This window comes from Limnohabitans sp. 2KL-51 (genome assembly GCF_003063645.1).
Taxonomy (GTDB): domain Bacteria; phylum Pseudomonadota; class Gammaproteobacteria; order Burkholderiales; family Burkholderiaceae_C; genus Limnohabitans_A.
This window is the reverse complement of the sequence record NZ_NESJ01000022.1, coordinates 1-55,156: the sequence shown is the minus strand read 5'-3', so window position 1 is coordinate 55,156 and position 55,156 is coordinate 1. Positions and strand designations below refer to the sequence as shown.

Sequence of the window (55,156 nt, the reverse complement as noted above, 5' to 3'; positions counted from 1 at the left end):
AAAAGTCAGTACCCACAGACTTGTCAAGCCTTCAGACCTCTGCCTCACCCCTGGCGCTGTCGGCGGGGCGCTGGCTGAGCTTGCTGTCGTCCGAAGTGGCCATGAAGCAAGACCGCTTTGAAGCCGCGCTGCAGCACTTGCTGCCCGGTGGTGCGCTGCCCGAACTGGCGCGCCCAGAGCTGATGGCTGCTGCGCAAGCCGTGCAGCGCATGCCCCAGCATGCGTTGCTGGCGGACATCACCGGGCAACTTCGTCAGCGGGTGTTTGTCGCCCCCCACGATGCCCAAGCCTGGAACCTATTGGCCAGTTTGCTGTTCACGCAAGGGCAGAACCTGGCTGGCTTGCGTGCCGAGGCCGAGGCCCAAGTCGCCCGGCTCGATTGGGAAGGCGCGCTCGATCGCTTTCGGGCAGCGCAGGAGTTGGCCAAGCGCAGTCAGCTGAAAGCTGCAGACCACATCGAAGCCTCGATCGTGGACACCCGTTTGCGAGAAGTCCAAGCGCGTTGGCGTCAAGTGCAAGCGCAATTTCCAACCTCCCGCTGAGCCCAGCGTTTTGGATCACCCTGAACGTGGCACGGGTGATGGCTTCAGGGGCTATGATCGCCGCTCCCTGCACAAGACACACCATGGCCGGAATCCACATCACCGACATTGAAGCCGCCATCAACCACTGGCGCATCAAAAACCCCTCACCCGATGGGGTGTCGCTGCCGCCTGAGTTGCGCGCGCTGGCCGAGGTCTATGGGCTGATGGTGTATTCGAAGCAGGACCTGGCCGACGAATTCAGCCTGCCCCTGGCAGCGGCCGAGGCCTGGCAGGACTGGTACGCCACCACCCCCGACACGCCCTGCATCGCCATTTGCTCCACCAGCCAGGGCGACGAAACCTGCAAAGGCTGTGGCCGGAGCTTTGAAGAGGTGCAGTTGTGGACCGAAATGACCCCGGGTGAAAAACGTGGCATCTGGCACCGCATTACCATGGAGGGCAACTCTTGGCGCTTTAACCGCTATGCCGAACGCGCCGCCGAAAACCGGCGCTGGGCCAAGGCTGCGGCAGATGCGCAGGTGCCGCTGGACCTCAAGCCCTGACCGGGCTTAAACCACCGCGCCCGAGTTTTCGTCGCTCGGGTCGTTGTCTTTCTTGATCGGCTTGATCAGGTCTTCGCGCTGGATGCCCAACCACATCGCAATGGCAGCGGCCACAAAGACCGACGAGTAAATGCCAAAGCAAATACCAATCGTCAGCGCCATGGCGAAGTAGTGCAGTGTTTCGCCGCCAAAAAACAACATCGACAACACCATGATCTGGGTCGAGCCGTGGGTGATGATGGTGCGGCTGATGGTGGAGGTGATCGCGTTGTCGATGATCTCGACCGTGTTCATCTTGCGGTAACGGCGGAAGTTCTCGCGGATCCGGTCAAAAATCACTACCGATTCGTTGACCGAGTAGCCCAGCACCGCCAACACCGCCGCCAGCACCGCCAGCGAAAACTCCCACTGGAAGAAGGCAAAAAAGCCCAGGATGATGATCACGTCATGCAAGTTGGCGATGATGGCCGAAACGGCGAACTTCCACTCGAATCGGATGGCCAAATACAGCATGATGCCGCCCACCACAAAGGCCAGTGCTTTGAGGCCATCTTCGACCAACTCGTCACCCACTTGCGGGCCCACAAACTCGGTGCGGCGCAGCGTGACATCAGGGTCATTGGCTTTGAGCGCCGACAAAACTTTCTCGCTTTGCTGGGCCGAGCTCACGCCTTTTTGCGCGGGCAAACGGATCAACACTTCGCGTGCCGAACCGAAGTTTTGCACCTGCACTTCTGAAAAGCCGAGCGTAGCCACCGTGCCACGCACCTTCTGCAGGTCAGCGGGCTGGCTGTAGCTCACTTCCATCAAAGTGCCACCTGTGAACTCCACCGACAGGTGCAGGCCCCGGCTGAACAGGAAAAATACCGCCAGAGCGAAGGTGATGAAGGACACCGCGTTCAGCACCAGCGCGTGGCGCATGAACGGGATGTCTTTTCTGATTTTGAACAATTCCATGGTCTTTTCCCCTTAGTCGGCTTTCACCGCAGTGCCAGCCTCGGGCCGCCAGACGGTGCCGATCGACACCGATTTGAGTTTCTTTTGGCCGCCATACCAAAGATTGACCAGGCCACGCGAGAAAAGCACAGCCGAAAACATGCTGGTCAAAATGCCGATGCAGTGCACCACCGCAAAGCCGCGCACCGGGCCAGAGCCAAAAGCCAAAAGGGCTACACCCGCGATCAGCGTGGTGATGTTGGAGTCAAAAATCGTGGCCCAGGCGCGGTCGTATCCTGCATGGATGGCCGCTTGCGGGCTGGCCCCGTTGCGCAGCTCTTCCCGCACACGCTCGTTGATCAGCACGTTCGAGTCGATCGCCATGCCCAAAGCCAGCGCCATCGCGGCCATGCCGGGCAGGGTCAGCGTGGCTTGCAGCATCGACAAAATAGCCACCAGAAGCAGCAAATTGACCCCCAACGCGACGCCGGAGAACAGGCCAAACATGGCGTAATAAATCGCCATAAAGGCCACGATCACCACAAATCCCCAGATCACGCTGTTGAAACCTTTGGCGATGTTTTCGGCACCCAGGCTCGGGCCAATGGTGCGCTCTTCGATGATCTCCATCGGTGCGGCCAATGAACCTGCGCGCAGCAGCAGCGCCGTGTCGGTGGCCTCTGCCGTGGTCATGCGGCCCGAAATCTGCACGCGACCGCCGCCAATCTCGGCGCGGATCACAGGGGCCGTGACCACTTCGCCCTTGCCCTTTTCAAACAAGATGATGGCCATGCGCTTGCCCACGCTTTCGCGCGTCACATCCTTGAAGATGCGGGCGCCCTTGGCGTCCAGCGTCAGGTTGACCACGGGTTCCTGCGTCTGGCTGTCAAAGCCAGGCTGGGCATCGGTCAGGTTGTCACCCGTGAGGACCACTTGCTTTTTGACGATCAAGGGGCGACCGTCTTTCTCCAGATAACGCTCGGTGCCAAAGGGCACCAGGCCGCCGGCTTGCTCAGCGGCACGCGCTTCGGTGCTTTCGTCGACCATGCGAACCTCAAGAGTCGCAGTGCGGCCCAGAATGTCTTTCGCCTTGGCCGTGTCCTGCACGCCGGGCAACTGCACCACGATGCGGTCCAGACCCTGCTGCTGAATCACCGGCTCGGCCACGCCCAGCTCGTTGATCCGGTTGTGCAGTGTGGTGATGTTTTGCTTGAGTGCCTGCTCTTGCACTTTGCGAGCGGCTTCGGACTTGATGCTCACCACCAGGCTGAGTTCGGTGCCATTGCTCACTTCCCGCGTTTGCAGATCGGCAAACTGGTCGGTGATCAGGCGCTTGGCGGCTTCTTGTTGTTGCGCATCGCGCACGCGGATTTCGATGTTCTGGCCATTGCGGGCAATGCCGCCATGGCGAATGTCTTTCTCGCGCATCATGCTGCGCAAGTCCCCGGTCAGCGATTCGATCCGCTGGGTCAGCGCGGCCTGCATGTCCACCTGCAGCATGAAATGCACACCACCGCGCAAATCCAGACCCAGGTACATGGGCGAGGCATGCAAGGCGGTCAGCCAAGCAGGGGAGCGCGAGACCAAGTTCAGGGCGACCACGAATTTGGGGTCAGCCGCGTCCGGAATCAAGGCCTTCTGAATCGCGTCCTTGGCCTTGAGCTGCTGGTCGGTGTTCTCAAACCGGGCACGGATCGACGTGCCTTCGAGCACCACGCTTTGGGGTGTGGTGCCTGCTGTCTTGAGCGCGTCTTCGACCTTTTGCAGCGTGGACGTGTCCACCTTGATGGTCGCCTTGGCTGAGGACACCTGAACCGCAGGGGCCTCACCAAAGAAATTGGGAAGGGTGTAGACCACCCCCAAGAGCAATGCGACGACCAGGATCACGTACTTCCAGACCGGATAACGGTTCATAAAGACTCGCGTAAAGAATATAAAAAGGGGGCCTTGATCACCAAGACCCCGCAGACAAAACCCGTAAGAATTACTTCATCGTGCCTTTGGGTAACACTTGCACCACGGCGCTGCGCTGCATCTGCACTTCCACGCCGGTCGCCAGCTCGACGCCCACATAAGCGTCGCCCAACTTGCTGACCTTGCCCAAAAAGCCACCGGCGGTCACGACTTCGTCGCCCTTGGCCAACGCGTCGATCATGGCGCGGTGCTCTTTTTGCTTCTTCATCTGGGGGCGAATCATCACGAAATACAGCACCACAAACATCAGCAGCAGTGGCAGCATGCTCATCAGGGTGGATTGCATGTCGCCTCCAGAGGCGGCGGCGGGAGCGGTTTGGGCAAAAGCAGAAGAAATGAACATGGGAACTCCACTGAAAGTCAAATTCGGGTTGTGCGGGTGACGCTTGGGCGTCCTGCGGGCGAAGCCGCCATTGTATGCGGCGCTATGATCACTTCCAAAAGCCCCGTCTGCACAGGGTCAGGCCCTCAAGTTGCCCCCTCAAGTGCCCGCCAGCCCCCCCCAAGGAGACCGCCATGCCAGCTGAACACAACCACCCACACGGCCATGACCATGACCACGAGCACAGCACCCTGGGCGAGATGGATCTGCGGGTGCGCGCTCTGGAAACCCTGTTGACGCAAAAAGGCTACCTGGACCCCGCCGCTGTGGACCGCATCATCGAAACCTATGAGGTGCATGTGGGCCCGCACAACGGCGCCAAAGTCGTGGCCCGCGCCTGGGCAGAGCCGGACTTCCGGGACTGGTTGCTGAAAGACGCCACCGCCGCCATCGCCTCCATGGACTACACCGGCCGCCAAGGCGAGCACATGGTGGCCGTGCCCAACACCCCCGACACGCACAACATGGTGGTCTGCACCCTGTGCAGCTGCTACCCCTGGCCCGTTTTGGGCCTGCCCCCGGTTTGGTACAAAAGCGCCGCTTACCGCTCGCGCACCGTGATAGAGCCGCGTGCCGTGCTGGCCGATTTTGGCGTCACCCTGCCCGAGGGTCAAAACATCCGCGTCTGGGACTCCACTGCCGAAGTGCGTTATTTGGTGCTGCCCGAAAGACCCGCAGGCACCGAAGGCTGGAGCCAAGAACAACTGGCGACCCTGGTCACCCGCGACGCGATGATCGGCACCGGCTTGGCCCTGAACCCACAGTTCAATTCCAAGGAGGTCGCATGAACGGCGTGCACGACATGGGCGGCCTGCAAGGCTATGGCCCGGTGCCCATCGAAGCCAACGAACCGCTGTTTCACGGCGATTGGGAGCGCCGCGCTTTAGGCGTGACGGTGGCCATGGGCGCCAGTGGCCTGTGGAACATTGACCTGGCTCGCTCGGCCCGCGAATCTTTGCCCCCGCTGGACTATGTGCAAGGCCCTTACTACGCCATTTGGCTTAAGGCGCTCCAAAACCTGCTGATCGAACGCGGCCTCATCACGGCTGAGGAGTTGGCCCAGGGCCAACCCATCACACCTCCGGTGGCCGGTGTGCGCGTGCTGCAAGCCGCCCAAGTGGACGCGGCGCTGGCCAAAGGCAGCCCCACCGATCGGCCCAGCACCCAAGTCCCGCGCTTTGCTGTGGGCCAACGCGTGCGCGCCCTCAACCTCAACCCCCAAGGCCACACCCGTTTGCCCCGCTATGTGCGTGGCCATGTGGGCACCGTGGTGCTGCACCACGGCAACCACGTTTTGCCCGACCAGCATGTGAACCAGATGCTGCCGCCTTTTGATGGCCCGGCCGAGCACCTCTACACCGTGGTGTTTGATGGCACCGAGCTGTGGGGGCCGCAAGCCGAAGCCGGGCACCAAGTGAGCGTGGACGCCTGGGAGTCTTATCTGGAAGCGCTCCCATCTTGATTGCCGCCCCCATGAACACCGCCATCCACGACCTGAACGACCTGGCCCGCGCCTGCGGCGACGGCTTTCCCATGCCCGCTACGGCCAACAACGGCGCCGTGTTTGAAGAACCTTGGCAAGCCCACGCCTTTGCCATGACCTTGCAGTTGCACGAAAAAGGCGTCTTCACCTGGCCCGAATGGGCCACCGCCCTGACCCACGAAATCCGTGCTGGCCAAACGCGCGGCGAAGCCAGCGACGGCAGCCTTTACTACACCCACTGGCTCAACGCACTGGAGCAACTGGTGATCGAGCGCCAACTGGGCACGCCCGATGAAATCCACGATTTGGAACACGCCTGGGCCGACGCCGCCGAACGCACGCCTCATGGCCAGCCCATCGTGCTGGATGTCGCAGAAAGAGGCGCCGTTTGAACCTGCGTTTGTGGGCCATGCTGGCCTTGTTGGTCAGCCTGGTGTCCTTGGCGGTCGGCACCTCGTTTGCCAAAAGCCTGTTTCCTGCTTTGGGCGCTGAGGGCACCACCGCTTACCGCATCATTTTTGCCATGCTGATGCTGATGGCCGTGTTCCGGCCCTGGCGGCGCAAGTGGGTGTGGGCCGATGCGCTGCCCCTGGGCCTCTACGGCGTCACGCTGGGCGTGATGAACCTGCTGTTTTACAGCGCCATCAAGACCATCCCCTTTGGCGTGGCGATCACCATCGAGTTCATTGGCCCGCTGAGCGTGGCCGTCTGGACCTCTAAAAAAGCCAGCGACTGGCTCTGGGTGACACTGGCCATCGCGGGCCTGGCGCTGCTGCTGCCTTTGCCCGGGGGCGATGCAGCCACAGCGCTTGACCCCTTGGGCATGTTTTTCGCCTTCGCGGCGGGCGTTTGTTGGGCGCTTTACATCGTGTTTGGTCAGCGCGTGGCGCTGCGCTACGGGGCCATGGCCACGCCCATGGGCATGCTGGCGGCGGCTTTGGTGGTGGCCCCAGTGGGTATTTTTCATGCGGGTACCGCCTTGCTCGACCCCCGCTTGTTGGTTGCGGGGCTGGCGGTGGCCTTGCTGTCAAGCGCCATCCCCTACGCGCTCGAGATGTTTTCGCTCAACCACCTGCCCAAAAACACCTTCAGCATTTTGCTCAGCCTGGAGCCTGCCGTGGGTGCGCTGGCGGGATGGCTGGTGCTGTCCGAGCACCTGACGCTGCTGCAAGGGCTGGCCATTGCGCTGGTGATGGCCGCCTCCATGGGCACGGCCTGGTCGGCGGGTCAGGACAGGCGGGTCACACCCGGCAGCGGGCAGGCATAAATGGCGTTGCGCACGGCGGCAATGGCTTCGTAGCGGGTGTAGCTACGCCGCCAGGCCAGCACCACACGGCGCGTGGGTGGCTTGCCGCCCGCCGGGTCGACGATGGGCAAATAGCGCACGGGCGATTCGTGTCGCCCGCCCGAGCGCTTGTGCACCGGCTTGAGGTCGGGCACCGACATGCGCGGCACCAGCGTCACGCCCATGCCTGCGGCCACCATGTGCTTGATGGTCTCCAGCGACGAACCTTCAAACGTCTTGCGAATGCCATCGGTCTGGCTGGCGTAGCGCGCAAATTCGGGGCACACCTCCAGCACATGGTCGCGAAAGCAATGCCCTGCGCCCAGCAGCAGCATGGTCTCGTTTTTGAGCTGATCGGGGGTGATGAAAGCCTCTTTGGCCAGCGGGTGGTTCAGCGGCAGGGCGGCCATGAAGGTCTCGTCGTACAGCGGCGCAATCGCCAGGCCCGACTCGGGGAAAGGCTCGGCCAGGATGGCGCAATCGAGCTCGCCCGTGCGCAGCATTTCCAGCAGGCGCACGGTGAAGTTCTCTTGCAGCATCAGCGGCATTTGCGGCAGGTCGGTGATGATCTGGCGCACCAGATCGGGCAGCAAATACGGCCCGATGGTGTAGATGACGCCCAGCCGCATCGTGCCCAACAGTGGGTCTTTGCCGCGCTTGGCGATTTCCTTGATCTCGGCGGCCTGCTCCAGCACGCTTTGCGCCTGGCGCACGATCTCTTCGCCCAAAGCGGTGACGGACACTTCACTGGCGCTGCGTTCAAAAATCTTCATGTCCAGCTCTTCTTCGAGCTTTTTGATGGCCAGCGACAGCGTGGGCTGAGACACAAAGCAGGCCTCGGCGGCTTTGCCAAAATGCTTTTCTCGGGCCACGGCCACGATGTATTTGAGTTCGGTCAGGGTCATGGTTTGTATTTGAACATCAAGCCTTGAGGTATTCGGATTTTCCGCCCAGCCAACGGCCTATGTGGCGCTCGGCCAAGCCTGCGTGTCGGTCCAGCATCAAGGGGGCCAGCGCCCGCGCCCAGTCCAACAAATGCCCATCGGTCTCCAGGTCGGCAAAGCGCAGCAAAGGCGCACCCGACTGCCGCGCCCCCAAAAATTCACCTGGCCCCCGAATCTCCAAATCGCGCCTAGCGATTTCAAAGCCGTCATTCGTCTCCACCATGGCCCGCAAGCGCTCGCGTGCGGTCTCGCTCAGGCGTCCGCCCTCGGGCGTGCCGTACAGCAACACACAGGCCGACGCCGCCGCACCCCGGCCCACCCGGCCACGCAACTGGTGCAGCTGGCTCAGGCCAAAGCGCTCGGCATGCTCGATCACCATCAGCGAGGCATTGGGCACATCCACCCCCACCTCGATCACCGTGGTGCTGACCAGCACACCCATCACGCCTGCGGTGAAGAGCTCCATCACTGCCTTTTTCTCAGCCACAGGCATGCGCGAGTGCAGCAGGCCCACCATCACGCCTGGCAAGGCCTCGCTCAGGTCGGCGTGGGTCTCGGTGGCGTTGGTCAGGTCCAGCGCTTCGCTTTCTTCAATCAAGGGGCAGACCCAATACACCTGCCGCCCTTCTTGCAACTGCGCCCCAATGCGTGACACCACTTCGTGGCGGCGGTGGTCAGACACCACGCGGGTCACGATGGGCGTGCGCCCGGGTGGTAGCTCGTCAATCACCGACACATCCAGATCCGCGTAATAGCTCATGGCCAGCGTGCGCGGAATCGGCGTGGCCGTCATCATCAGCATGTGCGGCTCCATGCCCTCTGCCTGCATCTTGCCGCGCAAGGCCAGGCGCTGGGCCACACCAAAACGGTGCTGCTCGTCAATGACCGCCAGCCCCAAGCACTTGAACTTGACGTGCTCTTGAATCACCGCATGCGTGCCCACCACCAACGCCGCTTCGCCCGACTCGATCAAGGCCAACATGGTGGCGCGCTCTTTTTTCTTTTGGCTGCCAATCAGCCAAGCCACCTTCACGCCCAAAGGCTCGAGCCAACCCACCAGCTTGGCAAAGTGCTGGGTCGCCAAAATCTCGGTGGGGGCCATCAGGGCGCATTGCCAGCCTGCCTCAACGGCGACCATGGCCGCCAAAGCGGCCACCACCGTTTTGCCTGCGCCCACATCACCTTGTAGCAAACGGTGCATGGGCACGTTGCGGGTCAAGTCTTTGGCGATCTCGCGGCCCACGCGCTGCTGCGCATTCGTCAAGGCGAAGGGCAAAGCGGCCAACAGCTGGCCATGCAAACCTTGGTCCTTGAGCTGCAAGGCTGGGGCGCGCAACAAATCGCGCTCGCGCTTGGCCGTGAGTTGCGACAACTGCTGTGCCAACAACTCCTCGCACTTCAGGCGAACCCAAGCCGGGTGGCTGCGGTCCTCCAAAGCGGCCAGCGACACATCGGGCGTGGGGTGGTGCAAAAACTGCAGCGCATCGCGCAGCGACCAGGCCCCACGCGGGTCGGGCCAAGCAATGCCCGGGGGCAGGGTCTCGCTCAAGTCGGCATGGTTCAAACCGATGATCACGGCGCGGCGCAAATACGCCTGCGCCAAGCCCGCCACGGTCGGGTACACCGGTGTCAGCGCCTCGGCCAGGTTGCCACCCGCCGCCTTGAACGTCGGGTGCATCATGGTCAGCCCCATGAAGCCGCCCTTGACCTCGCCCCGCGCCCGAATGCGGTTGCCCACCGCCAGCGCCTTCTGGTGCGAGGGGTAAAAGCTGAAAAACCGCATCACGCAGGTGTCCGATCCGTCATCCACCGTCACCAGCAGCTGCCTGCGTGGGCGCTGGGTGATCTCGCACGCCGTGACCGTGGCCTCGATCTGCGCGGTATCACCCTCACGCGCATCGCGCAGCTTGACGATGCGCGTCTCGTCCTCGTAACGCAGCGGCAGGTGCAGCGCCAGATCAATGTCGCGCTTGAGGCCGAGCTTGATCAGCGCCTTTTGCGGAGCGCTGAGCGTTTTGGCGGCAGGCGAGTGGGCTTTGTCGGGCATGGCCTGATTGTGCCGTGTGTGACCCGGTTTGACACCTGCTCCTGGCGGGGGGAGTTTCTATATTTAAAGACCATGAAAATCCCTCATCACATGATCGATTTTCATGGTCAATGTTAATTTGGTGGCAACACCAAGCAAGGCTTGCGCGATCACTTGCAGGGCATTGCTGCCAAAGTGAGCACTGTCCAAAGAGTCCGGCATGGTTAGTTCGGTTGGCTGAAAAGGCCGCCATTTGGTGGTTTTCAGGATTGCGGACGGTCAAGCCATCGACCAACTGGCTAGACCTGCTCACTCTGAAAATGAACCCCCTTCAAGAGCACTTTGCCTTGTCTCCCGGCTTGTGCCGAGTGGGTAATCGCTGCATGGATGTCGCTCAATTCATAAACTTTTTCCACGCTCATGCGCAGCACGTTTTGCGCGGCCAATGCCATCAAGGCGGGGTAAACGGTCTTGGCCTTTTGGCGGTTGTCGGGGTTGCTGAACCAGTTGGCCAGCCAGAAGCCTTGGACATGGATATTCCGAAAAATCAGGTCGTGCGCAGAGATGCTGCAGGGCTCACCGCTCAGCAGGCCATAGTGAACCAAGCGGCCTTGTGGGCTCAAGCTGGCGGCCAATGCCTGAGAGGCTTTGCCACCAATCGCGTCCAGGCCCAGCACGACGGGTTCGCCCTGGGTGATTTGGCGCACGCTGTGCTGGAGTGCATCAGGGTCTTGGCCGTCATCGACCAACCAGTGACCGCCTTCGTCCGACGCCACCGCCTCAGGCCTGCGCACCACATTGATCAGCTGGATGCCCAAGTGAGATGCCAGCTGCCGAGTGCATTGGCCCACGGCTGAATTGGCGGCATTTTGAATGACCCATTGACCGGGCTGGATGCTGACTTGATGCTGCAGGAGCACCCAAGCCGTTGCCGGGTTGGCGACGAGCATGGCTTGCTGCAGCACAGGGGCATCGGATGGCACCGGGACCAGTGAGCGCCTTTGCACCACCAGTTCATCGGACCAGACACCGAATACGCCAATGGGCAGCACCCGTTCACCCGTTTTCAAGTCCGCAACTTCGTTCCCTGTTTCCAGCACGACTGCCACCCCCTCATGTCCCGGCACATAGGGCAGCTCGGGTTGATGGCCATACTGCTGATTCATTTGCAGCAGGTCTGCCGGGAGAATATTCATGACCAACATGCCAATGCGGACTTCCGTTGGCGCAAGGGGCGCGCGATCATTCTCGCGAATCCGAATGCGCTCTGCCAGCGGTCTGCCCGGCGATGTGCTGATGACCTCAACGGCACGGGGCAGGGGTGTTTCTGGCGAAGGGTGACGCATGGTTTGAGGGTTTTCTATCGGGTTTTAGAGTCGATGCTGCAGCGGTAAGAGGTTGCCAAGGCGGCTTCAGGGCTTGAGGGGCGCTGGTGGCTCTGCAATCGTTCGCTTTCCGCTGACCACATCGTCCATCAGGGGTTGTGCCGTGGGGTCGACCATACAGTCGCAAAAAAGGGTGCGTTCTGCTGCCATGCCTTCATCGTGGCTCCAGCGTGGTGCGTTCCTGACCAGTTTTTTGATGTTGGCACAGGCTCTGAAGGGGACGGCCTCTATTTGGCCTGCAAGTCGCATGGCTTCTGCCATCACGTCATCGGTGCACGATGAGACCAATCCCGCCGAAAGCAGCTCTTGGGGGCTGAAAACCTTGGCGGTCAGCAGATTGAAAAGTGCGGGGCCTGTCCCGATCAGCGAGGCCATGGCCTGTGTGCCACCAGCGCCAGGCAGCAAGCCCAAATTCAGCTCGGGCAGTCCCAGTTGGTGGTTGCCGTTTTGTGCCAGTCGAATGTCGCACCCCAGTGCCAGTTCAAAGCCACCGCCCATGGTGGTCCCGTTGAGGGCTGCAATGAAAATCAAGGGGCTGTTTTCGATGCGCTCAATGCAGTGGTGAATGACGCTTTTCGGGACAGGGCGCTCCATTGAAAACGATTTGCCGCGTTCAAGCATGGCCTTGGATCGTTTTTGAAGGATGGCCACGTCGTAATGCCGAACGAACATGCCGGGCTCTGCGCCTGTGATCACCACCACGCGCCCATCTTTCCAATTCTCCAGCGTGTCCAGCGCTTGCATCAGTTCGGACTCCATCGCCTCGTCCATGCAACCGTGAGGTGGGTTGAAAAGACGAACGACGGCAGTGGTGCCTTGTCGGGTCAAGGACAGGCGTGAGCCTGTCCAGTCTGCTTGAGAGGTTTGCATGCGGGTGCTCCAGTCGGTTTCAACGGTGATTCAAAAAGTCTTGGCAAGGGGGCTGATGGCGGCACAAAATGTTTGCGGAAAACTGCCAACCAACCACTTGTTTGGTTGATGTCATTCTGCTAAGCTTACCAGCATGAAAGAGTTATTCAATACCGCAGTGGTGACCGGTGGCGCATCGGGTCTTGGCCAAGCGTTGGTGAGCAAGTTGAGCGCCAACGGCGTGAAGGTGACTGTTTTGGATCGGCATGACGGCCCCCCCCATGCATCCGTCCGGTATGTGATGTGTGATGTCACTTCAGAAGCTGAAGTGAAAAAGGCCTTGAGCGAGTCGGCAGAGCAATTCGGGGCTGCTCGGCTGATCGTGAACTGCGCGGGTGTTGGCAAAAACGCCCGATTGATTGGACGCAAGGGTGTCCACACCCTGGAGCTCTTTCGCGAAGTCATGGAGGTGAATGTGCTGGGCACGTTCAATGTGCTGCGACTGGCGGCCGAACAGATGATCGACCTGCCATTGACTGAAAACGGTCAAAGGGGGGTGATCATCAACATTTCCTCAATCGCTGCGTTTGATGGGCAGATCGGACAGGCTGCGTATTCTGCTTCCAAAGCGGCGGTCGCAGGCATGACCTTGCCACTGGCCAGAGAGTTGGGAAAGCACGCGATACGTGTCGTCACCATTTGCCCGGGCGTTTTCATGACGCCCATGGTGGAAGCCCATGTCTCGCAGGACGTGCTCGATGGCTTGTTGCAAAACGCTGCTTGGCCCCAGCGCCCGGGTAAGCCAGAAGAGTTTGCAGATTTTGTGATGGCTGTCGCAGCCAACCCCATGGTCAATGGGGAAACCATTCGACTCGATGGCGGTCTCCGGATGCCCCCGCTATGAATGCAGCAGCGGCAGGCTTTACCGAATTGGCCGTGGTGAATTGGTCCATTCAGGGTGCCAATGTGCTGGTCGCTGAACTCTCAAGCCTTGATGGAACTGAGCTTCCCAACTGGGAAGCAGGAGCACACATCGACATCCAGGCGACCGATCGCATGGGCCATGAGGTGGTCCGGCAGTATTCCTTGTGCAGCCGCCACGGCGAGAAGCATTGGCGCATTGCGGTACTGGGTGATCCCCATGGCAGTGGTGCATCGCTGAATCTTCAAAACGACATCAAGGCCGGACAAAGACTGCAAGCGCGTGGTCCACGCAACCTGTTTGCTTTGCCATCAGATGACCACCTGGTTGTGTTGGTTGCCGGGGGGATAGGCATCACCCCCATCTTGGCCATGGCTGAGACCCTCAGTGCGCAAAAAAGAAAATTCCGTCTTCACTACCATGCCCGAAGCCATGCGAGTGCGGCATTCGTTGAGGAGCTCAAGTCCTCAAGTTACGCCAGCGACGTGACTTTTTCATTTGATGACGAGAATTCTTCAAGCATTGCACAAATTTTCTCTGATGCAGATGCGCATGCATGGCTTTATACCTGTGGCCCGGCAGGCTTCATGACTGCGGTGATGGGTGCTGCCAAAGCGGCAGGTGTGCAAGACACAAAAATCAGAACAGAACTTTTTGGCGGATCGACAGCGCCAATTTCAGGAGGATCTGTACCAATGGATCAGGCATTCACCATCAAGATTCAATCAACGGGTGCCATGGTGGAGGTGCCCGTGGGCCAGACGGCAGTTCAGGCACTTTCGGCGGCGGGCATTGAGGTGCTGGTGTCGTGTGAACAGGGGCATTGCGGGTCTTGTTTGACGCCGGTTCTCGAGGGCACGCCAGACCACCGTGATCAATTCATGTTGCCCGAAGAGCATGAAAAAAATGACGCTTTCACGCCCTGTTGCTCTCGTTCCTTAACCCGTTGTTTGGTGCTGGATCTATGACTGAACCCCTTGTCTACGATCCGTCCAACGAGGCGATCAGAACCAATCCCTTTCCTTTCTACGAGGCATTGCAAGAACGGGATCCGGTGCACTGGAGCCCGGCGATCAAAAGCTGGATCATCACGCGCTATGACGATGTCAGGCAGGTGGCCATGTCGTCCAACATGTCATCGGATCGCTTGCGGCCTTTTTACGAGGCCTTGAAAGACGAGCGACGTGACATTCTTTCTGGTGTGATGCGCTACCTCAATGAGTGGCTGGTGTTCAAGGCGCCGCCTGAACACACCCGGCTTCGAAAGATGATGAATGTGGTCTTCTCGCTCCAGCTGATTCAGTCGCGAGAAGTCGCTATCCGAAAGACGGTGGAGCAATTGCTGGAAGCCGTGGATCCATCGAACGAAGTGGATTTCATGGAAAAAGTCGCTGTGCTGCTGCCCGCTTACGTCATTTTGGACATGATGGGTTTGCCGCGTGAGGACTTTGCTGAAATCAAGCAATGGTCCGACGATTTACGTTTGTTCATTGGCACATCGCGTTCAGAAGAAGACAAATACAGGAAGGCCAGAGATGGTGCCGATCGCATGTCTTCTTATTTCCGGGACGTGATTGCACAAAGGCGCAGCGCTCCCAGCGATGATGTCATCACCGCCATGGTGAATGCCAAGGATGCGAATGGCGCTTTGAGCGAGGATGAGTTGGTGGCCATGTGCATGCTCGTCTTGTTTGGGGGGCATGAAACGACGACCAGTTTGCTGGGCAGTGCCGTGGTGGCACTGATTCAGCACCCGGAGCAAAAGCAAAAACTGCACGATGACCCCGCGCTGATTGATGCTGCCGTTGAGGAGTTTCTGCGCTACGACGGGCCCAGCAACAGCATTGCGCGCGTGGCTGCGGTCGACCATGAGTTGCATGGTAAAAAATTGGTGGCCGGTGATCGTGTGTTTGCAATGATCAATGCAGCCAACAGAGACCCGCGTCGATTTGATCGGCCTCATGAGTTGATTCTGAACCGCACCCCCAATCGGCATTTGACCTTTGGTCAAGGTCTTCACTTTTGTCTTGGCGCTCCTTTGGCGAGGCTCGAGGCCAAGGTGTGCATCGGGTCACTGGTGGCCCAATACCCTGCCATGCGCTTTGGGCAAGGCGAGGTGAAGTGGTTGGATGCCTTGGTCATGCGCGGCCCCACGCAATTGCCCTTGGTTCTCGGTTAAACCGGTTTGATCTCTGGAGGTTCCTCATGAGCGATGTTTATGTGATTGGTGTTTCGTGCACGCCCTTTGGCAAGCAGGCTGACAAAACATTCAAAGACCTCACCCGAGAAGCATTCATGGGGCTGCTCTCTGATGCGGGGGCCGATGTCGCGCATCAAATTCAGCAAGCCTGGTTTGGCAATTGCGGCATGGGCACCTTTGGGCAGCGCAATATCCGGGGTCAGGTGTGTTTTACCCCTTTGGTGCGCGAAGGCATTTTTCCGGAAAGGGTGCCGCTCATCAACGTTGAAGGCGGCTGTGCGACAGCCTCCATGGCGTTTCATGGTGCATACAAAGACATCCTTTCTGGCGAGTGTGATTTGTCGCTGGCCATGGGTGTCGAAAAAACATTTTTCCCGGGCGATCCTGAGCGCACCATGGAAATTTTTCAGGGTGGAATTGACCAGCTTGATCCGCACGAGTGGCAGGCGTATTACCTGAAGGCCGGCGAGCAATCGGGCAAACCTTTTGTGACCAACAGTGGCGGCGGGACCTTGTTCATGGACACCTATGCCATGCAGGCGGCGTACCACATGAAGACTTTCGGCACGACGCGTGAGCAGATCGCCTATGCATCTTCCAAAAACCACGCCATGGGGGCTTTGAATCCGAATGCGCAGTACCGGTTCACCATCACACCGGAGGAGGTGCTCAATGATCGGGAGATCAGTTGGCCTCTGACCCGCGCCATGTGTTCGCCCGTGGGTGATGGAGCGGCTGCTGCGTTGCTTTGCTCGGAGCGTTTTTTGCGTGAACTGCCCCAGCTTGTTCAGGAGCGGGCCATTGCGGTCAGTGCCAGCGTGTTGACCGGTGGAAAGTACCGCGACTTGGCCGAGCCGGGCCTGTCGCATGTGGCCGCCAAACGGGCTTATGCAAAGGCAGGTCTGTCGCCTTCAGACATCGACATTGCCGAGGTGCATGACGCGACATCGTTTTGTGAGATTTACCAGGCAGAAATGCTGGGATTTTGTGAAGTGGGTCAGGGCGGCGCTTATGTGGCCAGTGGTGCCACTTCTTTGGGGGGAGACCTGCCCATCAATTTGTCGGGCGGGCTGGTGTCCAAAGGGCACCCGGTCGGTGCCACTGGGCTGTCCATGATTTATGAGCTGGTGACCCAATTGCGGGGTGAAGCTGGCAGCAGGCAATCTGAAGGCGCAAACATTGCACTGGCAGAAAATGGTGGAGGGGTGATTGGCTTTGATGAAGCCGCTTGCTCCATCACCATTCTCCAACGCCAAAATTGATGTCCGCTTGGCGGATGATGACCGCCAGGTTCAAGGATGGTGGGTCTCTGCGCTTTTCCTGAAAAGAGAAAAAAGATGCTTGGCCACGGTGGCCGGTGCGTCACCACCCGGTTGGTACCACATGAGTGCGCCATTGAGAGCACCCAGAAGGCCCAAACGGAAGTAGCGCCTTTTGATGCCCGCTGGCAAGTCAACGGCATCGGTCAGTTCGGAGAACACTTTTTCGTACTTGTCACGTTGCGCCACCAATGCAGTGCGCATGCTGTCTGAATAATTGGCAGACCAATCGGCCAGAACGGTCGCCGCAGGACTTTCCCGCATGAGTAAGGCCTCTAGATGCGCAATGCAAGCCGCTTCAAGTCTTTGCCAAGGGTCGGTCAAGGGTTCGATGGCTTTTTCGACGTCGTTGACGAAACGATCCACCCCAGAGGCGTAAACCGTGATGAACAGTTCTTCCTTGGATCCAAAGTGGTGGTAAATCGATCCATGCAAAATGCCAAATGCAGCCGATATATCCCGCATCGACGTGTTGGCATACCCCCGTTCACCGAACAATTGCGCTGCTTTCTCAATCAACTCCGCCCTTCTGTCGCCAATAGCCCCCTCAGCCGTGTCTTTGGTCTTTGAGGGAGTGACACTGGCACTTTGGGGTGGCTTTTTCGCTTTGGGACTGGGTGTGGTGATGGGTTTCATCTCGTTGCGCGCATGTGTTGTCAGGATGTTAAACCTTAAATTCAGTGTTCATTGCGGCTTGATGTATTTTCAGGTTTTGGCATTCACCCAGTAGGGCTCACGCAAGATCCGCTTCAAGACCTTTCCCAAAGCATTGCGCGGGAAGTCTGGTCTCGTTTCGATGTTGGAGAGTCTTTGGTGTTTGGCCAAGCGTTCATTGCACCAAGACAGCATGGAGGGTGAATCAAAAATGGCACCAGGCCTGAGGATGACCAAAGCCAATGGTGTTTCTCCCCAGCGCTCATGCGGAACGCCAATGACCGTGGCATCCAGGACGTCGGCGTGTTGACCCAAAATTTCTTCCAGATCTGCAGGGAAAACATTGAAGCCGCCGGAAATGATCATGTCCTTTTTGCGGTCCACCAATGTGAGATAGCCATCTTCATCTTGGCGCCCTATGTCGCCCGAGCGAATGAATGTTCGCCCTCTTTCGTCCTGCCAAATCAGCTCTGCTGTTTCACCAGCTTTGCCGTGGTAGCCAGACATCATGCCTGGCCCATAACCTGCAATTTCACCAATTTCTCCGGGGCCAAGAACCAGCCCCGATTCATCCAGAATGCGCACCTCAAAACCCAGGACGGGGATGCCCACGGTGTCAAATTTGTCGGCAGGTGCACCCGGTTTGAGCATCGTCGCAAAGCCTTCACTGAAGCCATACAGTTCGATGAGTTTGTCACCCATGCGTTCGATGACTTGGCGTTTGGTTTCACGTCTCAGTGGCGAGCCTGCACAAAGGATCACTTCCAAGGTGCTCAGGTCATACGGGTCCATATCGGTCTGCAGCAGCGCAATGAACTGAGCAGGCACCATGAAGGTGTGTGTGATTTTTTCATCCTCCACCATTTTTGAAAATGCCATCGGATCGAAAGCAGGCATGACGACGCAGGTGCCACCACTGAACAGAACGGGCAGCATCATGAGCCATGTGCCGTTGGAATAAAGTGAAGTGGTGGTCAGTGCGCGGCTGCGGTCACTGAACCGCATTTCTATGGCGTTGGAAATGGCCCAATGCACTCTGGCCCGGTGACTTTGCATGATGCCTTTGGGTAAGCCTGTTGTGCCCGAGCTGTAGATGATGTTGAAGGCATCCTCAGAGCGGTAGACCACATTCGGGGTGTCCGTGGGCTGGGCATCGGTCAAGGCGCGGTAATCCTTCCATCCCTGAGCCTGACCGTGGACAACATAGCGCTGGTTTTCTTGAAGATGCACGAGTTCATCTTGATATGGACGCAGGCGCTCGATGAAGTCCGTGGTTGCAAATGCCTGTGTGGCCCCGCAATCGTTGATCAAGGAAGCCAGTTGTTGACCTGTGAGTAAACCGGAAAGCGGAACCACACAGCAGCCTGCTTTGACAATACCGAACATGACCTCGAGTATCTCCACCGAGTTGCCCATCATGACCACAACCCGGTCACCTCTCGAAGCGCCGGATGCCAAAAGTGCGTTGGCCACACGGTTCATGTTGTCGTTGAAATCGCCCCAAGTGCGTCTGACTGAGCCGCACACCACAGCTTCTTGGTGTTTGCGAAACTTACCGTGGCTGCTGAAGATGTCAGGTATTGTGATCTCGGCATGGTCAAGGGATAACAAGGTTTTCTCCTTCGGTGAATTCATGGTAATTTGGCTTGTCTTGGCAGATGGCTTGTCAGGTTGAAACACTGCATCCGTGGTTCACGGATCTTCTCTTTGAAACTTTATGTCGGTCAGCATGGATACAAAAGCGATTTCTTTATTCAAGGTTCCAGTGGTTGCCGCGCCCATGTTTTTGGTCAGCGGTATCGAGCTGGTGGTGGCCGCGGCCAATGCAGGCATTGTGGGATCGTTTCCAACGCTCAACGCCCGAACGCCCGGTTTGCTGGATGCTTGGCTGGCAGAAATCAAGGACCGAACCCGCGGCGCGAGCGGGCTTTTTGCGGCCAACCTGATCCTGCATCCATCCAATGGAAGGCGGGATGACGATTTGGACATCGTGATCAACCACCGTGTTCCTTGGGTCATCACTTCCGTTGGGTCGCCCGTCAATGTGGTCGAGCGCGTTCATGCCTATGGCGGTCAGGTGTTGGCAGACGTGGCCACCGTCAGGCATGCTCGAAAGGCAATACAGGCGGGCGTTGACATGCTGGTTCTTTTGACGGCAGGCGCGGGTGGCAATACGGGATGGATCAATCCCTTTGCCTTCATCGAGGAGGTCCGTGGCTTTTGGTCGGGCCCCTTGGCCGTTGCGGGTTGTTTGAGCACCGGGCGTCAAGTCAGAGCCATTCAAGTGGCGGGGGCTGACATGGCCTACATTGGAACGCCATTCATCGCCACGCCCGAAAGCATGGCGTTGCCAGCTTACAAAGAGGCCTTGGCGAGTGCGGGTGCCGATGACATTGTGAAGACCGATGCGGTGACGGGCATTCCTGCCAACTTTTTGAAATCGTCCCTGTTGGCGCAAGGCATCATGCAAGCCGATGGCAGTTTGCTGCCCAAGGGGTCGAGCGATTTGGCCAGTTGGAAAACCGCGTGGAGTGCAGGCCAAGGGGTGGCCTCTGTTGGTGCGGTGGAGACAGTGGCCCGAAGGGTTGAAATATTGCATCAAGAATGGCTTCAGGCCACTGAAGGTGTCGCCCGATAAACCACTGGCTCCATCTGTTCGGCAGTTCATATCGCCCTGTCTTTGCCCTGCCAGTAGCGCATTCGCAGTTCCCGTTTGAGCACTTTTCCCGTTGCGCTTCTGGGCAGACTGTCTGTGAACTCCAGGGACTTGGGTGAACTGACCGATCCGATTTGCGCTTTCACCAAGTTTTGAAGTTCAACAGCGTCGACCACGCAGTTGGGCTTGAGTTCCAAGACGGCGTGTACCGATTCACCCCACTTGTCGTCTGGGATGCCAAAGACACATGCTTCCTGTACGGCGGGATGCGTCATCAAAGCTTGCTCTACACCTGCAGAGTAGATGTTGAAACCACCTGAAATGATCACGTCTTTTTTCCGGTCCAGCAAAGTGATGCGGCCGTCTTGATCCATGGCACCCACGTCACCTGTGTGGTACCAGCCATATCGGTGCACCAAAGCAGTTGCGGGTTCATCGTCCAGATAGGCGGCATTGCTGACCCAGTCGCGTAAGACGATTTCACCGGGCTCGCCTGTTTCGCACCATTGGCCATCTTCGCGCATGACCCGTGCTTGTCGACTGATGGAGGGCGTGCCAATCGATCGCAAGACGTTCGCAGGCGCAGGTGTTGCGCCTTGCATGTGATCGGTGGGTGACAAAGAGGTGATGGGACCGATGGCTTCTGCTTGACCATACATGTTCACCATGACGGGACCAAAAACCGACAGGGCCTGTTTCAGGGGTTCTTCGGCCATGGGCGCTGCGGCATAAACAAAATGTTCCAGCGTTCCGTAATCAAATGATTTGATTTTTTCAGAGGCCAGCAGCATGTAAATCACGGTGGGTGGCAGAAAGAGGATTTGAATTTTTTCTTTCTCGATGGTTTCCAGGATTTCCAGGGGGTCAGCCTTGTCCAGCAACACATGCGTGGACCCTGTCATGGTGAGTGCGAAGATGAAGCTGCCCGCAAAGTGGGTCATGGGCGCCACAACCAAGTGACGTTTGGCTTCGTGCGCGCGCATGGCAAACAGCATGTCGACGCTGGTCACGTAGTTGGACAGGTGTGTGTGCAAAACCCCTTTGGAGCTGCCCGTGGTTCCGCTGGTGGAATACAGCGTCCAAGGCGCCAAAGGGTCGTTGGGCAGTTCTTTGGCGATCGATCCCGCAGGCGCCATCCAATCCATGAGTGAAGGGATTTCGCCATCTTGTTGGTCGAGACAGCACCATTGGGACAGTGCGTGCAGTTCTGCTTTCACATGTGCCGCCAGCGTGCCGACCAGGCTGTGATGCACCATGGCCGTGGGTTTGTGCTGCCGCAAAATGCCGGCATTAAGGATGGGACTGTTTCTGACATTGACGGGCACCAAGACCATGCCTGCGCGCCAGAGGCCGTACATGAAAATCAAGCCACGCCAATCGTTGGGGGACAAAAAGGCGACACGTGTACCCGGCGCAACGCCCATATGCTGGATTTTTGCAGCGATCCGATGGGACATCGAGACCGCCTCTTGGTAGCTCACGGACATGCCGCCCTGCTGGACGAAGATGGCGTTAGGCGTTCTCAAGCCCGCTTTGTCCAGCGCGTCTGTCGCCCTCATATTCTTCTCCTGATTTTCAGTCCATCAATTCGGGCAAGATGGTGGCGATGGCAGGGAAACCCATCAGCAATGCCAGCAACACCGCCTCCATGACGAGGAAGGGCATGACACCTGCAAACAATTGACGCGAATTGACGAGTCCCTTGCCCGATGACAAAACTGCAAACAAATTCAGACCCACGGGTGGCGTGATGGCGGCAATCTCGATGAGCTTGATGATGAGCACACCAAACCAGATGCCATTGATGCCCAAGGACGTGGAAATGGGATATAGGAACGGCAGCGTGATGATCATCAAAGACACACTGTCCACGAAGCAACCCAAGATCAAATACAGGATGACCACCAAGGCAATAAACACGAAGGCACTCATTTCGAGGGTGACCACCAATGCTTTGAGGTCGCCGATGAAGCCGCTGATCAGCAGGAATCGACTGAACAAGAGACCTGCCATGACGATCAAGAAAAGTACAGCGGAGATGCGTGCACTTTCAATGAGACTTTCCCAAAGAGCACCCTTGGGCAAACGCTTGGTAGAAAGGGCAATCAGAAGAACACCCGTGGCGCCAACGGCTCCTGCAGCTGAAGGCGGAAACGTGCCTGTGTAAATGCCGCCAACAACCAAGCCAATCAACAAGAAAACAGCCCAAGCTTTTGAAATGCCCTGCAGCTTTTGCTTCAAGCTGAATCTTTCACTGATCATAGGAGCCCATTCGGGTCTGTAGATCAGCATGATCCGAATGCCCACGATATAGCCCACTGCGGTCATGACACCGGGCAAGATGCCGGCGATCAGCAACTTGCCAATAGGTTCTCCCGTCAGCACTGCAAAAAGCACCATGGCAATAGAGGGTGGAATGAGCCCTGCCAGAGTGCCAGCAGCAGCAACACAGCCAGCAGACACGCCAGGGTTGTACCCATAGCGGATCATTTCTGGCAAAGCCATGCGCGTGAAGATGCTTGCTGCGACGGTTGTCGAGCCCGATATGGCTGCAAACATGGCTTGCGCCATCACCGTCGCCATCATCAGGCTTCCACGAATTCCACTTGTTAACTGGAACGCAGCTTTGTACAGATCAGTGATGATCCCGGCTCGTGATGCCAAAGTGCCCATCAAAACGAACAATGGAACAACAACAAAGTTGTAGTCACTTGCGAAGGCATAGGGCAGTGACTGGATCGTGGACAACAAAAAAGTGGGGCCAATGGCATAAAAAATGCCAACAATCGCAACGGTTCCAACTGAGTAGGCTACTGGGATGCCAAGACCCAACAGAACGAGCATGGCTACAAAACCTATTAAACCTACCGTCACTTGCTTTCCTTCAATGATGAGGAAGTGAAAATTTGCTGAATCAATTGACCCCCGATGGTCAGAACGCAAAGACTCGTCCCAATGGGGCATGCTAATTTCCAGGGCCAAATTAAAAACCCTGATGTGTCTGCAGATGCCTCAAAAATCATCACACTTTTGAATGCCTGATTCCATAGCCCATAGCTAATCAAGCCTACAAATAAAAGCCCGCACAAATTACCAAGGAAAGCGGTCATTTTTCTGGTTTTGTCACCCATGTAATGTTCGAATAAATCCACTCGAATATGTTCATTGCCTCTTTGAACAGGACTGCATGCCAAGAAAATACTGGTCGCTAAAAGCGTCCCGGACAGCTCTACTTTGTACGATATGTAAAAGCCCAGAACGTTGCCCATCACGATGTCTATTGAACCAATAACCATCATGATGAGCACAGCACTTGCGCAAACTGCAAGTGCTGCTTTTTCAATCCATTGAATTAATTTATTCATCTTCAACTGAGATCAGTTGCGCGAGTTTGCAAAGCTTTGAGCAGCTTTCCTTTGCAGGGGAATCAATTCTTTGATCTTCTCGCCCAGGCCGTCTTTCGTGGACTTGTCCACCCAGATTTGGATCATGTCAGGCGAACGCGCGATGAAATTTTGCAGATCTTTCATCTGAACGATGCTGCCACCTGTGGCTTTGAATTTGTCCATCGCATCGGCTTCGACTTTGGGCAGAGCCGCCAGGTCTTTTTGCATGGCTTCTTGAGCCACTTGCGTGAACAATGTCTGTACCGAGCGTGGCCATGCGTTGTAAGCCTTGGCGGGCACATACATCTGGAATGTTGTGAAGGAGCCCGTATTCAAATCTGAAAGATACGGCGCGACTTTTTGCAGATCTGAAAAAGGCGTCCATTCGATGGGGCCGAAGTTGCAATCGAGCGTTCCACGCTGCAGACCTTCGCGGATTTCCGTCGCTTGAACCCGCGTTGGCACCATGCCATAAGCCTCCATCCAAATGGGCACATAGGCGCCACCAACCGCTCTGACTTTCAATCCTTTGAGGTCGGCGGATGTGTTGACCGCCTTGTTACAAAGTAGTTTGTAAGGGGAGGGTACTGTCCACTTGATGACTTTGAGGTTTTGAGCCTGGAGTTCATCGGTCACAGTTTTGGTCGCGTAGCTGGCACGCGCCAATTCGGAGCCTGTCTTCGCATCAGCCGATACCCTGTTGAGAAGACCGGCTGAAACAGAAGTTAATGGAAGCTCAGAAGCATGAACAGCTTGAGCGAATACGCCGATGTCAACAGCGCCATTGCCGACGAGGTTTTTAATTTCTGTGAGGCCACCCAGCTGACCAGACCAGAAAATTTGAATTTTGATCTTTCCGCCAGATCGTTTTTCAATCTCTTCAGCAAACCACTTGTCCCATTCGGCACCCGGAAAAGTTTGCGCCAGAGGGTGTGCCATCTTCAGTGACAAGGATGGGTAATCTTGAGCTTGCGAGGGTAGTGCAAGTGCCAGTGCAGCGCAGGTAACCAAAAAATGTTTCTTCATCGGTGACTCCAAGTCGTTTTTCAAAGTTGCCACATGGTGGAAATTGATGTGTGCCCCCTTCATGCTATCGATTGAGGTCCGACAAAACAATCGTTTGGTTGTTGACTTTTTTAGGGGTTTACCCGCTACCCCTTGTTTTCGAAACACTTCGCCATCGGGGCATCACCCTCTAGGCCACGCCATCACCCCCCGCAGCCCCACCCCATAACTTTCAAACCCCTGCTCAGCCCAGCGCGCGCTGCTGTCGATGCAGTCGTGCTGGTGGCCATGCACCGTGGTGCGCACGCCCATGCGGCGCGCCAGTTCGTCCAGCTCGTGGAATCCGTGTTCGTGGTAGCCGGGGGCTTCGTGGGTGATGAGGATGTCGGCCTGCAGCGCGGCCAGTTGTTCGACTTCGTCGGGGTAGATGCTGGACCAGTGCTTGAGGTGCACGCCGCCTTGCCAGCGGTCTTGGCGTGGGGTGATGCGGGTGTGTTCTTCGCGGTTGCGAAACTTGGGGGCTTGTGCGTCTTTGGGGTACCACACCGCACCACGAAACACGCCGCCCAGCCCGCCAATGCGCGTGCCGCAGGGCAGGGTGACGACGCGGCCGTGCAAGTTGCGCTCGCTCACATCGTCGTGCCACACGTTGGCAAAGTTGTCCGCATGGTCGGTGTCGTGGTTGCCGTGGATGAACCAGACGCGCTCCCAAATCGCTTCCAGCTCGATGTGCAGCGGCCGGGCCGGCTCCAGGTCGCCGAGCAGGATCACGGCGCGGACGCGTGTTTGCAAGGCGGCATCGATGATGTGCTGCCATTGGCCGTGCGGGTCGCCGCAAAAGAGGATGGGGCCGGGGTGCATGGGGGCGTCAACTGCTCAGCAATTGCACATAGGCTTGGTAGCTGAAATGGCGGTTCTTTTTTTGTCCAGTCTGCTCCACCACGATACCCAGCGCCTCCAGTGTCTTGACTGCTGCGGTGGCCGTGGGGAAGGTGGTGTTCAGGCGTTCGCAGACTTGGTCGATGGAAAAGATGGGCATCAGTGGCAAGAGTTCAAACAGGCGAAGACTGGCTGGGGTGATTTTGGGGGCCTGCAACAAGCGACGTCTGTCGGTATTGATCAGGCTGGCCAGTGCAACAATGCCGCGTTCTGCCGTGTCTGCTGCACGGGCAACGCCTTCAAGAAAGAAGGCCACCCAGCCCTCCCAGTCGCCATCAGTGCGGACTGCGGAAAGTCGTTGGTAGTACTCGGATTGATGCTGCTTGAGGTAGGCGCTGACGTAAACCAAGGGCTGTGACAGCAAGCCCCACTGTTCCATGAGTGCAGCAATGAGCAAACGGCCAATACGGCCGTTGCCATCCAGAAATGGGTGAATGGTTTCAAACTGGGCGTGGACCAGTCCGATCCGTACCAAGGGGGGCAAGGTGTCTTGTGTGTCTACTTGGTGAATGAAGCTTTCCAGATCAGCCAGCAGCGCCGAGACATGTTCTGGCGGTGCAGGCACAAACACGGCGTTGCCGGGGCGCGTGCCGCCAATCCAGTTCTGAGACTTTCGTAATTCGCCGGGTTGGCGGCCTGCGCCGCGAGCTCCGTCCATGAGCAGGCGGTGTGCTTGGCGCATCAGGCGCACGCTCATGGGCAGGCCTTTGGGGTCGCGCAAGGTGTCTTGTGTCCAGCGAAAGGCACGCAGGTAATTGGTCACCTCTTCCACATCATCGGTGTTGCTGACCGTCAGCCCAGCTTCTTTGTCAAACAGGTCGATCAGCGTCGCTTGGGTGCCTTCAATCTGAGAGGTGAGGAGGGCTTCTTGGCGAATGGCGCTGTAGAGCAGCCAGTCAATGGACGGCACCAGCCCGGCAACCCCTTGAAGACGCGCCAACGACAGTTCGGCCGTGCGGTTGAGCTCGGCATAGCTGGAGGCGTCGAGCACGGGCGTCGCAGGCGGCAGGGCGTGCGGTACGAACGCCCGCACACTCTCTCCAAGGGTGGTGGATATGACGTATGACCCGGTGACGCGCATGGCAAGTGATTAAAGTTTGCTTGAATACAAGGTCACACATTAAAGCATTCTTTAATTTGATGCAAGACCGTAAAAACCGACTCACATCGCCGAATCGATGATGTGCTGCATGTGATATGAGGTGTTTATTAAGTAACACCGCAGCTATACTGAAGGAAACAGGAGTCATCACATGCCCACCTTTTCCGTCAAATTGGATGATCAAGCCCGAGCCAAAGTGCAGCTGGCCGCAAGCCAGCGTGGGGTCACGCCGCACGCGTTCATGGTGCAGGCCATCGAGTCGGCGGTCACCCGCTCGACGGAGGATGAAGCCTGGGTGGCCAAGGCACTGCTGGCCAGGCAAAACTTGCTGCAAACCGGCTTGGGTGTGGATGGGCAGGCCATGGCGGCCTACCTCAAGGACAAGGTGCGCGGCATCGACAGCCAACGCCCGCCCGTGCAGGGGCTGGAGCAATTGCTGGCCCCGCGTTCATGACGCGTCTGGTGCACTCGCCCGAGGCTGCTCAGGACCTCGAAGAGCTGGTGGATTTTTTGCGTCTCAACCGGCCTGAATACGCAGTTGAAACGGTGGACTTGGTGCTGGACGCTTTGTCTGTGTTGGAGCGTCACCCACTCATGGGCCGCCCTGTGCCCCAAGGCATGCGTGAGTTGGTGATTTCACGAGGACGTTCTGGCTATCTGGCTTTGTATGTTTTTGACGCTGATGCTGATGTCGTGTTCGTACTGGCCTTGCGGCATCAGCGAGAGCAGGACTATCACTGATCTGCTATCCGATTGACTTGGCTGCCTTCACATCGCTGGATAGTCGATGTACCCCTCAGGCCCCGGCGCGTAAAAGGTGCTGGAGTTCGCTTTGACCAATGGGGCGTTGGCTTTGAGGCGTTGCACCAGGTCGGGGTTGGAGATGTAGGCGCGGCCAAAGGCCACGGCGTCGGCGCTGCCTGAGGCGATGGCGTCGATGGCCATGTCGCGGGTGTAGCCGTTGTTGGCGATATAAGCGCCTTTAAAGGTCTGGCGTGCCCACGCAAAGTCAAAGCCGGTCAGGTCGCGCGGGCCACCGGTGGCGCCTTCCACAAAGTGGATGAAGGCGATGCCGCGTTGGCTGAGCGCTTCGACCAGCGGGCCGAACACAGCCTGGGGATTGCTCTCGGCCGAGTCGTTGGCGGGCGAGACGGGCGACAGGCGGATGCCGGTGCGGCCTGAGCCGATTTCGGCGGCCACAGCGTCGACCACTTCGAGTGCAAAGCGGATGCGGTTTTGCGGCGAGCCGCCGTAGCCGTCGGTGCGCAAGTTGGTGCTGTCGCGCAAGAACTGGTCGATCAGGTAGCCGTTGGCTCCGTGGATTTCCACGCCGTCAAAACCAGCGCGCATGGCGTTGGCCGCGCCCTGGCGGTATTGCTGCACCACCTCTTTGATTTCTTCCGCGCTCAGGGCGTGTGGCACCGGGGCGGGCACTTTGCCGTTGCGGCCGTAGGCCATCACTTTGGCGGCCACGGCCGAGGGGGCGATGGGTTCAGCGCCGCCGGTCAAATCGGGGTGCGAGATGCGGCCCACATGCCAGATTTGCGCAATGATTTTTCCGCCGGCCGCGTGCACAGCCTGGGTGATCGGCTTCCAGCCTTCGACCTGCGCGTCTGAGTGAATGCCGGGCGTGGCCACATAGCCTTTGCCCCCGGGCGAGACCTGCGTGCCCTCGCTGATGATCAGGCCCGCGTTGCTGCGCTGGCGGTAGTACTCGATGTTCATGGCGCTGCCGGGGATGTCGCCGGCGGGCTCGTCGGCGCGGCAACGGGTCAGCGGGGCCATGACCACGCGGTTGGCCATCTCGATGTCGCCGATGCGGGTGGGTTGGAAGAGCTGGGCAAGGGTGTCGGTCATGGGGTGGGCTTTGCAAGGCAGAGGGTTCAAAACGGATGCGTTGATTATGGTTTGAACTGATACCTGTTGATCCGGCAACCACTTATCCGTCATCCCGGACTCCGATCCGGGATCCATGGCTGGTGATGAAGGTCCATTGATAATGATGCTCCCCCTCCAAGCCGGACCACACCGTGAGCGCCATCGCCATCATCGACTTTGAAACCACGGGCATTTCGCCGGGCATGGGCGACCGCGCCACCGAGGTGGCGGTGGTGATGCTGGAGGGTGGGCAGGTGGTGGACCGTTACCAAAGCCTGATGAACGCCGGGGTTCGGGTGAACAGTTTTATCACGCTGCTCACTGGCATCACCAACGAGATGGTGCAAGCCGCGCCGCCGGCAGACCAGGTGATGCGCGAGGCGGCTCGGTTTGTGGCGGGCAGGCCGATGGTGGCGCACAACGCGTCATTCGACAAAAAGTTTTGGCAAGCCGAGTTGGCGCGCTGCGGCGAGGACGGCTCGCACCCCTTTGCATGCACCGTGCTGCTGTCGCGCCGCCTGTATCCGCAAGCACCCAACCACAAGCTGGGCACGCTGGCCGCTTTGCACCATTTGCCGTCGTCAGGCCGCGCCCACCGGGCCTTGGCCGATGCCGAGATGGCTGCGCATTTGTTGGCGCAAATGCAGCATGACCTGAAAAACCGCTACGGCTGCCAGCAGCCCGACCACGCTTTGCTGATGGGCCTGCAACGCACCAGTCGGCATTTGGTGGGGCCGTATTTGAGGCAGCATGCAGGTGGTTGAGCACAGCCATGGAGGCGCGAAGAAAAGTCGCATCCCGATCTCCATTCAACGTTGCAAAAAGTTCCGAAAAAACTGGGGAAAACTCGCCTTTGGCAAATGTTTACGCTGTTTTTCAAAGCTGAAAAAAAGCTCAAATGCCAATACCCACGACCAGCGCCATTTCAATTTAACCGGCTGGGGTTTTCAGGCGGCGTGTCACGCAGGTAACTGCATCCGTGCTGGCGGGCGTAGGTACTAGGGTTTTCCCTTGCGGGCGTGTGGGTGTCGGGTGACATACTGATTCGAGCAGCAAGAACATGGTGGCTGCCACGAAATCATTCACCCCATCCAGGAGACTTTCAAGATGTTAAAGACGAACAAACGCGCAATGCTCAAGGCACTTGGTGCTGCAGCCATGGTGGCAGGCATGTCTGCAGGCCCTGCTTGGGCGCAGGCCCCGATCGTCCTGAAAATGGCGCACATTTACAACCCTGGCAACATCTGGTTCAATGCCGCTGAGTCTTATGCCAAGGCGGTAGAAACCAAGTCGGGTGGCAAGGTCAAGATCCAGATCGCGGCCAGCGGCTCGACCGGCGATTGGCCTGCCTCGATCGAAGGCCTGAAGATCGGCACCAACGACATCGTGCTCCAGTCCATCGGTACGCTCGACCGTTACAACGTGCTGCCAGGCCTAGAGGCTTATCCTTATCTGGTGCGCGATGTCGACCACTTCAAGAAGGTTTACTACGGCCCTGTGGGTGCCGAGTTCATGGAAGAAGTGGCCAAAAAGAGTTCTTTCCGCATCATTGGTGCGGGCTACCGTGGCGCACGCTGGCTCAGCTCTAACAAGCCTGTGGCATCGGTGGCCGACATCAAGGGCTTGAAGCTGCGCGTGCCCCCGCTCAAGATGTACCGCATGACCTGGGAGTTGCTGGGTGCCAGCCCGGTGCCCATGGGTATGGCCGAGATGTTCACTTCTATGCAGCAGGGCGTGGTTGACGGGCAGGAAAACCCGCTGGAGATCATCGACACGATGAAGTACTACGAAGTGCAGAAGTACGCCATCGACACGCGCCATGTGATCGGCGCCATGACCTGGATTTATTCGGACGCACGCTTCAAGCGTCTGCCTGCTGACGTGCAGAAACTCCTGAAAGACGAAGGCGAGCGTGTGATGCTGGAGGCGACCGACACCATGGTGTCGACAGAAGGCGCCTTACGCAAGAAGCTCGAAGGCCACGGCATGAAGTTCAACGCCATTGACACCGTGGCCATGAAAGCCCGCGTGGCCGACATTGGCAAGGAGTTCCCTGACTTGGCACCTTGGGCCATCAAGTTCGCGAACGTCAAGTGAGCGAGCGAGCCTCTGAAACTGGGGCGCCGAAGGGCTTGTCCCGGTTGGCCATTGCCTGGGCCGTGCGCATCGAAAAAACCCTCAACATCTTGTTGGGACTGATGCTGCTGGCCTTGGCCTTGTCTTTGTTTTACCAAGTGTTTGGCCGGTATGTCATCGGTAAAGCGCCTGGGTGGACCGAAGAGGTTGCCCGCATGCTGGTGGCCTGGATGGCCATGCTTGGGGCTGCCGCCTGCCTGCGCGATGGTGGGCACATTGCTGTGGGGGCATTGGTCAACGCCGTGCCCCCATCTGTTCGCAGTTGGCTGCTGGCTGTTCGGGATTTGTGCATCATGACCACAGCCGCCGTTTTGGCTTGGTCGGGCGCACGTTTCGCCGACATGAACGCGACGCAGGACTCCCCTGCACTCGAAATTTCCATGGCCATCCCTTATTCGGCGATGGGCATTGGCGCGGTGTTGCTGGCGCTGATGCTCACCTTGGCCCGCATGGGGGGTGAGACACCTCCGGTCGACTCGCTGTCCTCAACCGATTGAGAATCCCATGACGATGCTTGGTGTGCTGTTGCTGTCCTTGGCAGTGCTGTTGCTTTTGGCGGTGCCGGTTGCGTTTGCACTGGTGCTGTCGGCCACGATTGCGGTGGTGTTTGTCGGTGACATTGACCTGATGATCGTGCCCCAACAGGTGTATCAGGGGCTGGACAGCTTTTTGTTGCTGGCCATACCTTTGTTTTTACTGGCCGGGGAGCTCATGTCGCAGGGCGGCATGACGGACCGTTTGCTGGGTTTTTGCAATGCCGTTTTTGGCCGCTTTCGGGGCGGCTTGGCCATGACCAACGTGGCTTCGGCCACCTTGATGTCCGGGATTTCTGGCTCGGCCATTGCGGACACTTCGGCGCTGGGCAAGGTGCTGATTCCGGCCATGATCAAGGCGGGTTATGGACGGGGATTTTCTGCCGCGCTGACCGCAGCGGCAAATGTGGTGGGTCCGATCATTCCGCCTTCCATCACGTTTTTGATGATCAGCGTGTTGACCAATTTGTCACCGCTCAAGCTATTTATGGCTGCGGTGATTCCGGGCGTGCTGTACGCCAGCGCGATCATGCTGGTGGCGGTGGTGATCAGCAGGCGCCGTGGCTACCCGGCGGCAGCGGTGGTGAATTTGCCCGGGGTCTGGCGTGAGTTCAAGCTGGCGTTCTGGGCGTTGGCGATGCCCATCTTTTTGATCGTGGGCATCCGCACAGGCGTTTTCAACGTGACCGAGTCATCGGCGGTAGCGGTGGTGTATGCGCTGATGGTGGGTCTTTTCATTCACCGCGAACTGAATTGGCGCAAGATTTGGCTGGCACTGGTGAGCTCGGCACGCGGCACGGCGGTGATCATGATCATTTTGGGCGGAGCGCAGGTGGTGTCGTGGTTTTTGGCTTACGAGCAAGCACCCCAGCGCATTGCCGAGTGGATGCTCGGCTCCATCGGCAGCCCCATCGTGTTCCTGTTGCTGGTCAACCTGCTGCTGCTGTTGGTGGGCACCTTCATGGAAAATGGCCCGTCTTTGGTGCTGCTGTGCCCGGTGCTGTACCCGGTGGCCGCCAAGTTCGGCATTGACCCTTACCATTTCTCAATGATCGTCGGCATCAATTTGCTGATCGGTTTGATCACGCCGCCGGTAGCGATCAGCCTGTCCATTGGCGCACTCATTGCAGGGGCGCGTTCGGATGAGGTCAATCGGGAAGTTTTGCCATTTCTGGCGGCCGCCATTGGGGTGGTGATGCTGATTACCTTTGTGCCTGCCGTGTCCTTGTGGTTGCCTGGGCTGATTGGTGGGCGCTGATCGGTATTCACTTTCCCGAATTTTCAAGGAGTACAAGACATGACTCGTCGTTTTGATGGCCGTGTGGCTGTGGTGTGCGGTGCTGGCTCTGTCGGACCTGGTTGGGGCAATGGCAAAGCGGCGGCGGTGCAATATGCGCGAGACGGGGCGACGATAGCAGCCATCGACATCGATCTGGCGGCAGCGCAGGCCACGGTGGACCTGATCGTCGCTGAAGGTGGCACAGCGGTGGCCTGGCGCTGCGATGTGACCCAACGCGACCAGGTGAACGCGGTCATGGCCGAGATCGTGGCGCATTTTGGACGCATTGATGTGTTGCACAACAACGTGGGCCTGCCTGCCATGGGCACCATGGAAACACTCAGCGAGGGGGAGTGGGACCACGCGATGGATGTGAACCTCAAGAGTGTCTTCCTCACTTGCCAGGCGGTGTTGCCCGTCATGGTGCGGCAGGGCAAGGGCGCGATTGTCAACATTTCATCGCTGGCCGCCATCCGTTACACCGGCTACCCTTATCCGGCTTATTACGCCAGCAAGGCGGCGGTGAACCACCTGACCGCGTCGATGGCACTCGAATACGCGCGCAAGGGTATTCGGGTCAACGCCATCATGCCCGGCATGATGGACACGCCCCACATTTACAAAGCCATTGCAGGCCAGTACGCCTCGCACGAAGAGATGGTGGAAAAGCGCAATGCGTTGTGCCCCACCGGCCGCATGGGCACGGGCTGGGACATTGCCATGGCAGCGGCTTTTTTGGCGTCTGACGAAGCCCAGTACATCACCGGCCAATGCCTGGCCGTGGACGGCGGGTTCTCGATCCGGGCTTGAATGGGCTTGGGGTAAATCCAGCAGGCCAAGTGGTTACATCAACTTGCGTCTGATCACTCAGCCCAAACCCAGCGGCAGCGCCGTTTTGTAGCGCACTTGTTTGAGCGCAAAGCTGGAGCGGATTTTCTCGACACCGGGAATGGGTGAGAGCTGTTCCAAAATGAAGCGCTCGAGCGCGGCCATGTCGCGCACCGCCACGCGCAGCAGGTAGTCGCTGTCGCCGGTCATCAAATAGCACTCCATCACTTCGTCGTGCCGCGCGATGTGCGCCTCAAAGTCGGCCAAGGTGGCTTTGCTTTGGGTCTTGAGGCTGATCGAGATGAACACCGTCAGGCCCAGCCCCAACGCCGCCGCACTGGCCAGCGCCACATAGCGCTGAATCACGCCGTTGCTCTCCAAAGCCTTGACACGCGCCAGGCAGGGCGAGGGCGACAGGCCAATGCGCTTGGCCAAGGTCACGTTGGACAGTGCGCCGTCGCGCTGCAACTCGTTCAGTATCTTCAAATCCACGTTGTCCAGAACCATGTGCTGAACCTTTCATATTTTCAGCATATTGTGCTTTAAATGCAGGTCTGAGGGGTGCAAATACGCAGCATATGCGCCGCCTCCTTCTGTAAAGTGAAGGGCATGAACGCACCTTTCGAACCTTTGCTCCGCACCCTGATGAACACTGGCGACATCGACCCCGAAGAGACCGCCGAATGGCGCGAGGCTTTGCTGTCGCTGATCGGCTCGCAAGGCCCAGAGCGGGCCCGCCAGATTCTGGACGAGCTGGCCATCGTGGCGCGGCAGCAGCGCACAGGCTGGCAGCCCGAGCTGAACACGCCTTACATGAACACCATCGCCGTCGACGAGCAGCCGGTGTTTCCAGGCGACTTGGCCACCGAAGAGCGGCTGGTGGCCATCATGCGTTGGAACGCGCTGGCCATGGTGGTGCGCGCCAACCAGGCCTATGGCGAGTTGGGCGGGCACATCGCCAGTTACGCCAGCGTGGCCGATTTGTTCGAGACCGGGTTTCACCATTTTTTTCATGCGCGCACCGAGCAACACAAGGGTGACTTGGTGTTCTTCCAGCCGCACAGCGCACCCGGGGTGTATGCCCGCGCTTTTCTGGAAGGCCGCTTGAGCGAGGCGGACCTGATGCATTACCGCCAGGAGATCACTGCGCCCGACAGCGGCGCACGCGGTTTGTCGAGCTACCCGCACCCGTGGCTGATGCCCGACTTCTGGCAGTTCCCCACGGGCTCCATGGGCTTGGGGCCGATCAGCTCGATCTACCATGCCCGCTTCATGCGCTACCTGACGCACCGCCAGTTGCAGGACTGCAGTGCCCGCAAGGTGTGGGGCGTGTTTGGCGACGGCGAGATGGACGAGCCCGAGAGCATGAGCGCCCTGACCTTGGCCGCGCGAGAAAAACTCGACAACCTGGTGTGGGTGGTCAACTGCAATTTGCAGCGCCTGGACGGTCCGGTGCGCGGCAACAGCCGCATCATCGACGAGCTGGAAAAGCTGTTTGCGGGTGCAGGCTGGAACGTGATCAAGCTGGTCTGGGGCAGCGACTGGGATGGCCTGCTGGCGCGCGACACCTCAGGCGCTTTGCTGCGCGCTTTTGCAAACACGGTGGACGGGCAAATGCAGACCTTTGCGGCCAAGGACGGGCGCTACAACCGCGACAACTTCTTTGGCCAAAACGAAGAGCTGGCGCGGCTGGCGCAGGGCATGACCGACGAGCAGATCGACCGGCTCAAGCGCGGTGGTCACGACATCGTGAAAATCCACGCGGCGTATGCCTCAGCGGCCGCGCACCGTGGCCAGCCCACGGTGATCCTGGCGCACACCAAAAAAGGCTTTGGCATGGGCAGCGCGGGCCAGGGCAAGATGACCACGCACAGCCAAAAGAAGTTCGACGAGCAAGACCTGATCGACTACCGCAACCGCTTTGACCTGCCGCTGAGCGACGAGCAAGCCAAGGGCTTGGCCTTTTACAAACCCGCCGACGACAGCGCCGAGATGCGTTACCTGCGCGAGCACCGCACCCGCTTGGGCGGCAGCTTGCCCAAGCGCGAGACGACTTGCGACCGCTTGCCTGTGCCCGCACTCGGCAGCTACGGGCAGTTTGCGCTGCAGGCCGACGGCAAAGAGATGAGCACCACCATGGCCTATGTGCGCATGCTGGGCAACCTGCTCAAAGACCCGCAACTCGGCCCGCGCATCGTGCCCATCGTGGCCGACGAGGCGCGCACTTTCGGCATGGCCAACCTGTTCAAGCAGGTGGGCATTTACAGCAGCGTGGGCCAGCGCTACGCGCCCGAAGACATCGGCTCGGTGCTGAGTTACCGCGAAGCCACCGATGGCCAGATTCTCGAAGAAGGCATCAGCGAAGCGGGCGCGATCGCCAGCTGGACGGCAGCGGCCACCAGCTACAGCGTGCACGGCCTGGCCATGCTGCCCTTCTACATTTATTACTCGATGTTCGGCTTTCAGCGCGTGGGCGACGCCATTTGGGCCGCAGCTGACCAGCGGGCGCGGGGCTTTTTGTTGGGTGCGACATCGGGCCGCACCACCTTGGGCGGCGAGGGCTTGCAGCACCAGGACGGCAGCAGCCATTTGGTGGCGGCCACCATCCCCAACTGCAAGGCCTACGACCCGGCCTTTGCGGGCGAGCTGGCGGTGATTCTGGACGCGGGCATGCGCGAGATGGTCGAGCAGCAAGCCGACGTGTTTTATTACGTGACCTTGATGAACGAAAACTACGCCCAGCCCGACTTGCCTGCGGGTGTGGAGGCCGATGTGCTGCGCGGAGGCTACCGATTTGGCGTGTACGGCCCCAGCGATGCGGCCCAGCGCGTGACCTTGCTGGGCTCCGGCGCGATCCTGACCGAAGTGGTCAAAGCCGCGCAGCTACTGGCCGCGCAAGGCGTGGGGGTGGAGGTGCTGAGCATCACCAGTTGGAGCGAGTTGGCGCGCGACGGCATGGCGCTTGAGCGTCTGGCAGATGCGGTTCCAGCGGCGGGTGCTGGCGTTGGACATTTGGCAAGTCTGTTGTCGGCCACCCAAGGCCCCATCATCGCCGCCACCGACTACGTGCGCGCCGTACCCGAGTGCGTGCGCGCCTCCGTGCCCGAGGGTCGCCGCTACCGCACGCTGGGCACCGACGGCTTCGGCCGCAGCGACACGCGGGCTGCGCTGCGCCGCTTCTTTGCGGTGGACGCGCAGAGCATTGCGCAAGCGGCGCTGCGGGCTTTGGCCGCTTGACTCGACATTGAGCGTGGTGCGCTGAGACCCCTATTGATCCGGATTCTTGAAGCCTTGAACAACAGGCAAGGGATCATTTTTTGTAGGAGCCCACCCCTGTGGGCGATGGACTTTTTTGTGGGAGCCCACCCCTGTGGGCGATGGGTGTGGAACACGCCCTGCAAACCATCGCCCACAGGGTGGGCTCTTACAAAGACAACAATATCGGCATGCTCGGCACCCAAAAGGGCCATATAAACTTCATCGGGCCGGATGAATAGGTCTTTGTCTTTGTTGACGCGTTTTGTCAGTCATGGCACCCTTGTTATCAAGACGCCTTGGCCAGGCGATCCACGCGTTAACATCCAGAACGCCAAAGGCAAGGCAAAGCCTTATCAAGTCAGACAAGTGCTTCAAGCGATCGAAAAATTAGGCAACTCATCATGAACATTCAACACTACACCTACCGCGTGACATGGTCGCCAGAAGATGGCGAGCATGTGGGCTTGTGCACCGAGTTTGCTTCTCTGAGCTGGTTGGCAAAAACGCCCGAAGCTGCGCTCAAAGGCATTCAAAAGTTGGTGGGCGATGTCGTTGCCGACATGCTGTCGAATGGCGAGCCCGTCCCGGTGGCGCTGGCCGACAAAAGCTACAGCGGTGAGTTCCGTGTCCGCATTGCGCCGCTTGTTCACCGCAATCTGGCACTGTTGGCTGCCGAACAGGGCGTCAGCCTGAACCGCCTTGCCAGCGCAAAGTTGGCGGCCTGAACAAGCCAGTGTCTACCCGACATGAAGTTCGGGTAAAGCTAGCCCACCCTTAATCCGTTGTCCCTACATTCTCCCCCGGAGTTGCCCCATGCTCGACCCGCAAGCCCAAGCCCTGATGACTCTCCTGAGCGAAAAGGGCATTCCTCCGGTTTACACGCAAACGCCGGTCGAAGCCCGCGCTTCTTACCGGGCGCGGCGAACATTTACCCAGCCCGATGCGCCCGAGGTGGGGCGTGTGCAAGACTTGCAGTTCCACCATTCGGGCGTGGACATTGCTGTGCGGGTGTACCACCCGATTGCGGCCACCCAGGCCATGCCCGCCTTGGTTTACCTGCATGGCGGCGGCTGGACCATTGGCGATCTGGACACGCACGATGTGCTGTGCCGCTCGCTGTGCCAGCAAGCCGGTGGCGTGGTGGTCGCGGTGGATTACCGCATGGGGCCAGAGCACAAGTTTCCGGCCGCCTACGACGATGCGGTGGCTGCGTGGCAGTGGGTGGCCTCGCAAGCGGCCACTTTGGGCATTGACCCTGCACGCCTCGCCATCGGCGGCGACAGCGCGGGGGGCAACTTGGCCGCTGCGGCTTGCCTGGGGTTGCGTGATCTGGGCCTCAAACCGGTCATGCAGTTGTTGATTTACCCCAGCACCCTGATGGCCCCCGACACCGCTTCGTACCAAGCCAACGGCCAAGGCTACATGCTCACGCGTGAGTCGATGGCCTGGTATTCGGGCAACTACCTGCGCGGGCCACAAGACGCTCAGGACTGGCGCGCCTCCCCGCAGTTGGCCACAAGCCATGCCCACTTGCCACCCGCCTTTGTGTTGACGGCAGGGTTTGATCCTTTGCGCGACGAGGGCCTCATGTACGCCGACGCCTTGAGCCGGGCAGGTGTTTCATCGCAGTACATCTGCTTTGAGCGGCAGATCCACGGCTTCATCACCATGGGCCGAGTGCTGCAAGAGGCCAACACGGCGGTGGCCTTATGCGCCCACGCGCTGCGCACCGCTTGGAAGCAGGGCTAATCAGACCTGATCAGCCTTGCACCACGGCCATATAAGCCTGGCGTGTTTCGGGGCTGACGGCGTCCAGCGCTTGCTCGTAGCGGGTTTGGTGCTGGGTCACCATGCGGGCCGAGGCGATGGTCTTGGAGCGGCAAAACCAGTGGCAGCTGTGCTGCATCAAAAACATCTCGCCCATCATGCGAAACGAGCGCTCTTTGGTGGACAGGCCTTGCAGGTTGTGCACCGCCCGCTCAATGCCTTGGGCGTGTACTTCCAGCATGCGGCGCATGTCAAACGTGAATTTGGGCGAGAGTTGGTCGATGTAGGGCAGCGCCACTTTGAAGCCACGTGACGTGGGCGCGGGCAGTTTGGCAAACTCGCGCGCCAGGTTTTGGAACTCGTGGGCCATCTGTTGCTCGGCTTGTTCTTGCAGTTGCATGATCTGTTGCTGCCGCGCCAAGTCAGACTCGCCCAGCGCCCGCATGTAAGCACCGGTGAGTTGGGCCATGTTTTTTTCGATCTGAAAAGGGCGCAATTGCTCGGCCAGCAAGGCGGTACGTTTGCGTTGGCCCTGGAGGTTGAGCCAGTGGATGCCCATGGCCAAAATGAAGAACAGGCTGATGAATTCCATACATACAAGGTGAAGGGGCCGAATTGGCCGAATCGCCAAGTGTAGTGAGCCCGGCGCAGAGGTCGCTCAAAAACCTTGCCTCGCCCATGGCACCCCCATGGGCGCGACGCATCAGCGAAGCTGCGCACCCCCCCGATTTGGAGAGCGGACTCTAAAGTGCGGGTTTTCCCTTGCCATAGGTGGTTCATGCTGTTCCAATTGCTGCATTGCAACAAAACTTCCCAAAGGAAAAAACCATGAACTTCAATGCTGAGCAATTCACCGCTACCCAACAAGCCAACCTGACCGCAGCCTCTGGCCTGTCGCAATCGGCTTTCGCCAGTTTCGAGCGCCTGGTCGAGCTGAACATGGCCGCTGGCAAAGCCGCTGTGGGCGAGTCTTTCGCCAACATGCAAGCCCTGATGGCCGCCAAGTCGCCTCAAGACCTGATGGCTGTGCAAGCCGCTCTGGTGCAGCCTGCGTTCGAAAAGTCGGTCTCTTACGGCCGTCACATCGCTGACATCGTCAACAGCACCGGTGCCCAGTTGAGCAAGGCCGTCGAAAGCAAAATGGCCGAGTCCGAGCAAGCCGTCAAAAGCCTGGTTGAAACCAGCCTGAAGAACGCCCCCGCCGGTTCTGAGGCCGCCGTGGCCGTGATCAAGACCGCCTACGAAGCCAGCCAAACCGCTGCCGAGACCCTGAAAAAAGTGGCCAAGCAAGCCGCTGACAGCGCCGAAGCCAGCGTGAAGGCCGCCACCGCCCAAGCCGAAGCTTCGGTCAAGGCCGCCATGGGCAAGGCCAAAGCCAAGGCTTGAGCTTTGACTTCATGAGCCGGCCCTGAACACAGGGGCGGTTACTTACAATCGGGGTGTCTTCGGACACCCTTTTTGTTTTGGATTGCCCACATGTCACCAGTTCTCACGCCAGCTTCTGTTCCCGTTTTGCAAATAGAGAGCGGTGTGGCCACCATCACCCTGAACCGCCCGGCCCAGCGCAACCGACTGGAAAATGCCGACCTCACGGCTTTGTTGGCGCACTTTGACGCTGTGAACCTCGACCCCGAGGTGCGCGTGATGGTGCTGACGGCCAACACGGCAGGGCAGCCCCGGCCTGTGTTTTGCGCTGGCTTCGACATCGGCGGCTTTGACGAGTCCGGTCATGGTGCGCCCCTTTTTGAAGAAATTCCCGATGCCCTGGCTGCCATGCGTCCCGTGACCATTTGCGGGTTGAACGGCAGCGTGTACGGCGGCGCGACCGATGTGGTGTTGGCTTGCGACCTGCGCATCGGCTTGCAGGGCATCGAGTGGCGCATGCCTGCCACCGCGTTGGGTTTGCACTATTACCCCAGCGGCTTGCAGCGTTATGTCAGCCGTTTCGGTCTGGCCGCCACCAAAAGGGCTTTTTTGACGGCGCGTCCTTTTACCGACCGGCAACTCGATGCCCTGGGCCTGTTCGAGGCCCTGGTCAGCGCTGACGACTGGGCAGCCACCCAGCAGGCCTTGGTGCGCGACCTTTTGGCGCTGGCCCCCCTGGCCTTGCAAGACACCAAGCAATCGATTCGCGAAATTGAGGCTGGACTGGGGGACGTGAACCGCATGCGCGAGCGCGCACAGCGCGCCAGCCAAAGTGCAGACTTTGCCGAAGGCCGGGCGGCCTTTGCCCAGCGCCGCACGCCGGTCTTTACTGGCCGCTGATCGGCTGCCTCATCTGCGCCGAACGTTCACCGGGCCTGCGCCCGTGCCCGTGCCGCCCTTTCACGCCTGTGCGCCGCGCTATCAAGTTGGGCGCTTTGCGACCGATACAGTCTGTGGAATGTCTTTTTTCTGTGGACGGGTGTGCGATGAGAACAAGTGTTGGCTGGGCTGGGTTGCTGTGGCTGTGCGCTGCGCCTTGGGCATGGGCGGGCCAGTACGTACTGCAGGCCGGACAGACCCAGACCGTTCCAGTGGCTGCGCGGGTGGTCAATGGCGAGACCCGCTGCAATTTGCGCATCAGCGTGCCCGGTCAGGCCGATGTGGAGCGTGTGGTGCAGGCCCCGTTTTTTGACACGGCCATGGCCATCACACCGCTGAATGAAGAGTCTGTCACGGTGCGTTGGCAAGGCCAGTCCCGTCGCATCAATGACCAGGTGGTCAATGGCTGCCCCACGCAAGGCGAAACCCGCTTCAAGGTGGTCAGCAGCAACGCTTTGACCCGCGCCGTGTGGGCCGGCATGCAGGCGCAATTGACGCCTGCCAAGGCCGAATGCGTGCGTACCGCGTTCGAGTTGGACCGGGTGCGGCCCGAGTGGTTTGACTTCAATGATCCGCAGCCCAGCGTTGAGGACGCCAGAATTGACCGGGCTTTTGTCCAATGCGAGGCTTTTTTGGCTCGACCCAAAGCCTGGGGCACGCAAAGCCCGCAAAGCCATGCCTGCACCGTGGCGGGCGTCAAAACCCGTTGTGAAGGCTTTTTCTCGGCCAGCGTGAACGGCAAGGTTCAGACGATTTCGCGCGAAGCGGCCATTCAAATGCAATTGCAAAATTTGCCTTGGAGCTCCGGGGTGCGTGAGATCGCATCGGTCAGGACCTCGCGCATCCAGCAGGAAAAAGACCGTGTGGCCCGCGAGGCCGCTGAAGAGGCGGCCAAACTGCAGGCCATCAAAGACGCCCAGCTGAAGGCCGAGCAAAAAGCTCAAGAGGCCAAGGCGGCCGAGCAGCTTGCGCTGCAAGACAAGATCGCGGCCTTGAAGGTGCAAATTGCCGAAGAAAAAGCGCTGGCCGCGCAAGAGAAAAATTGGGTCTTCAGGCAGATCGACAAGATCAAAGGTGTGCCTGCACCCGAAGCCAAGCCGCAGGAAACGCCCAAACCTGCCACTCCGGCAGCACCTGTGGCACCGGCAGCCGTGCCTGCAGCACCTGCAGCACCTGCAGCAGTGGCACCTGCTGCTGCACCACCAGCCCAGGCGACACCAACGGTGCCGCTGGCACCGCCGTCGGCGGCACCAGCCACTGCGCCCGCTCCGGCTGCCAACCCGGCAGCCAGGTACTTGCCACCCCTGCCGCCGACCTGAAGTGGCGAGGGGGTCTGTGCTGGTAACGCAAGCGACCTGCGAGGATGCTCATTGCCCTTAAGATGATCGGGTGATTCACCCCTTCAAAAGAGCAGCGGTATGAAACCGCGCAAGCCTTGGTCCCCATCCCGCCATTGGTCGCTTGCGCAGCACCGCAGCAGGCGGACCTTTGAAGCCTGGCCAGCGGCCGTTCGTGGCATGGTCTGGATGGTGGTGGCTGGACTGCTGTTTTCTTTCCTCAACACCATCGCCCGTGAGCTGACGCTGCAGCTGGACGTCTACCAATCGCAGTTCTTGCGTTACTTGTTTGGCTTGTTGTTCATGTTGCCTTGGGTTTGGCGTGATGGCTGGCGGGCTTATATGCCGGTGAACATAGTGGGCCAGTTCTGGCGCGGCGGGGTGCACACGCTGGGGCTGGTGTTGTGGTTCACGGCCTTGCCCAAGATTCCGCTGGCCGACATTACCGCGATTGGCTTTACCGGTCCGATTTTCATCATGATCGGCGCGGCCTGGTTTTTGGGCGAGCCGATGCGCCGGGACCGCTGGATCGCCGCCATCATCGGTTTTGCAGGTGTGCTGGTGGTGGTCTTGCCCAAGATGTCGGGTGAGGGCGGCTGGTTCAACCTGGTCATGCTGGCCTCGTCGCCGGTGTTTGCGGCGTCCTTCCTCATCACCAAAGCCCTGACCCGCTACGAAAAAGCGGGCGTGATTGTGCTGTGGCAAGCCCTGACGGTTTCTGTTTTGAGCTTGCCGATGGCGCTGCCCAACTGGCAAGCGCCCACCCTGATGCAGTGGATCGGCTTTGCCGCCACGGGCGTGTTGGGCACTCTGGCCCACTATTGCCTGACACGGGCCTTCGCGCTGGCCGACATTTCGGCCACCCAGTCGTTGCGCTTTCTGGATCTGGTCTGGGCCTCGATCCTGGGTTGGCTGGTGTTTGGCGATGTACCCAGCCAGTGGACTTGGGCCGGGGCCCTGGTCATCCTGGGTGCCACCGTCTGGATTGCCCGCAGAGAAGGCCGGAGAAAAGTCGTTGTGCCCGATTGACGGGGTATATTGCCCTGCTCAACAGGGAGAACTGTGTGATCGACATCGAGCCATTGCGCTTTGCCTGGACCCGGGGCGGGCCTGACACACTGCTGCTGGGCCGCCTGCAGGTGGACCGTGGTCAAACCGTTTTTTTGCACGGCCCCAGCGGCTGCGGCAAAAGCACTTTGCTCGGTTTGCTGGCGGGGGTGTTGTCACCCCGCCAAGGGCGTGTTTCTTTGCTGGGGCAAGACTGGGCCGCGTTGAAGGCCGGTCAGCGAGACGCTTTTCGGGCCGACCATGTGGGCGTGATTTTTCAGCAATTCAATTTGCTGCCTTATCTGAGCGTGCTGGACAACGTGACCTTGCCTTGCCGCTTTTCGGCCTTGCGCCGTCAGCGTTGCCAAGCCGTCGGTGGCCCCGAGGCCACGGCCCAAAGCTGGTTGCAGCGCATGGGCTTGTCCGAGGCGCTGTGGAGCCGCCGCGCCGACGCCTTGTCGGTGGGCCAGCAGCAACGCGTGGCCGCTGCGCGTGCCCTGATGGGTCAGCCCGAATTGATCCTGGCCGATGAGCCCACCTCGGCCCTTGACGCGGCTTTGCGTCAGGGCTTCATGGATTTGCTGCTGCAGGCCGCACGCGACGCGGGCAGCACCTTGGTGTGCGTGAGCCACGACGAGCAGCAAGCCGTGCGCTTTGATGTGCAATGGTCTTTGCCCGCCTTGCAGCAAGCGGGGGTGAGCGCATGAACAGCCTTTGGAGCATGGCCCGCAGCAGCGCCTGGAACCGGCGCAGCACCTTGGTGTGGGTGGTGGTGTCGCTGGCGCTGGCCACCGCCTTGTTGTGGACGCTGGAGCGTTTGCGTCACGACATCCGCCACAGTTTTTCGCAATCGGTCAGCGGGGTCGATTTGATTGTGGGTGCGCGCAGCAGCCCGGTGCAGCTGATGCTGTTTTCGGTGTTCCACATCGGCAGCGTGCCGCAAAGCATGTCCATGGACAGCGTGCACAAGCTGGCGCAGCACCGCTCGGTGTCTTGGGTGGTGCCTCTGAGTCTGGGGGACTCGCACCGGGGCTTTCCGGTGCTGGGCACCACGCCCGCGTTTTTTCAGCACTTTGCTTATGGCGACAAACAGCCGCTGGTCTTGCAGCAAGGCGCGGCGTTTGCCGATACGCTGGATGGTTTGTACGAGGCGGTGATCGGGGCCGAAGTGGCGCGCAAGATGGGTTATGGCTTGGGCCAAAGCATCACGCTGGGCCATGGGCTGCACGACCATGACCATGACCACAAAGGCGAGCAAGCCGATGAGCACGCCGACAAGCCCTTCAAGGTGGTCGGCATTCTGGCCCCCACGGGCACCCCGGTGGACCGTTCGGTGCAGGTGAGCCTCAAGGCCCTCGAAGCCATCCACCTCGACTGGGTCGCAGGTACGCCTATGCCGGGCGGACACATCCCGGCCGACCAGGCGCGCAAATTCAACCTGGAGCCCGAAGAAGTCACGGCTGCCCTGGTGGGCCTGAAAAGCCGGGCGGCGGTGTTCAATGTGCAGCGCTTTGTGAATTTTTACGAAGAAGAAGCGCTGATGGGCGTCATGCCTGGCGTGGCGCTGGGTGAGCTGTGGTCGGTGCTGGGGTTGGGCGAAAACGCCTTGCTGGCTGTGTCAGCCTTGGTGGCTTTGGTGAGTGTGGTCTCGCTGGTGGCGGTGGTGTTGGCGGGCCTGAACGAGCGCCGCCGCGAACTGGCCGTGCTGCGTGCCGTGGGGGCCGCGCCGCGCCATGTGCTGGGCTTGCTCACGCTCGAAGGGCTGTGGGTCACCTGCGCCGGGGTGGTGTTGGGAGTGCTGCTCGCCCACGCGGGCATGGCCTTGGCCACACCCTGGCTGCAGCAGTCGCTGGGCATCCGTTTGCAACTGGCCGCGCCTTTGCCCACGCAGCTGGCTTTGGCAGGCGCGGTCTTGCTGGCCGGATTGCTGGCCAGTCTGGGTCCCGCCTGGCGGGCTTACCGCTTGTCCTTGGCCGATGGTTTGTCGCCTCGCGTGTGAGGTGTGGGCTGGTAGTCCAAGTGCTTCCTGCAAAATATAGAACCGGTCCGATGAAGTTTGAATGGCCCGTGTTGGTGCCCAGCATGCCGATATGGTTGTCTTTGTAGGAGCCCACCCTGTGGGCGAAGGTTTTCGGGGCGTGTTCGACGCCCATCGCCCACAGGGGTGGGCTCCTGCAAAAAAGCGAGCCCTTGCATGTTGTTCAAAACTCCAAGGGACCAGATCAATAGGTTAAAACGACAACGAGAATGGAAGGTTAGGGATGAAACAAGTCACAAGGTGTTGGTCGACCTCGGGTCTGTTATTGGCCGTACTGTGGGCCTCGGCTGCGCAGGCGCAAAGCGTTCGCGAGACCGTGCGAGACACCGTGCCCCAAGTCCAGCCAGCCTTGTCGGCCGAAGCCCCGCCGCCCGGTTCCAGCGTGTCGGGTGCCACACGCACCATTGGCTGGGAGCAACTGATTCCAGCGGGCTGGGACCCCTACAAAGACCTCAAGGCGCTCAACCTCGACAGTTTGAAAGACAACGACCCCAAGGCCGACGAGGCGCTGAAAAAAATGCGCCAAATGTGGGACAACGCGCCCATCAACCCCCTGATCCTCGGTCAGGGCGTGCGCCTGCCGGGCTATGTGGTGCCGCTGGAAGACCTGGCTGCTGGCATCAAAGAGTTTTTGCTGGTGCCTTACTTCGGCGCTTGCGTGCATTCGCCCCCGCCCCCCGCCAACCAGATCGTGCACGTGCTCTTGGACAAACCTGTTAAAAACCTGCGCCTCATGGACGTGGTCTGGGTGTCCGGCCCCTTGAGTGCCACCAAGACCGACTCGCACATGGGCGTGGCCAGTTACCGCATCGACGGCAAGGCGGTCACGCCTTACCAGGTCAAAAAGCGCTGATCACTCCGGATTGGAGACCCCCGAGGCCACATGCCCTGAGGGAACATGACGCGCCGCCGATTCGATATGGCCAGTTTGGTCATCAAAGAAAAAGTCGGGCTCAAATTCGCGCAGAAATTCGCCCTTGGGCAAGCCCCCCAAGAACATGGCTTCATCGACTTCGATGTTCCAGTCCATCAGGGTTCGGATGGCGCGTTCGTGCGCCGGGGCGCTGCGGGCCGTGACCAGTGCAGTGCGGATACGCATGGCCGGTGTGCCTGCTTGCTGTAACTGCTGCAGCGCTTGCAGCAGGGGTTTGAAAGGCCCGGCCAGCAGGGGTTGCCCGGCCCTGTCGCTTTCGTGCTTTTGAAATGCCGACAGGCCTTGTGCTTGAAACACGCGTTCGGCTTCGTCCGAAAACAGCACGGCGTCGCCGTCAAAAGCGATGCGTACCTCGTGCGGGTGCGCCTCTGACGCCAGCGCCGAGTGCGGGTAGACCTGGGCTGCAGGCACACCGGCATCGAGCGCAGCACGCACATCCGACAAATGGGTCGACAAAAACAGGTTGGCATTGAGCGGCCGCAGGTAGCGCCATGGCGGCTGCCCGCGTGTGAAGCTGCCCCGCTGGATGGGCAGGCCGTAGTGCTGCGCCGAGCGAAACACCCGCATGCCCGAGACCGGGTCGTTGCGCGAGAGGATGACGACTTCGACGCGTTGTGCATCTGCGTCGTTGAAAGCCAGCAACTTGCGCACCAAAGAAAAGGCCACGCCGGGTTTGGCCGGCGCTTCCAGGCGCTCGAGCTGCAGCTTCATGTAAGCGCGGTCGTCGCCTTGTTCGAACACCTGGTTTTCTTCTTCGAAGTCGAACAAGGCGCGAGACGAAATCGCCACCACCAACTGGCCTTCAAGTGAAGCGGGCATCGAGGGCTCCTTTGGACAATGTGAGGGTCATGGGCATGCGGCTCACTTGATGAACTGGTTCAGCTGCATGATGGGCATCAACACGGCCAACACAATCAGCATGACCATGCCGCCCATGGCCACGATGAGCAGGGGCTCCAGCACGGTGGCCAAGGCCATGGCGCGGCGCTGTACCTCCCCCGACATTTGCTGCGCCGCGCGTTGCAGCATCACCGGCAATTGGCCGGTTTGTTCGCCCAGCCGCGCAAACATAGACAGCAGGCCCGGAAAGCGGGCGTTTTGCGCCAGCGCGGTGCCCAGCGGCGCGCCTTCGCGCACGCGCACCAGGGCTTCGAGGGCGTCGGCCCGCAGGGCTTGGTTGGACAAGGTGTCGGCCGCCGCCTGCAGCGCTTTGAGGATGGGCACGCCAGCGGCCGTGAGCATGGCCAATGTGGAGGCAAAGCGGGCGCTGTTGTAGCCGCGCGCCAATCGGCCAATCAGGGGCAGGCGCAGCCAAGCCGCGTCAAAGCGCAGGCGCAGCGCCTCTTGGCGCATGGCCACCCGAAAAGCCAGCACTCCGCCCGCCAACAACAACAGCATGAACCAGCCCCAGTTGCGCACAAAGTCGCTGATGGCCAGCATGGCCACGGTCAGGCCCGGCAATTGCCGTTTGGTGCCCGCAAACACTCCGGCCACTTGGGGCACCACCGAGGTGACCAGAAAAATCACAATGGCCAGCGCCACGAGGCTGACGATGGCCGGGTACAGCGAGGCCGACAGCAGTTTGGCGCGCAACACTTGTTGGTCTTCCAGGTCATTGGCCAGCTGGTTGAGCACGTCCGACAAGTGGCCGCTTTGTTCGCCTGCCGCGATCACGGCGCGGTCGATGGCCGGAAACTCTTGTGGAAATTGCGCCAGCGCCCGACCCAGCGTGCTGCCCGAGTTGATGTCGGCGCGGATGGCGGCCAGCAGGTGGCGCTGCTTGTCGTCCTCGACCTCTTCGCTCAAAGCGGCCAAGGCGCGTTCGACCGGCAAGCCGCTGCCCACCAGACCGGCGAGCTGACGAGTCCACACGGCGCGTTCGCTGGTGCTGAAGGCGCGACCTCCGCCAATGGGGCGCTGCCACCAGGGCAGGGCGCTGGCCGCTTCGTTGGCCGAGCCCGAGGCGATGGCCTCCACCAGCAGGGGCACGAGCTGCTGCGTGCGCAACTGGGTGCGGGCGGTTTTCAGGCTGTCGGCTTCGAGCGTGCCTTTGCGCAGGGCACCATCGGCTTGCAGGGCTTCAAAACGGTAGGCGGGCATATTTGAGGTGTCAGCGGCTGAAATAAAGGACGCCGACCTGGCCACTCCAGCTCAAGGCGCTGGGGCTGACGGCATTGACTTGGCCCAAATGGCGCGAGCTGCCCACCGAGCCAAACCAGGCCCATTGCGGCGTGAAGGCATAACGGTAACTCATGCCCAGACCCACCGAGCCCAAGCCAGAGTGCCAGCCCCCAGGTGGAGGGGGTAGCAGGCGCAGCTGAGTAGCCCAGTGGTCGGCTGTGGCCCATTCGACGCCGCCGCTCAGGCTAAGCGCGCTGCGCTCGCTCAGCGGCAGGCCATAAGACGCGCCCACCGACAAGGTGGTGCCGTCGCCACGGTCCATCAGGTCTTGCGTCACGTCGGTGCCCACCGACCAGCGTTTGTTGAGTTGGTAGTTCGCGCTCACACGGGCACGCAAGGTGTTCTTGCCCGAAGAAAAACCGTCAAAGCTGCTGTTGTCCTGCAGGTTCTGGACGCGCAGGGAAAGCGCCACTTTCAGGCGTTCATCGTCGCGCAGCTGGTAGGCCAGATTTGACTCTTTGCGGTAACCGCTGAAGGTCAACCATTCGTCGCCCGTCGCATGGCCTAAACGCCACCGCCCATAGCGCACACCGAGTACCGGACGCAGCGCCAGATCGGTGTGGCCATTGGCCAATTCGCGGGTTTTGAGTTTCAGGCCCAGGGCGTAGCGCCAGCGCTTGGCGGTCACATCTTTGGGGGTGGCTTCTGGCGGCTGGGGGTCGGCTGCTGTTTGGGGTTGATCTACCGAGGACGGGCCCTTGGTGTCAGTCGCTTGCGCCTGGGCCACGTTGATGTTGAAAGCGGCCCACACCAGCCAAGCCCAAACGCCCATCGCCCACAGGGGTGGGCTCCTACGGGAGATTGGACCAGTATGGATTGCCCACAGGGGTGGTCTCCTACGAGGGAGTGGTCGTGCACTTTGCAGGAGCGCACCCCTGTGGGCGCTGCCTGGCGCACCACAGCCCTCGGCCACCGCAGGTGCGCGATGCACAGGGGTTGCACTGGGAGAACATGGGTGCAGCATGCGGCATCAGTCCCGCGTGACGCGCAGCAGCTCTTCGGCGCTGGTGATGCCTGCATCCACCAGGCGTTGGCCATCGCTGCGCATCAGCACCATGCCTTGGGCCAGGGCTGTGGTGCGCAGCTCGGCTTCAGCGGCGCGGTGGTGGATTTGGGCGCGGATCTCGTCGGTGGCCACCAGCAGCTCAAAAATGCCGGTGCGCCCGGCATAGCCGGTTAGGCCGCAGACAGCGCAACCCGCACCCTGGCAAGCGTTGCAGCGCTTGCGCACCAGACGCTGGGCCAGTACGCCCAAAAGCGATGAGCTGAGCAAGAACGGCTCGACGCCCATGTCGATCAGACGGTTGACGGCGCTGGCAGCGTCGTTGGTGTGCAGCGTGGCCAGCACCAGGTGGCCGGTGAGCGAGGCCTGTATCGCGATTTGCGCGGTTTCAAAGTCGCGGATCTCGCCGATCATGATCACGTCTGGGTCTTGCCGCAGGATGGCACGCAGTGCCTTGGCAAACGTCAGGTCGATCTTGGCATTCACCTGCGTTTGGCCCACTCCGGGCAGCTCGTATTCGATGGGGTCTTCCACCGTCATGATGTTGTGGCGCGTGGCGTCCAGGCGCTGCAGCGCCGCATAAAGGCTGGTGGTTTTGCCCGAACCCGTCGGCCCTGTTACCAGCAAAATGCCGTGCGGTTGGTGGATGAGTTGGTCTAACTGTTGCAGCACCGTGCCTTGCATGCCCACGGCCTCCAGGGTCAGGCGCGCTTCACTTTTGTCGAGCAAGCGCAGCACGGCGCGTTCGCCATGCGCACTGGGCAGGGTGGACACGCGCACATCGACCGCGCGTGCGCCCAAGCGCAGGCTGATGCGGCCGTCTTGCGGCAGTCTTTTTTCTGCGATGTCGAGTTCGGCCATGATTTTCAGGCGCGAAATCAATGCGGCATGCAGCGCCCGGTTCGGTTGTACAACTTCGCGCAGGGTGCCGTCTATGCGGAAACGCACACTCGAGTGGCGTTCGTAGGGCTCGATGTGGATGTCGCTGGCCCCGTCGCGTGTGGCCTGGGTGAGCAAAGCGTTGAGCATGCGGATGATGGGCGCGTCGTCGCTGGCTTCGAGCAGGTCTTCTACGGCGGGCAGGTCCTGCATCATGCGCGAGAGGTCGGCTTCGGACTCAACCTCGCTGACCACGGCAGCGGCGGTGGACGCGCCATGCGCCTGACCACCCGAATACGCCTCGTGGATGCGTTGGCTCAGGTCGGCGGCCTTCACGATTTGCATCTGAAGGCTGGGACCTGCAAATTTGCGCGCTACCTCGGACAAAGCCGAACGGTCACTGGCGTCACACCAGCTCAGGGTCAGGCGGTCGCCATCCCCCTCCAGCAGCAGTTTGCTGGTTCGGGCAAAGGCGTAGGGCAAAGGGTGGCGCATGTTAGTCAATCAGGGCTGGCGGGACTGGGTTGCTGCGGGATGGGGTGCAGGGGGAGTCGCACCGCCCGCCCCCATTGACGGCAGCACGGCAGAACCATTGACCGGCAAGGGGCCCGTTGCGGCAGGCTGGAAGCCCTGCTGGTCCAGGCGCATTTGCTCATAACGCCCCATCGACAGGGCTTCTGTGGCTGCACCGTCGCGCACCACCACGGGCCGCAGGAACACCATGAGGTTGGTTTTTTTGCGGCTGCGGGCTTCTGACTTGAACAAATTGCCAAACAAAGGGATGTCGCCCAGGCCGGGTACTTTTTCCTGGCTGGTGCTGGTGTCGTCTTGCAGCAATCCGCCCAGCACGACAATGGAGCCGTCATTCACCAGCACGTTGGTTTCAATGGAGCGCTTGTTGGTGATGAGACCATCTTTGGAGCCAACGGATTTGGCGTCGACGTTGCTGACTTCTTGGTAGACCTGCATCTTGATCGTGCCGTTTTCACTGATCTGCGGTCTGACGCGCAGTGTCAGGCCGACATCTTTGCGCTCAACGGTGGTGAAGGGGTTGGTCGTGCCCACCGCTGCTCCTGCGAAGGAGCCGGTCACAAAGGGCACGTTTTGGCCAATCACGATCTTGGCTTCTTCATTGTCCAGCGTGAGCAAGTTGGGCGTGGACAGCACGTTGGCATCGCCGTTTGACTGTAAAAACCGCGCCAAAGCACCGAGGGCCAAGGCACCGTTGCGTTGTGCACCAACAGCCACGTTCAAGCCTGTCGACGCCGTGTAATTACCCGAAGCGGCTCCTGCAGCCAGGGTCAGCAAGTTGGTACCACCCACTGCAAAATTGGTGCCCAACAATCCCACAAGGCTTCCGTTGGTGCCGGTGCCGCTCATCCACTGCACACCAAACTCGGCGGCCTTGTCGGCGCTGACCTCGGCGATCAGGCTCTCCACAAACACCTGGGCGCGGCGCTGGTCGAGCATGTCGATCACGCTGCGCAGCTGGCGGTATTGCGGCTCGGGCGCGGTGATGATGAGCGCGTTGGTGGCTGGGTCGGCCTGGATCTGGCCGCCGGTGGAAGGCTGGGCCGAGGGGCTGGCGCTGGCCGCCGTCGCACCCGCACCCGCACCCGCACTCGCTGCAGCTGGGTTGGTACCTGGCCCGCTGGTCACCCCACCACTGCGCGCTTCGCCCGCGATGGCAGCGCGCAACGTAGCGGCCAGTTTGGTCGCATCTGCATTTTTCAGATACACCACATGGATGTTGCCGCTGGCCGCGCCCGCGCCGGTGGCGCTGGGCTGGTCGAGTTGGTCGACCAAACTGCGCACCAGCGCCAGACGCGCCGGGTTGGCCGCCCGCACGATGAGTGAGTTGGTGCGCACCTCGGGGATGACGGTGGTTTTAAACGAGTTGTCCGATTGGCCTTGGGCGGCTGGGGCAGCGGCAGCGCCCGATTCGATCAGGCGCTGCACCATGGGGGCCAGGTCACCCGCGATGGCGTGGCGAAGTCGCAGCACCTCGACGCCTGTGGCGTTGGACACGTCAAGCGCCGCGATGATGCGGCCCAGGCGCTGTAGGTTGTCGCTGTAGTCGGTGATGATCAGAGCGTTGGTGCCGGGGTTGACGTTGATGGTGTTGTTGGGGCTGATCAGGGGGCGCAGCACCGGCACCAGGTTGTTCACGTTTTCGTGGTTGAGTTTGAAGATCTGCGTGACGATTTGCCCGGTCCCGGCCGGCACGGCCCCGGCCGACACGGCACTGCTTTGCAGCTTGGCTTCGGCCTCGGGCACCACGGTGTAGAGCCCGGCCGACTCCACCAGCGCAAAGCCTTGGGTGCGCAGCTGAGCAGCAAACAGCCGCAGGGCCTGTGCCGGAGGCACGGGCACGGTGCTGGACAGCGACATCGTGCCCTTCACACGCGGGTCAACCACCACGTTCGCACCCGACAAAGTGGCCAGGGTGCGGGCCACAGCCTCGATCTCGGCGTTCACAAAATTGAGCGTGACGGGTTCACGGCGCGGGGCCTTGAGGGCGGGCGGGTTCGCAATTGGATTGACCACCGGGTTGGCTGCGGGTTTGTCCGTGCTTTGGGCATTCACCAAGGGCGCGATCCAGCCTAGGGTCGCGAGGCAGGCCGTGGCCAAAGCGCTGTGGGGCCAGCGGGCACGGTTCAAGGGGCGCATGTGAGCTAAGTCGTTCATGGTGTTCAGGTCTTGAAACAGGGGGTGCAGGCTGGTTGCAGTAAGGGTTGAAGGTTGGGGCTGGTCATGAGGACTGAGATTAAACCGGGTTTATCCCAAAGACAGCAAGCTGCGCGCGCCTTGGCGGCGGCCCAGGATGTTGAGCAAATTATCGAACGCGGCCTCTTGGCCTTCGGCCGCACTGGCTTCTCCGGTAAAACGCAGGCGCTGGCCCACCCATTGGCCTTGGCCCGACAGCAGCAAGGGGCCTTGCAGCGTGCTCAGGGCCAAGCTGGGTGTGGGCGTGCCTTCGGGCGTGCCGGTCAGGGCGATGCGGTAGCTGCCCATGGGCTTGACGGGGCTCAGGCGCGAGGACATGCCTTGAAGGCTCAGCTCCAGCAGGCCTTGCATTTGCAGACGGCCTTGGGCCCAGTGCAGTTGCAGTGCTTCGGTGCGCAGCTGCAACTGGCCTTCGGCCTGCAAGGTGTTCCAGGGTGCGCCCAGGCCCGTGAGCAGGGCGGCCGGCCAGTTGGAGCGGTGGTCGCTGGCTTGCAGGTGCAGGGTGTTCCAGCCCAGAGCGGCTTGCACGCTGGCGGCTTGGGTCATGCAGCAGTCAGCCCGCCAACCCAAGCGCAGGCCGGACCAGGCAGGTGACAGGGTCCAATGCAGTCGGCCGGGCAGGGCTTGCGGCTGGCGGCTGCCCGGGCCGCCGCTGAGCAGCAGTTGGGCCGAGCCTTGCCACACCGTGCCTCGGGGGTTGAGCCATTGCACCTGGCCTTGACTGGCCTCTGCCACGCCCCAAGCCAGCCAGCGTGCAGGGGCCCACACCAACAGAGCCAGAACCAGGCCCAAGAGCACGCCGAGCCATGCAAGAGACCAAGGCGCATGCACCGGACTGATTGCGTTGGCGCGGCGCAGGGCTTTCATGGTCTGGGTGGATGTCATGGCAGGCGCAGCACCAGGCTGCCGCGCCAGGTGACATCCAAGCTGTTGGGGCCGGGGGGGCTGGCGTGTTGCAGCTGGGCTTGTGTGGGCAAGGATTGGGCGTTGTCACGCGCTTGGCTCAGCCAGCGGGCCAGTGCAGCGGCCGGGGCGGCTTGCAGGCTCAGGGTGGCGGTTTCACCCTGTATGCTGATGCGCGCGTTGGGGCCAAGTTCCGTCAGGCTTTTCTCCAGCCACTTGGCGGCATCGGCGCGGGAGATGGTCACAGGCTTTTGCAGGCTTTGGGCTTGCGCTTGCAGCTGGCGCATGCGCTGGCTTTGGGCGTCGAGCAGGGCCTGGCGGGCCGGGGCCTCTTGCCAAGTGCGCAGCGCCGGGGCCAGGGCCAGCATCCACAGCGCGGCCAGGCCGAGCACCCAGATGCCGATGCTGAGCAACTGTTTTTCTCTCTGGCTGCGCCGGGTCCAAGCAGCTTGCCAGCCGCTGCGCATTTGAGCGGTCAGGGTGTTTGGGCTCATGGTTTGGCCTGCGCTTGGGCAGTCATCAACCAGCCGTCGCCTTGAGTGCGCCAGGCATAGCCCAAGGCGCTCAGGCTTTGTGTCAAGGCTTGCTGCTGGGCGGCATCGGGCTGAAAGTCTTGCAGGCGCATCTGGCCCGTTTGGTAAGCCCATTGGCGCGGCGCGGCCAGCCCGGGCGGCAGGGCTTGGCCCAGCGCGGCCAGCATGGCTTCGAGGTCGTCCGCACCGAGCTGGCCCGAGCCTTGGCGCAGGCGCTCGACTTGTTGGCCCATTTGCAGCGGCGCATCGACCACCAAGGTGGTTTTCGGGAAGGTCTCGCGCAGCACCTGGGCCCAGCTGCTTTGCTGAGCTTGCCAGTCGGCGCGGGTTTTCCAGGCCCAGGCGTTCAGGCCCACCAATTGCGCGGCGAGCAAGAGCCAAAAGCCCCAGCGTGCTGGTCGCCAGGTGGGGCTGTACCACAGGCTGCTGGCGGTGCGTTGCCAGTTTTTCAGTTGGCGGCTGCGGGCGTTGGCGCGCAGCTCAAATTGGGCCAGGTCCCAATCACCGGCCAGGGCGGTCAACCAATGCTGGGCCGGGGGCATGAGTCGCACACCAGAGCCCAGCAGTTCCGTGGCCAAGGCCACGGCACCGGGTTCGGCCTGCAGCGAGGCTGTGGCCTGCTCGGACTCGGACAGCCCCAGTCGTTCGTGGGTCGCCAAGCCGGCTGGGCGCAGGGCAGGCCAGGGTTGGCCCCAGACGCCGCGTTCGGGGTGGCTGACCCACAGCCAGCCGGTGTCGGCATCGCCCAAGGCCGTGAGCTGCACCGGGCTGTCGGGCGTGCCCGGTGAGAGCTCGGGCACGATGCGGTGCACGGTCAAGCCGGCTTGTTCGAGGGCTTGCAGGTGGGCGCTCAGCCAGGCTCGGTCGCACGCAGCCACCCAGGGGCGGGGGTTGTTGGCCCAGTCGGCTTGCAAGGCCAGGTGCATGTGTTCGGAGTCGTCGAGCAGGCGGTCTTCCAACACGCCTTGCAAGGCCGCTTGCACGCGCTGGGCCTGTTTGTTCAGACCTGCGGGCAGCTCGACGCGGTGCCACGACAGCGCCGCAGCGGGCACCAGGG

55 protein-coding genes (1 of these 55 cut by a window edge) are annotated in these 55,156 nt (G+C 60.3%); 28 read left to right on the top strand and 27 right to left on the bottom strand.

What is annotated here, in order from left to right; translation table 11 throughout:
* Together B9Z49_RS18785 and B9Z49_RS18780 are read left to right on the top strand one after the other, a co-directional pair.
* On the top strand, positions 1-542 hold the 3' portion of the coding sequence (locus B9Z49_RS18785; protein WP_369913782.1) for a M48 family metalloprotease. 1,045 nt of this gene lie to the left of the window's left edge; 542 of the gene's 1,587 nt are visible here — the last part of the coding sequence; its start codon lies beyond the left edge, outside the window; it ends in the stop codon at positions 540-542.
* 83 nt (positions 543-625) lie between these two features.
* The gene (locus tag B9Z49_RS18780) at positions 626-1,087 is read left to right on the top strand and encodes a DUF3717 domain-containing protein (protein WP_108354972.1); all 462 of its coding nucleotides are present in this window, start codon (positions 626-628) and stop codon (positions 1,085-1,087) included.
* Between the two features lie 6 nt (positions 1,088-1,093).
* Here B9Z49_RS18780 and secF read toward each other — a convergent pair whose 3' ends face one another.
* The 3 genes from secF to yajC all read right to left on the bottom strand — a co-directional run bounded on the left by secF (position 1,094) and on the right by yajC (position 4,340).
* Complete coding sequence (gene secF, locus B9Z49_RS18775) at positions 1,094-2,044, bottom strand: protein translocase subunit SecF (RefSeq protein ID WP_108354971.1); 951 nt, start codon at positions 2,042-2,044, stop codon at positions 1,094-1,096.
* 12 nt (positions 2,045-2,056) lie between these two features.
* Positions 2,057-3,937 carry a protein translocase subunit SecD gene (secD, locus tag B9Z49_RS18770; RefSeq protein ID WP_108354970.1) on the bottom strand — a complete coding sequence of 627 codons (1,881 nt, stop codon included), beginning with the start codon at positions 3,935-3,937 and terminating at the stop codon, positions 2,057-2,059.
* A 70-nt stretch (positions 3,938-4,007) separates the two neighbouring features.
* Positions 4,008-4,340 carry a preprotein translocase subunit YajC gene (gene yajC, locus B9Z49_RS18765; protein WP_108354969.1) on the bottom strand — a complete coding sequence of 111 codons (333 nt, stop codon included), beginning with the start codon at positions 4,338-4,340 and terminating at the stop codon, positions 4,008-4,010.
* 173 nt (positions 4,341-4,513) lie between these two features.
* Here yajC and nthA point away from each other — a divergent pair, with 173 nt between their 5' ends.
* Genes nthA through B9Z49_RS18745 form a run of 4 tightly spaced genes read left to right on the top strand, consistent with a single transcriptional unit; the run spans position 4,514 to position 7,129 of the window.
* Positions 4,514-5,167: a nitrile hydratase subunit alpha gene (gene nthA / locus B9Z49_RS18760; RefSeq protein ID WP_108354968.1), complete on the top strand. Its 654-nt coding sequence runs from the start codon at positions 4,514-4,516 to the stop codon at positions 5,165-5,167.
* Positions 5,164-5,841, top strand: coding sequence for a nitrile hydratase subunit beta (nthB, locus tag B9Z49_RS18755; protein WP_108354967.1), 678 nt, complete (start codon positions 5,164-5,166; stop codon positions 5,839-5,841). The genes nthA and nthB overlap by 4 nt, the downstream gene beginning before the upstream one ends.
* 11 nt (positions 5,842-5,852) lie before the next feature.
* Entirely contained in the window at positions 5,853-6,254 is a 402-nt protein-coding gene (locus tag B9Z49_RS18750) for a nitrile hydratase accessory protein (RefSeq protein WP_233254712.1), read from the top strand.
* A gap of 17 nt (positions 6,255-6,271) precedes the next feature.
* Positions 6,272-7,129: a DMT family transporter gene (locus B9Z49_RS18745; RefSeq protein ID WP_108354966.1), complete on the top strand. Its 858-nt coding sequence runs from the start codon at positions 6,272-6,274 to the stop codon at positions 7,127-7,129.
* Here the strand turns inward: B9Z49_RS18745 and B9Z49_RS18740 are convergent.
* The 5 genes from B9Z49_RS18740 to B9Z49_RS18725 all read right to left on the bottom strand — a co-directional run bounded on the left by B9Z49_RS18740 (position 7,090) and on the right by B9Z49_RS18725 (position 12,372).
* Positions 7,090-8,052, bottom strand: a complete 963-nt coding sequence (locus B9Z49_RS18740) for a hydrogen peroxide-inducible genes activator (protein ID WP_108354965.1) — start codon at positions 8,050-8,052, stop codon at positions 7,090-7,092. The genes B9Z49_RS18745 and B9Z49_RS18740 overlap by 40 nt on opposite strands.
* A 16-nt stretch (positions 8,053-8,068) precedes the next feature.
* Entirely contained in the window at positions 8,069-10,138 is a 2,070-nt protein-coding gene (recG, locus tag B9Z49_RS18735) for an ATP-dependent DNA helicase RecG (RefSeq protein ID WP_108354964.1), read from the bottom strand.
* 63 nt (positions 10,139-10,201) lie between these two features.
* Entirely contained in the window at positions 10,202-10,339 is a 138-nt protein-coding gene (locus tag B9Z49_RS21855; RefSeq protein ID WP_158273543.1) for a hypothetical protein, read from the bottom strand.
* A 77-nt stretch (positions 10,340-10,416) separates the two neighbouring features.
* Complete coding sequence (locus tag B9Z49_RS18730) at positions 10,417-11,463, bottom strand: zinc-dependent alcohol dehydrogenase family protein (protein ID WP_108354963.1); 1,047 nt, start codon at positions 11,461-11,463, stop codon at positions 10,417-10,419.
* A gap of 66 nt (positions 11,464-11,529) precedes the next feature.
* Positions 11,530-12,372, bottom strand: coding sequence for an enoyl-CoA hydratase/isomerase family protein (locus tag B9Z49_RS18725; RefSeq protein WP_108354962.1), 843 nt, complete (start codon positions 12,370-12,372; stop codon positions 11,530-11,532).
* Positions 12,373-12,505: 133 nt separating this feature from the next.
* On the opposite strand from B9Z49_RS18725, the gene B9Z49_RS18720 reads away from it, so the two are divergent.
* From B9Z49_RS18720 to B9Z49_RS18705, 4 genes are read left to right on the top strand one after another with little or no spacing between them, the layout of a single operon-like run.
* Positions 12,506-13,255, top strand: a complete 750-nt coding sequence (locus tag B9Z49_RS18720; protein ID WP_108354961.1) for an SDR family NAD(P)-dependent oxidoreductase — start codon at positions 12,506-12,508, stop codon at positions 13,253-13,255.
* A complete protein-coding gene (locus B9Z49_RS18715; protein WP_108354960.1) occupies positions 13,252-14,241 on the top strand; it encodes a PDR/VanB family oxidoreductase in 990 nt (329 codons plus the stop codon). The genes B9Z49_RS18720 and B9Z49_RS18715 overlap by 4 nt, the downstream gene beginning before the upstream one ends.
* Positions 14,238-15,452 carry a cytochrome P450 gene (locus B9Z49_RS18710; RefSeq protein ID WP_108354959.1) on the top strand — a complete coding sequence of 405 codons (1,215 nt, stop codon included), beginning with the start codon at positions 14,238-14,240 and terminating at the stop codon, positions 15,450-15,452. The genes B9Z49_RS18715 and B9Z49_RS18710 overlap by 4 nt, the downstream gene beginning before the upstream one ends.
* A 26-nt stretch (positions 15,453-15,478) precedes the next feature.
* On the top strand, positions 15,479-16,735 hold the full coding sequence (locus B9Z49_RS18705; protein ID WP_108354958.1) for a thiolase family protein: 1,257 nt from the start codon (positions 15,479-15,481) through the stop codon (positions 16,733-16,735).
* Between the two features lie 30 nt (positions 16,736-16,765).
* Here B9Z49_RS18705 and B9Z49_RS18700 read toward each other — a convergent pair whose 3' ends face one another.
* Both B9Z49_RS18700 and B9Z49_RS18695 read right to left on the bottom strand, forming a co-directional pair.
* Complete coding sequence (locus B9Z49_RS18700) at positions 16,766-17,428, bottom strand: TetR/AcrR family transcriptional regulator (RefSeq protein ID WP_108354957.1); 663 nt, start codon at positions 17,426-17,428, stop codon at positions 16,766-16,768.
* Positions 17,429-17,497: 69 nt separating this feature from the next.
* The gene (locus B9Z49_RS18695) at positions 17,498-19,057 is read right to left on the bottom strand and encodes a class I adenylate-forming enzyme family protein (protein WP_158273542.1); all 1,560 of its coding nucleotides are present in this window, start codon (positions 19,055-19,057) and stop codon (positions 17,498-17,500) included.
* 118 nt (positions 19,058-19,175) lie between these two features.
* On the opposite strand from B9Z49_RS18695, the gene B9Z49_RS18690 reads away from it, so the two are divergent.
* On the top strand, positions 19,176-20,084 hold the full coding sequence (locus B9Z49_RS18690; protein WP_108354985.1) for a nitronate monooxygenase family protein: 909 nt from the start codon (positions 19,176-19,178) through the stop codon (positions 20,082-20,084).
* A 26-nt stretch (positions 20,085-20,110) separates the two neighbouring features.
* On the opposite strand, the gene B9Z49_RS18685 is transcribed toward B9Z49_RS18690, so the two are convergent.
* The 6 genes from B9Z49_RS18685 to B9Z49_RS18660 form a co-directional block, all read right to left on the bottom strand.
* Positions 20,111-21,661 carry a class I adenylate-forming enzyme family protein gene (locus tag B9Z49_RS18685; RefSeq protein WP_108354955.1) on the bottom strand — a complete coding sequence of 517 codons (1,551 nt, stop codon included), beginning with the start codon at positions 21,659-21,661 and terminating at the stop codon, positions 20,111-20,113.
* A 16-nt stretch (positions 21,662-21,677) separates the two neighbouring features.
* The gene (locus B9Z49_RS18680; protein WP_158273541.1) at positions 21,678-22,946 is read right to left on the bottom strand and encodes a TRAP transporter large permease; all 1,269 of its coding nucleotides are present in this window, start codon (positions 22,944-22,946) and stop codon (positions 21,678-21,680) included.
* A 26-nt stretch (positions 22,947-22,972) separates the two neighbouring features.
* Entirely contained in the window at positions 22,973-23,467 is a 495-nt protein-coding gene (locus B9Z49_RS18675; RefSeq protein WP_108354953.1) for a TRAP transporter small permease, read from the bottom strand.
* Positions 23,468-23,479: 12 nt separating this feature from the next.
* A complete protein-coding gene (gene dctP / locus B9Z49_RS18670) occupies positions 23,480-24,514 on the bottom strand; it encodes a TRAP transporter substrate-binding protein DctP (protein ID WP_158273540.1) in 1,035 nt (344 codons plus the stop codon).
* A gap of 162 nt (positions 24,515-24,676) precedes the next feature.
* Positions 24,677-25,354 (bottom strand): metallophosphoesterase, encoded by a 678-nt coding sequence (locus B9Z49_RS18665; protein ID WP_108354951.1) that lies wholly within the window; start codon positions 25,352-25,354, stop codon positions 24,677-24,679.
* 7 nt (positions 25,355-25,361) lie between these two features.
* Entirely contained in the window at positions 25,362-26,513 is a 1,152-nt protein-coding gene (locus B9Z49_RS18660; RefSeq protein WP_108354950.1) for a Fic family protein, read from the bottom strand.
* 172 nt (positions 26,514-26,685) lie between these two features.
* On the opposite strand from B9Z49_RS18660, the gene B9Z49_RS18655 reads away from it, so the two are divergent.
* Both B9Z49_RS18655 and B9Z49_RS18650 read left to right on the top strand, forming a co-directional pair.
* The gene (locus B9Z49_RS18655; protein ID WP_108354949.1) at positions 26,686-26,988 is read left to right on the top strand and encodes a CopG family ribbon-helix-helix protein; all 303 of its coding nucleotides are present in this window, start codon (positions 26,686-26,688) and stop codon (positions 26,986-26,988) included.
* Entirely contained in the window at positions 26,985-27,275 is a 291-nt protein-coding gene (locus tag B9Z49_RS18650; RefSeq protein ID WP_108354948.1) for a type II toxin-antitoxin system RelE/ParE family toxin, read from the top strand. Before B9Z49_RS18655 ends, B9Z49_RS18650 begins: the two co-directional genes overlap by 4 nt.
* A 27-nt stretch (positions 27,276-27,302) precedes the next feature.
* Here the strand turns inward: B9Z49_RS18650 and B9Z49_RS18645 are convergent, their stop codons facing one another.
* Positions 27,303-28,391 (bottom strand): alkene reductase, encoded by a 1,089-nt coding sequence (locus tag B9Z49_RS18645; RefSeq protein WP_108354947.1) that lies wholly within the window; start codon positions 28,389-28,391, stop codon positions 27,303-27,305.
* A 173-nt stretch (positions 28,392-28,564) separates the two neighbouring features.
* Between B9Z49_RS18645 and B9Z49_RS18640 the strand changes: the two genes are divergently transcribed.
* The 5 genes from B9Z49_RS18640 to B9Z49_RS18620 all read left to right on the top strand — a co-directional run bounded on the left by B9Z49_RS18640 (position 28,565) and on the right by B9Z49_RS18620 (position 33,170).
* On the top strand, positions 28,565-29,176 hold the full coding sequence (locus B9Z49_RS18640) for a PolC-type DNA polymerase III (protein WP_108354946.1): 612 nt from the start codon (positions 28,565-28,567) through the stop codon (positions 29,174-29,176).
* Between the two features lie 343 nt (positions 29,177-29,519).
* Positions 29,520-30,509: a TRAP transporter substrate-binding protein gene (locus B9Z49_RS18635; protein ID WP_108354945.1), complete on the top strand. Its 990-nt coding sequence runs from the start codon at positions 29,520-29,522 to the stop codon at positions 30,507-30,509.
* Positions 30,506-31,045 (top strand): TRAP transporter small permease, encoded by a 540-nt coding sequence (locus tag B9Z49_RS18630; RefSeq protein WP_158273539.1) that lies wholly within the window; start codon positions 30,506-30,508, stop codon positions 31,043-31,045. The genes B9Z49_RS18635 and B9Z49_RS18630 overlap by 4 nt, the downstream gene beginning before the upstream one ends.
* Positions 31,046-31,052: 7 nt before the next feature.
* Positions 31,053-32,339 carry a TRAP transporter large permease gene (locus B9Z49_RS18625; RefSeq protein ID WP_108354943.1) on the top strand — a complete coding sequence of 429 codons (1,287 nt, stop codon included), beginning with the start codon at positions 31,053-31,055 and terminating at the stop codon, positions 32,337-32,339.
* A gap of 39 nt (positions 32,340-32,378) precedes the next feature.
* Positions 32,379-33,170 carry an SDR family NAD(P)-dependent oxidoreductase gene (locus B9Z49_RS18620; protein WP_108354942.1) on the top strand — a complete coding sequence of 264 codons (792 nt, stop codon included), beginning with the start codon at positions 32,379-32,381 and terminating at the stop codon, positions 33,168-33,170.
* Between the two features lie 57 nt (positions 33,171-33,227).
* Here the strand turns inward: B9Z49_RS18620 and B9Z49_RS18615 are convergent, their stop codons facing one another.
* Positions 33,228-33,695, bottom strand: a complete 468-nt coding sequence (locus B9Z49_RS18615) for an Lrp/AsnC family transcriptional regulator (RefSeq protein WP_108354941.1) — start codon at positions 33,693-33,695, stop codon at positions 33,228-33,230.
* A gap of 102 nt (positions 33,696-33,797) precedes the next feature.
* Between B9Z49_RS18615 and mdeB the strand changes: the two genes are divergently transcribed.
* The 3 genes from mdeB (at position 33,798) to B9Z49_RS18595 (ending at position 38,195) form a co-directional block, all read left to right on the top strand.
* Positions 33,798-36,425 carry an alpha-ketoglutarate dehydrogenase gene (gene mdeB / locus B9Z49_RS18610; RefSeq protein WP_108354940.1) on the top strand — a complete coding sequence of 876 codons (2,628 nt, stop codon included), beginning with the start codon at positions 33,798-33,800 and terminating at the stop codon, positions 36,423-36,425.
* Between the two features lie 422 nt (positions 36,426-36,847).
* A complete protein-coding gene (locus tag B9Z49_RS18600; RefSeq protein ID WP_108354939.1) occupies positions 36,848-37,171 on the top strand; it encodes a type II toxin-antitoxin system HicB family antitoxin in 324 nt (107 codons plus the stop codon).
* A gap of 88 nt (positions 37,172-37,259) precedes the next feature.
* Positions 37,260-38,195: an alpha/beta hydrolase gene (locus tag B9Z49_RS18595; RefSeq protein ID WP_108354938.1), complete on the top strand. Its 936-nt coding sequence runs from the start codon at positions 37,260-37,262 to the stop codon at positions 38,193-38,195.
* A 10-nt stretch (positions 38,196-38,205) separates the two neighbouring features.
* On the opposite strand, the gene B9Z49_RS18590 is transcribed toward B9Z49_RS18595, so the two are convergent.
* Positions 38,206-38,805: a hypothetical protein gene (locus B9Z49_RS18590; protein ID WP_108354937.1), complete on the bottom strand. Its 600-nt coding sequence runs from the start codon at positions 38,803-38,805 to the stop codon at positions 38,206-38,208.
* Between the two features lie 236 nt (positions 38,806-39,041).
* On the opposite strand from B9Z49_RS18590, the gene B9Z49_RS18585 reads away from it, so the two are divergent.
* The 7 genes from B9Z49_RS18585 to B9Z49_RS18550 all read left to right on the top strand — a co-directional run bounded on the left by B9Z49_RS18585 (position 39,042) and on the right by B9Z49_RS18550 (position 45,792).
* Positions 39,042-39,599, top strand: a complete 558-nt coding sequence (locus B9Z49_RS18585) for a phasin family protein (protein ID WP_108354936.1) — start codon at positions 39,042-39,044, stop codon at positions 39,597-39,599.
* A gap of 90 nt (positions 39,600-39,689) precedes the next feature.
* Positions 39,690-40,478 carry an enoyl-CoA hydratase/isomerase family protein gene (locus tag B9Z49_RS18580; RefSeq protein ID WP_108354935.1) on the top strand — a complete coding sequence of 263 codons (789 nt, stop codon included), beginning with the start codon at positions 39,690-39,692 and terminating at the stop codon, positions 40,476-40,478.
* 146 nt (positions 40,479-40,624) lie between these two features.
* Positions 40,625-41,836, top strand: a complete 1,212-nt coding sequence (locus B9Z49_RS21670; RefSeq protein ID WP_146188561.1) for a hypothetical protein — start codon at positions 40,625-40,627, stop codon at positions 41,834-41,836.
* A gap of 99 nt (positions 41,837-41,935) precedes the next feature.
* Entirely contained in the window at positions 41,936-42,883 is a 948-nt protein-coding gene (locus B9Z49_RS18565) for a DMT family transporter (RefSeq protein WP_108354932.1), read from the top strand.
* A 35-nt stretch (positions 42,884-42,918) separates the two neighbouring features.
* Positions 42,919-43,608: an ABC transporter ATP-binding protein gene (locus B9Z49_RS18560; RefSeq protein ID WP_108354931.1), complete on the top strand. Its 690-nt coding sequence runs from the start codon at positions 42,919-42,921 to the stop codon at positions 43,606-43,608.
* On the top strand, positions 43,605-44,900 hold the full coding sequence (locus B9Z49_RS18555) for an ABC transporter permease (protein ID WP_108354930.1): 1,296 nt from the start codon (positions 43,605-43,607) through the stop codon (positions 44,898-44,900). Before B9Z49_RS18560 ends, B9Z49_RS18555 begins: the two co-directional genes overlap by 4 nt.
* A gap of 262 nt (positions 44,901-45,162) precedes the next feature.
* Positions 45,163-45,792, top strand: coding sequence for a DUF3299 domain-containing protein (locus tag B9Z49_RS18550; protein ID WP_108354929.1), 630 nt, complete (start codon positions 45,163-45,165; stop codon positions 45,790-45,792).
* Here the strand turns inward: B9Z49_RS18550 and B9Z49_RS18545 are convergent, their stop codons facing one another.
* From B9Z49_RS18545 to gspL, 8 genes are all read right to left on the bottom strand, one after another.
* A complete protein-coding gene (locus tag B9Z49_RS18545; RefSeq protein WP_108354928.1) occupies positions 45,793-46,692 on the bottom strand; it encodes a 5'-nucleotidase in 900 nt (299 codons plus the stop codon).
* Between the two features lie 42 nt (positions 46,693-46,734).
* Positions 46,735-47,973: a type II secretion system inner membrane protein GspF gene (gene gspF / locus B9Z49_RS18540; RefSeq protein ID WP_108354927.1), complete on the bottom strand. Its 1,239-nt coding sequence runs from the start codon at positions 47,971-47,973 to the stop codon at positions 46,735-46,737.
* A 10-nt stretch (positions 47,974-47,983) separates the two neighbouring features.
* The gene (locus B9Z49_RS18535) at positions 47,984-48,826 is read right to left on the bottom strand and encodes a MipA/OmpV family protein (RefSeq protein ID WP_108354926.1); all 843 of its coding nucleotides are present in this window, start codon (positions 48,824-48,826) and stop codon (positions 47,984-47,986) included.
* A gap of 198 nt (positions 48,827-49,024) precedes the next feature.
* Positions 49,025-50,431, bottom strand: coding sequence for a GspE/PulE family protein (locus B9Z49_RS18530; RefSeq protein ID WP_108354925.1), 1,407 nt, complete (start codon positions 50,429-50,431; stop codon positions 49,025-49,027).
* A 9-nt stretch (positions 50,432-50,440) separates the two neighbouring features.
* Positions 50,441-52,624 (bottom strand): type II secretion system secretin GspD, encoded by a 2,184-nt coding sequence (gene gspD / locus B9Z49_RS18525; RefSeq protein ID WP_233254711.1) that lies wholly within the window; start codon positions 52,622-52,624, stop codon positions 50,441-50,443.
* A 90-nt stretch (positions 52,625-52,714) separates the two neighbouring features.
* Positions 52,715-53,548: a type II secretion system protein N gene (gspN, locus tag B9Z49_RS18520; protein WP_233254710.1), complete on the bottom strand. Its 834-nt coding sequence runs from the start codon at positions 53,546-53,548 to the stop codon at positions 52,715-52,717.
* Positions 53,545-54,060, bottom strand: coding sequence for a type II secretion system protein GspM (gspM, locus tag B9Z49_RS18515; protein WP_158273538.1), 516 nt, complete (start codon positions 54,058-54,060; stop codon positions 53,545-53,547). The genes gspN and gspM overlap by 4 nt, the downstream gene beginning before the upstream one ends.
* Positions 54,057-55,156, bottom strand: a 1,100-nt coding sequence (gspL, locus tag B9Z49_RS18510) for a type II secretion system protein GspL (RefSeq protein ID WP_108354923.1), incomplete at its 5' end; no start/stop codon positions are given. The genes gspL and gspM, both read right to left, overlap by 4 nt.

What these genes read in the sequence shown, in the direction of transcription:
- B9Z49_RS18555 (WP_108354930.1), top strand. Translation starts at nt 43,605, where the DNA reads ATGAACAGCCTTTGGAGCATGGCCCGCAGCAGCGCCTGGAACCGGCGC.
- B9Z49_RS18725 (WP_108354962.1), bottom strand. Translation starts at nt 12,372, where the DNA reads ATGCAAACCTCTCAAGCAGACTGGACAGGCTCACGCCTGTCCTTGACC.
- B9Z49_RS21855 (WP_158273543.1), bottom strand. Translation starts at nt 10,339, where the DNA reads ATGCCGGACTCTTTGGACAGTGCTCACTTTGGCAGCAATGCCCTGCAA.
- mdeB (WP_108354940.1), top strand. Translation starts at nt 33,798, where the DNA reads ATGAACGCACCTTTCGAACCTTTGCTCCGCACCCTGATGAACACTGGC.
- recG (WP_108354964.1), bottom strand. Translation starts at nt 10,138, where the DNA reads ATGCCCGACAAAGCCCACTCGCCTGCCGCCAAAACGCTCAGCGCTCCG.
- B9Z49_RS18715 (WP_108354960.1), top strand. Translation starts at nt 13,252, where the DNA reads ATGAATGCAGCAGCGGCAGGCTTTACCGAATTGGCCGTGGTGAATTGG.
- B9Z49_RS18665 (WP_108354951.1), bottom strand. Translation starts at nt 25,354, where the DNA reads ATGCACCCCGGCCCCATCCTCTTTTGCGGCGACCCGCACGGCCAATGG.
- B9Z49_RS18730 (WP_108354963.1), bottom strand. Translation starts at nt 11,463, where the DNA reads ATGCGTCACCCTTCGCCAGAAACACCCCTGCCCCGTGCCGTTGAGGTC.
- dctP (WP_158273540.1), bottom strand. Translation starts at nt 24,514, where the DNA reads ATGAAGAAACATTTTTTGGTTACCTGCGCTGCACTGGCACTTGCACTA.
- B9Z49_RS18655 (WP_108354949.1), top strand. Translation starts at nt 26,686, where the DNA reads ATGCCCACCTTTTCCGTCAAATTGGATGATCAAGCCCGAGCCAAAGTG.
- yajC (WP_108354969.1), bottom strand. Translation starts at nt 4,340, where the DNA reads ATGTTCATTTCTTCTGCTTTTGCCCAAACCGCTCCCGCCGCCGCCTCT.
- B9Z49_RS18660 (WP_108354950.1), bottom strand. Translation starts at nt 26,513, where the DNA reads ATGCGCGTCACCGGGTCATACGTCATATCCACCACCCTTGGAGAGAGT.
- B9Z49_RS18745 (WP_108354966.1), top strand. Translation starts at nt 6,272, where the DNA reads ATGCTGGCCTTGTTGGTCAGCCTGGTGTCCTTGGCGGTCGGCACCTCG.
- B9Z49_RS18635 (WP_108354945.1), top strand. Translation starts at nt 29,520, where the DNA reads ATGTTAAAGACGAACAAACGCGCAATGCTCAAGGCACTTGGTGCTGCA.
- B9Z49_RS18580 (WP_108354935.1), top strand. Translation starts at nt 39,690, where the DNA reads ATGTCACCAGTTCTCACGCCAGCTTCTGTTCCCGTTTTGCAAATAGAG.
- B9Z49_RS18565 (WP_108354932.1), top strand. Translation starts at nt 41,936, where the DNA reads ATGAAACCGCGCAAGCCTTGGTCCCCATCCCGCCATTGGTCGCTTGCG.
- B9Z49_RS18650 (WP_108354948.1), top strand. Translation starts at nt 26,985, where the DNA reads ATGACGCGTCTGGTGCACTCGCCCGAGGCTGCTCAGGACCTCGAAGAG.
- B9Z49_RS18675 (WP_108354953.1), bottom strand. Translation starts at nt 23,467, where the DNA reads ATGAATAAATTAATTCAATGGATTGAAAAAGCAGCACTTGCAGTTTGC.
- gspD (WP_233254711.1), bottom strand. Translation starts at nt 52,624, where the DNA reads ATGAACGACTTAGCTCACATGCGCCCCTTGAACCGTGCCCGCTGGCCC.
- B9Z49_RS21670 (WP_146188561.1), top strand. Translation starts at nt 40,625, where the DNA reads ATGAGAACAAGTGTTGGCTGGGCTGGGTTGCTGTGGCTGTGCGCTGCG.
- B9Z49_RS18780 (WP_108354972.1), top strand. Translation starts at nt 626, where the DNA reads ATGGCCGGAATCCACATCACCGACATTGAAGCCGCCATCAACCACTGG.
- gspN (WP_233254710.1), bottom strand. Translation starts at nt 53,548, where the DNA reads ATGACATCCACCCAGACCATGAAAGCCCTGCGCCGCGCCAACGCAATC.
- gspM (WP_158273538.1), bottom strand. Translation starts at nt 54,060, where the DNA reads ATGAGCCCAAACACCCTGACCGCTCAAATGCGCAGCGGCTGGCAAGCT.
- B9Z49_RS18680 (WP_158273541.1), bottom strand. Translation starts at nt 22,946, where the DNA reads ATGCTCGTTCTGTTGGGTCTTGGCATCCCAGTAGCCTACTCAGTTGGA.
- B9Z49_RS18550 (WP_108354929.1), top strand. Translation starts at nt 45,163, where the DNA reads ATGAAACAAGTCACAAGGTGTTGGTCGACCTCGGGTCTGTTATTGGCC.
- B9Z49_RS18700 (WP_108354957.1), bottom strand. Translation starts at nt 17,428, where the DNA reads ATGAAACCCATCACCACACCCAGTCCCAAAGCGAAAAAGCCACCCCAA.
- B9Z49_RS18705 (WP_108354958.1), top strand. Translation starts at nt 15,479, where the DNA reads ATGAGCGATGTTTATGTGATTGGTGTTTCGTGCACGCCCTTTGGCAAG.
- B9Z49_RS18530 (WP_108354925.1), bottom strand. Translation starts at nt 50,431, where the DNA reads ATGCGCCACCCTTTGCCCTACGCCTTTGCCCGAACCAGCAAACTGCTG.
- B9Z49_RS18740 (WP_108354965.1), bottom strand. Translation starts at nt 8,052, where the DNA reads ATGACCCTGACCGAACTCAAATACATCGTGGCCGTGGCCCGAGAAAAG.
- B9Z49_RS18545 (WP_108354928.1), bottom strand. Translation starts at nt 46,692, where the DNA reads ATGCCCGCTTCACTTGAAGGCCAGTTGGTGGTGGCGATTTCGTCTCGC.
- B9Z49_RS18720 (WP_108354961.1), top strand. Translation starts at nt 12,506, where the DNA reads ATGAAAGAGTTATTCAATACCGCAGTGGTGACCGGTGGCGCATCGGGT.
- nthB (WP_108354967.1), top strand. Translation starts at nt 5,164, where the DNA reads ATGAACGGCGTGCACGACATGGGCGGCCTGCAAGGCTATGGCCCGGTG.
- B9Z49_RS18685 (WP_108354955.1), bottom strand. Translation starts at nt 21,661, where the DNA reads ATGAGGGCGACAGACGCGCTGGACAAAGCGGGCTTGAGAACGCCTAAC.
- B9Z49_RS18645 (WP_108354947.1), bottom strand. Translation starts at nt 28,391, where the DNA reads ATGACCGACACCCTTGCCCAGCTCTTCCAACCCACCCGCATCGGCGAC.
- B9Z49_RS18585 (WP_108354936.1), top strand. Translation starts at nt 39,042, where the DNA reads ATGAACTTCAATGCTGAGCAATTCACCGCTACCCAACAAGCCAACCTG.
- B9Z49_RS18750 (WP_233254712.1), top strand. Translation starts at nt 5,853, where the DNA reads ATGAACACCGCCATCCACGACCTGAACGACCTGGCCCGCGCCTGCGGC.
- B9Z49_RS18625 (WP_108354943.1), top strand. Translation starts at nt 31,053, where the DNA reads ATGACGATGCTTGGTGTGCTGTTGCTGTCCTTGGCAGTGCTGTTGCTT.
- B9Z49_RS18690 (WP_108354985.1), top strand. Translation starts at nt 19,176, where the DNA reads ATGGATACAAAAGCGATTTCTTTATTCAAGGTTCCAGTGGTTGCCGCG.
- gspF (WP_108354927.1), bottom strand. Translation starts at nt 47,973, where the DNA reads ATGCCCGCCTACCGTTTTGAAGCCCTGCAAGCCGATGGTGCCCTGCGC.
- secD (WP_108354970.1), bottom strand. Translation starts at nt 3,937, where the DNA reads ATGAACCGTTATCCGGTCTGGAAGTACGTGATCCTGGTCGTCGCATTG.
- B9Z49_RS18600 (WP_108354939.1), top strand. Translation starts at nt 36,848, where the DNA reads ATGAACATTCAACACTACACCTACCGCGTGACATGGTCGCCAGAAGAT.
- B9Z49_RS18590 (WP_108354937.1), bottom strand. Translation starts at nt 38,805, where the DNA reads ATGGAATTCATCAGCCTGTTCTTCATTTTGGCCATGGGCATCCACTGG.
- secF (WP_108354971.1), bottom strand. Translation starts at nt 2,044, where the DNA reads ATGGAATTGTTCAAAATCAGAAAAGACATCCCGTTCATGCGCCACGCG.
- B9Z49_RS18615 (WP_108354941.1), bottom strand. Translation starts at nt 33,695, where the DNA reads ATGGTTCTGGACAACGTGGATTTGAAGATACTGAACGAGTTGCAGCGC.
- B9Z49_RS18595 (WP_108354938.1), top strand. Translation starts at nt 37,260, where the DNA reads ATGCTCGACCCGCAAGCCCAAGCCCTGATGACTCTCCTGAGCGAAAAG.
- B9Z49_RS18620 (WP_108354942.1), top strand. Translation starts at nt 32,379, where the DNA reads ATGACTCGTCGTTTTGATGGCCGTGTGGCTGTGGTGTGCGGTGCTGGC.
- nthA (WP_108354968.1), top strand. Translation starts at nt 4,514, where the DNA reads ATGCCAGCTGAACACAACCACCCACACGGCCATGACCATGACCACGAG.
- B9Z49_RS18535 (WP_108354926.1), bottom strand. Translation starts at nt 48,826, where the DNA reads ATGGGCGTTTGGGCTTGGCTGGTGTGGGCCGCTTTCAACATCAACGTG.
- B9Z49_RS18710 (WP_108354959.1), top strand. Translation starts at nt 14,238, where the DNA reads ATGACTGAACCCCTTGTCTACGATCCGTCCAACGAGGCGATCAGAACC.